Source organism: Chryseobacterium taeanense, assembly GCF_900099685.1.
Lineage (GTDB): Bacteria > Bacteroidota > Bacteroidia > Flavobacteriales > Weeksellaceae > Chryseobacterium > Chryseobacterium taeanense.
The window spans coordinates 115,343-173,013 of the sequence record NZ_FNDW01000002.1 but is presented as its reverse complement, the minus strand read 5'-3'; the positions used below and the strand labels follow the sequence as shown (position 1 = coordinate 173,013).

35 protein-coding genes (1 of these 35 cut by a window edge) are annotated in these 57,671 nt (G+C 39.1%); 2 read left to right on the top strand and 33 right to left on the bottom strand.

All coding sequences use genetic code 11. From position 1 onward, the window contains the following. The first annotated feature begins 319 nt into the window (after nt 1-319). Nucleotides 320-1,006 carry an NUDIX hydrolase gene (locus BLR30_RS03815; protein WP_089855014.1) on the top strand — a complete coding sequence of 229 codons (687 nt, stop codon included), beginning with the start codon at nt 320-322 and terminating at the stop codon, nt 1,004-1,006. Between the two features lie 270 nt (nt 1,007-1,276). Here the strand turns inward: BLR30_RS03815 and BLR30_RS03810 are convergent, their stop codons facing one another. From BLR30_RS03810 to BLR30_RS03800, 3 genes are all read right to left on the bottom strand, one after another. Further along, on the bottom strand, nt 1,277-3,181 hold the full coding sequence (locus BLR30_RS03810) for a DUF294 nucleotidyltransferase-like domain-containing protein (RefSeq protein WP_089855011.1): 1,905 nt from the start codon (nt 3,179-3,181) through the stop codon (nt 1,277-1,279). A 4-nt stretch (nt 3,182-3,185) separates the two neighbouring features. After that, nucleotides 3,186-3,830 carry a 3'-5' exonuclease gene (locus tag BLR30_RS03805; RefSeq protein WP_089855895.1) on the bottom strand — a complete coding sequence of 215 codons (645 nt, stop codon included), beginning with the start codon at nt 3,828-3,830 and terminating at the stop codon, nt 3,186-3,188. A gap of 191 nt (nt 3,831-4,021) precedes the next feature. Further along, a complete protein-coding gene (locus BLR30_RS03800) occupies nt 4,022-4,915 on the bottom strand; it encodes an SDR family oxidoreductase (protein ID WP_089855008.1) in 894 nt (297 codons plus the stop codon). A 137-nt stretch (nt 4,916-5,052) separates the two neighbouring features. On the opposite strand from BLR30_RS03800, the gene BLR30_RS03795 reads away from it, so the two are divergent. Further along, on the top strand, nt 5,053-5,640 hold the full coding sequence (locus tag BLR30_RS03795; protein ID WP_089855004.1) for a Crp/Fnr family transcriptional regulator: 588 nt from the start codon (nt 5,053-5,055) through the stop codon (nt 5,638-5,640). 92 nt (nt 5,641-5,732) lie between these two features. Here the strand turns inward: BLR30_RS03795 and BLR30_RS03790 are convergent, their stop codons facing one another. The 30 genes from BLR30_RS03790 to BLR30_RS03645 all read right to left on the bottom strand — a co-directional run. After that, nucleotides 5,733-7,460, bottom strand: a complete 1,728-nt coding sequence (locus BLR30_RS03790; RefSeq protein ID WP_089855001.1) for a sodium:solute symporter family transporter — start codon at nt 7,458-7,460, stop codon at nt 5,733-5,735. A gap of 3 nt (nt 7,461-7,463) precedes the next feature. Further along, nucleotides 7,464-8,624 carry an aldose epimerase family protein gene (locus BLR30_RS03785; protein ID WP_089854997.1) on the bottom strand — a complete coding sequence of 387 codons (1,161 nt, stop codon included), beginning with the start codon at nt 8,622-8,624 and terminating at the stop codon, nt 7,464-7,466. 23 nt (nt 8,625-8,647) lie between these two features. Then, nucleotides 8,648-10,144 carry an L-arabinose isomerase gene (araA, locus tag BLR30_RS03780; RefSeq protein ID WP_089854994.1) on the bottom strand — a complete coding sequence of 499 codons (1,497 nt, stop codon included), beginning with the start codon at nt 10,142-10,144 and terminating at the stop codon, nt 8,648-8,650. 182 nt (nt 10,145-10,326) lie between these two features. Beyond that, nucleotides 10,327-11,025, bottom strand: coding sequence for an L-ribulose-5-phosphate 4-epimerase (locus BLR30_RS03775; RefSeq protein WP_089854992.1), 699 nt, complete (start codon nt 11,023-11,025; stop codon nt 10,327-10,329). 35 nt (nt 11,026-11,060) lie between these two features. After that, nucleotides 11,061-12,761 carry a ribulokinase gene (locus tag BLR30_RS03770; RefSeq protein ID WP_089854988.1) on the bottom strand — a complete coding sequence of 567 codons (1,701 nt, stop codon included), beginning with the start codon at nt 12,759-12,761 and terminating at the stop codon, nt 11,061-11,063. A gap of 122 nt (nt 12,762-12,883) precedes the next feature. Then, nucleotides 12,884-14,866 (bottom strand): alpha-L-arabinofuranosidase C-terminal domain-containing protein, encoded by a 1,983-nt coding sequence (locus BLR30_RS03765; protein ID WP_089854985.1) that lies wholly within the window; start codon nt 14,864-14,866, stop codon nt 12,884-12,886. 105 nt (nt 14,867-14,971) lie between these two features. Next, nucleotides 14,972-17,566, bottom strand: coding sequence for a beta-glucosidase (locus tag BLR30_RS03760; RefSeq protein WP_228400699.1), 2,595 nt, complete (start codon nt 17,564-17,566; stop codon nt 14,972-14,974). 521 nt (nt 17,567-18,087) lie between these two features. Next, complete coding sequence (locus tag BLR30_RS03755) at nt 18,088-20,811, bottom strand: T9SS type A sorting domain-containing protein (RefSeq protein ID WP_089854979.1); 2,724 nt, start codon at nt 20,809-20,811, stop codon at nt 18,088-18,090. Nucleotides 20,812-21,064: 253 nt separating this feature from the next. Further along, entirely contained in the window at nt 21,065-23,596 is a 2,532-nt protein-coding gene (locus tag BLR30_RS03750) for a glycosyl hydrolase 115 family protein (RefSeq protein ID WP_089854976.1), read from the bottom strand. 166 nt (nt 23,597-23,762) lie between these two features. Further along, nucleotides 23,763-25,652 carry a sialate O-acetylesterase gene (locus BLR30_RS03745; RefSeq protein ID WP_228400698.1) on the bottom strand — a complete coding sequence of 630 codons (1,890 nt, stop codon included), beginning with the start codon at nt 25,650-25,652 and terminating at the stop codon, nt 23,763-23,765. Between the two features lie 32 nt (nt 25,653-25,684). After that, nucleotides 25,685-27,625 carry a glycoside hydrolase family 97 protein gene (locus tag BLR30_RS03740; RefSeq protein ID WP_228400697.1) on the bottom strand — a complete coding sequence of 647 codons (1,941 nt, stop codon included), beginning with the start codon at nt 27,623-27,625 and terminating at the stop codon, nt 25,685-25,687. Between the two features lie 2 nt (nt 27,626-27,627). After that, on the bottom strand, nt 27,628-29,004 hold the full coding sequence (locus tag BLR30_RS03735) for a glycoside hydrolase family 43 protein (protein WP_089854970.1): 1,377 nt from the start codon (nt 29,002-29,004) through the stop codon (nt 27,628-27,630). Nucleotides 29,005-29,164: 160 nt separating this feature from the next. Next, complete coding sequence (locus BLR30_RS03730; protein WP_089854967.1) at nt 29,165-30,571, bottom strand: glycoside hydrolase family 43 protein; 1,407 nt, start codon at nt 30,569-30,571, stop codon at nt 29,165-29,167. A gap of 6 nt (nt 30,572-30,577) precedes the next feature. Then, entirely contained in the window at nt 30,578-32,602 is a 2,025-nt protein-coding gene (locus tag BLR30_RS03725) for an NPCBM/NEW2 domain-containing protein (RefSeq protein WP_089855891.1), read from the bottom strand. 16 nt (nt 32,603-32,618) lie between these two features. Continuing rightward, entirely contained in the window at nt 32,619-33,986 is a 1,368-nt protein-coding gene (locus tag BLR30_RS03720; protein ID WP_089854964.1) for a glycoside hydrolase family 43 protein, read from the bottom strand. Between the two features lie 16 nt (nt 33,987-34,002). Continuing rightward, nucleotides 34,003-36,444 carry a glycoside hydrolase family 31 protein gene (locus BLR30_RS03715; RefSeq protein WP_089854961.1) on the bottom strand — a complete coding sequence of 814 codons (2,442 nt, stop codon included), beginning with the start codon at nt 36,442-36,444 and terminating at the stop codon, nt 34,003-34,005. Nucleotides 36,445-36,535: 91 nt separating this feature from the next. After that, the gene (locus BLR30_RS03710; protein WP_089854958.1) at nt 36,536-38,461 is read right to left on the bottom strand and encodes an alpha/beta hydrolase-fold protein; all 1,926 of its coding nucleotides are present in this window, start codon (nt 38,459-38,461) and stop codon (nt 36,536-36,538) included. Between the two features lie 231 nt (nt 38,462-38,692). Next, nucleotides 38,693-40,306 carry a glycoside hydrolase family 43 protein gene (locus BLR30_RS03705; RefSeq protein WP_228400696.1) on the bottom strand — a complete coding sequence of 538 codons (1,614 nt, stop codon included), beginning with the start codon at nt 40,304-40,306 and terminating at the stop codon, nt 38,693-38,695. A 32-nt stretch (nt 40,307-40,338) separates the two neighbouring features. Next, nucleotides 40,339-42,057, bottom strand: coding sequence for a glycoside hydrolase family 43 protein (locus tag BLR30_RS03700; RefSeq protein ID WP_089854955.1), 1,719 nt, complete (start codon nt 42,055-42,057; stop codon nt 40,339-40,341). Nucleotides 42,058-42,222: 165 nt separating this feature from the next. Further along, entirely contained in the window at nt 42,223-44,682 is a 2,460-nt protein-coding gene (locus BLR30_RS03695; RefSeq protein WP_089854952.1) for a glycoside hydrolase family 95 protein, read from the bottom strand. 34 nt (nt 44,683-44,716) lie between these two features. Beyond that, complete coding sequence (locus BLR30_RS03690) at nt 44,717-45,991, bottom strand: MFS transporter (RefSeq protein ID WP_089854949.1); 1,275 nt, start codon at nt 45,989-45,991, stop codon at nt 44,717-44,719. Continuing rightward, nucleotides 45,992-46,627 (bottom strand): bifunctional 4-hydroxy-2-oxoglutarate aldolase/2-dehydro-3-deoxy-phosphogluconate aldolase, encoded by a 636-nt coding sequence (locus BLR30_RS03685; RefSeq protein WP_089854946.1) that lies wholly within the window; start codon nt 46,625-46,627, stop codon nt 45,992-45,994. It abuts the gene before it with no gap. Next, nucleotides 46,624-47,646 (bottom strand): sugar kinase, encoded by a 1,023-nt coding sequence (locus BLR30_RS03680; RefSeq protein WP_228400695.1) that lies wholly within the window; start codon nt 47,644-47,646, stop codon nt 46,624-46,626. Before BLR30_RS03680 ends, BLR30_RS03685 begins: the two co-directional genes overlap by 4 nt. Then, on the bottom strand, nt 47,636-49,054 hold the full coding sequence (gene uxaC / locus BLR30_RS03675) for a glucuronate isomerase (protein ID WP_089854943.1): 1,419 nt from the start codon (nt 49,052-49,054) through the stop codon (nt 47,636-47,638). Before uxaC ends, BLR30_RS03680 begins: the two co-directional genes overlap by 11 nt. Before the next feature lie 107 nt (nt 49,055-49,161). Further along, a complete protein-coding gene (locus tag BLR30_RS03670; RefSeq protein WP_089854940.1) occupies nt 49,162-49,977 on the bottom strand; it encodes an SDR family oxidoreductase in 816 nt (271 codons plus the stop codon). A gap of 59 nt (nt 49,978-50,036) precedes the next feature. Next, complete coding sequence (gene uxuA, locus BLR30_RS03665) at nt 50,037-51,206, bottom strand: mannonate dehydratase (RefSeq protein WP_089854937.1); 1,170 nt, start codon at nt 51,204-51,206, stop codon at nt 50,037-50,039. A gap of 88 nt (nt 51,207-51,294) precedes the next feature. Beyond that, nucleotides 51,295-53,238 (bottom strand): RagB/SusD family nutrient uptake outer membrane protein, encoded by a 1,944-nt coding sequence (locus BLR30_RS03660; protein ID WP_089854934.1) that lies wholly within the window; start codon nt 53,236-53,238, stop codon nt 51,295-51,297. A gap of 11 nt (nt 53,239-53,249) precedes the next feature. Continuing rightward, nucleotides 53,250-56,126: a SusC/RagA family TonB-linked outer membrane protein gene (locus BLR30_RS03655; protein ID WP_089854931.1), complete on the bottom strand. Its 2,877-nt coding sequence runs from the start codon at nt 56,124-56,126 to the stop codon at nt 53,250-53,252. A gap of 97 nt (nt 56,127-56,223) precedes the next feature. Then, nucleotides 56,224-57,552 (bottom strand): xylose isomerase, encoded by a 1,329-nt coding sequence (gene xylA, locus BLR30_RS03650; RefSeq protein ID WP_089854928.1) that lies wholly within the window; start codon nt 57,550-57,552, stop codon nt 56,224-56,226. Between the two features lie 96 nt (nt 57,553-57,648). Beyond that, nucleotides 57,649-57,671, bottom strand: the final stretch of a protein-coding gene (locus BLR30_RS03645; protein ID WP_089854925.1) for a xylulokinase. Its footprint extends 1,462 nt past the window's final position; 23 of the gene's 1,485 nt are visible here — the last part of the coding sequence; its start codon lies off the right edge, out of view; its stop codon occupies nt 57,649-57,651.

The following is a 57,671-nucleotide window of genomic DNA, read 5'->3' as shown; positions in this document are numbered from 1 at the left end:
ACGAAACATTTTAAAAGAATTGACAATATTATCATGAATAACTTATCGTATTTTAAATAGTAAGCTTAAATCATTATTTTTTTAACGATGAAATGAAACCAACTTAGAAAATTAACATAATTTTAACATTAATTTCATCTGCAATTAATAGAAATTAGAGAAAAAAGTGCTTCAATCAAGAGTATTTTTTCTCCGGAAATCGTTTCCAGCAACTAAATTTTAACTTTTAAAGAATGAAATCATACAAAAAAGTGTAAAAACAACATTTATATATTTATTGTAATAGTAAATACTTTACCTTTGCATAAAAATATAATAGATGACACAGGATTATTCCCAATATCCAAGACATTTGGTTGCTGTTGACTGCATTATTTTCGGATTTGACGGTGAAAATCTTAAAATTCTTCTTGTACAGAGAAATTTTGAACCTAAAATGGGAGAATGGTCACTAATGGGAGGTTTTATCGGTAATGAAGAAACTTCTGATGAAGCCGCTCACCGTGTACTGAATACCCTTACCGGACTGGAAAATATATACCTCGAGCAACTGAATTCCTACACTGAAATCGATCGTGAACCAACCGCAAGAATAATGTCTATCTCGTATTATACATTGATTAACGTTGAAAAAAATATACAAATCAATGAAAAATACAGTGCGAAATGGTTTGATCTCCAGGACTTCCCTACCCTCATCTTCGACCATAATGAAATGGTGAAAGATGCTGTATTGCGACTGAGAAGAAGAGCGTCGACAAGACCTATCGGATTCGAGCTTCTCCCAAAAAAATTCACCATGAAAGATCTACAGAATCTTTATGAAGCTATTTTCAATGAAAAATACGATAAACGAAACTTCATAAGCAAGATTAACGCACTGGATATTCTGGTAAAAACAGAAGAAAAAGATATGACTTCTTCCAAAAAAGGATCTTTCCTCTATCGTTTCGATGAGAAAAAATACAACAAGAAAATCGCGGAAGGTTTTATGTTCAAAATCTGATGTACTAAAAACAAAATTCAAGATAAGTAAGAGAATACCCGAAGGCAGTAGAGTCATACTCAAGGTAAGTAGACTTATACCCGAGGTAAGTAAAGCAATACCCAAAGGAAGTAGACTTTTACTCAAGGTCAGTAAAGCTATACTCAAGGTCAGTGTAGCCATACTCAACCGAAGTAGACTTATACCCAACGTCAGTAGAGCAATACCCAAGGGAATTAAAATGATACTTTACTAAAAAAGATCTATTACCTGAATTGAATAAGCAAAATTTTACAGACTTCCCGTAAATTTCATCCTGATTCCCTGCTGAAAATTGCTAATTGTTTTAAAAATCTCGGTCAGTGTTACCCTCTCTATTTTCGTAAGCCTGCTGATCTCAATATAATTGTCAGGCATTTTCTTTTCGATATTGATCTGATATACCTGGTTTTTCAGCCGTAATGCCATCAGGTAATAATAAGAGTGATGCAGTTCCTGATATTGCTCTTTACTGAATACACCTGATTCATAAAGCTTTTTCATTCTTTCACCGGTATTTTCGCTGTCGATGGTATGTTTCAAAGCGTACACACGGAGAAGATCGACAATCGGACTCATAGCAGTTTTGATGTCAAAAACTTCCGCTTTACCGATGGTCTGAGTTTTAATCCGTTTAAAAAAGGTTAAGGGCGCTTCGTACTGCAAAGCGTTTTTAGCAATAAATGAAAAAAATCTTTCATTCGGAGCCTGTAGCTGTTCTTGTATAAAATCTTTCAGTTCGGCAATAATAGATTCTTCACCGTAAATATACCGGCAGTCAAAAAGAGTAGAAAATTTCATGGCATTTTCAGGAACGGTTTCGTTGATCCATTCTTCATAATTTCTTTTCCAGTGAGATAAAGAATGGGTCCATTTCGGATTGCTGGCCATAAATTCACCTTTGCAATACACAAAACCAATCGTATTAAGATCATCGGAAACCCGTTTGGCAAAATCCAGAAAATATTCACGAACCATTTCCCGGTGTTCATTGGCTTTATCTTCATAGATGATTCCGTTATCCTGATCGGTACTCAGGGTCTGCTCTTTCCTGCCTTCGCTTCCGGTAACCATAAATACAAAACGTGCAGACGGCTTACCGATCTGTCGGATGACATTTTCAATAACCTTTATGGTAATCGTATCGGCGATGGTGGTAATGATTTGACTGGCAATTTCACCATGTACCCCACGCCCCAGCAACTGATTAATCATATCCGGAACCTGAAGCCATTTTTTACGAAGTTCCGTTGTGTTGCCGGCCTGCTTTACCGACTGTATAAAAACGAGCGGCGACTGGGCCTGCTCACTGAGAAGGCGGTTTCGACTGAGAAATCCGACCATTTCGCCTTCTTTTTCTACCAGCAGGTATCTTGTTTTGGTTTTAAACATCATCAGCACCGCTTCATACAGATAAGCATCATTGGAAATTGAAACGATAGGATTATCCATCACCTCCGATACCGGTTTTTGCGGATCTATGCACTGAGCAATCACATTATCCCGAAGGGTAATATCGGTAGCATAGCCTACAATATTCTGATCAGTTTCACGTCTGATGAATAAGCAGCTTACTTTATTCTGAGCCATAATCCTTGCCGCTTCAAAAATGGGTGTATTTTCTGAGCAGGAAACGATATCTTTATAAGCAATGCTCTCTATTTTCCTTGAATACAGCTGGTCTGCAGCAAAATAACTTTCCTCAAAGGAAGCCGGAGTCTTCACAAAATGAGCAAATTCTTCATCCAGCATTTTCTTTCCGAAATCCGAGGTGAAATAATGAAAAAACTCTTCATTGGCATTGCAGAGTTCCATAAATTCATTCTTGGGGAGCGTGTACACAACGGTACCTTTTTTTACCATCACCGATTTTAAAGCCCGAACCCTGTTCAGCACTACGGAAATTCCACCGAAACAATAAGGCGAATGGTGAATTTCAATGCATCTTTTATTTTGTGAAGCATCAAAGAAAAAAGTCTGGTATTCCCCTTCCATAATAATATCCACGCCCTGAAGTTCGGTCACTTCCTGGCGATAGGCTAAAGTTTCTTTAGAAAAAATTTTCTTTTGCATGCTTTCGGCAACCTCCGAAAGTACGCTTTCAGACAAAAGGCTGAAAGGCGGGGTTCTTTGTAAAAGCGGGATCAGGTTTTCCATAGGCTTACGTAAGTTTTAAAACGGGAAAGTGCAGCTTTCCAGCTATCAGGTGATGCTTTTCTTCAAGGTCTTTTTGAGACAGCTGATTTCGACGGCCGATTTCGAAAAAGCAACTTGCGGTCATTGCGGCATCGATACGTGCATTGTGCGAAGGCTCTGCCATTTCACTCAGCAGATAACGATACAGTTCCGGCAGACGCATGTACCTGGATGAAATTCCGGATGTATATTGCCTGCTTTTCAGCATGGTACAATAAAAACGACTGTTTTCGAAAGGAATGGCTAATCCTGCTCTCAGAAAATCAGCAGCGAGAATATGAAGGTCAAATTCAATGAAATGTCCGACAATCAAAGGCTGATATTTTATGATATCTTCAGCAAGAGCTTTTAATACTTCCGTTCTGCGTTTCCCACGAGATCTCAAAAATTCTTCAGTAATCCCGTGAACCTTAAATGATTCTTCACTGATGACAAGGTCTTCCTCAAAAATGTATCGGTCTTCCCTTTTAATTTCTTTACCATCTTCCGAACAGACGATCCAGGAAACCTGAACCACTGAAGGCCAGTTTGCCGTTTCGGAGTACGGAAGATCCCAGCGTTTGGGAACGGAAGTGGTTTCCGTATCAATAAACATGAGGTAAGATTTCACGGGAAAATGTTTATACAAATGTAGTGATATTGATTTTTTTTTAGAAATAAAAATAGAACTGAAAATAGCAATCGATTGGTACATATATCAGCTTTAAACTAAAATCAGAGAATAATATCCTTAAATTTAAAAAATATCTAGTTGCCTAATAAAAAAACAGCCTTACTTCGGAAGTAAGACTGTTTATAATTTTAGAAGAAATATTGATCCAGTTCTTCTATGAAACTTCTTTCGGAAGGTTGCCATCCTAATTTTTCCTGAGTCTGCAAGCTTGTTGCCGGACAATCTGCTCCAACAAAAAATGTCATCCAGGTAAAATAATCCGGTGCTTCTTCTGGTGATAAAGATTTTACAGGAATATCCAGTTTTTCACCAATTAATTCTGCAAATTCTTTCATTGACAGTTGTTTATCATTATTAACGGCATTATATCTTGCTCCAACTTCTCCTTTTTCAAGGGCCAGACGAAATAGTTTTGCAGCATCCGCACGATGAACAGATGGCCAGACATTATTTCCCTCTCCAATATAAGCAGCAAAGCCTTTAGCCTTCGCCAGTTCAGCAAGCATTACTCCAAAACCTCCTTTGAAACCCGATTCAGAATTTCCGTAAACACTTGGGGAAAGACGAACGATAGATGCTTTAACACCGGATTCTGATAAATCTACGAAAGCTTTTTCAGAGAATCTGATTGATTCTGCCGGTGCTTTACTTTCTTCTGTGATTTTCCCGTCAATCAGTGGAAGTCCTAATGTTCCGCCTGTCACCACAATAGGTTTATCGGTTCCTTTCAACACTTCGCCCATTGCTTCAATGGCTTTCTGGTCTTTGAGCGCATTGGTCTGATAATCTGAAAAATCGTGGATAAAAGCTGTATGAATAACTCCATCTGCTTCCCTTGCTCCTTTTTGCAAAATATCGAGACTATCCAGATCTCCCATTAAAACTTCTGCTCCGGCCTCTCTGATGGATTTTGCAGATTCTTCCGAACGCGCCAATCCAACTACCTGATGGCCGTTTGATAATAATTCTTTTACCACTGCTGAGCCTACAAATCCTGAAGCTCCTGTTACAAATACTTTCATATTCTTAAATTTTGTTTTGTTATAATTTCTGATACAAATTTAGATGTGAATACATCCCAAAAACGAGGTCATTTGACACAATTTTTATTTTAATTCGATAAAAAGAATTAATTTTAGATATAATTCAGTTTTGAAAAATGTCAGAGATTCTTAAAAATTACTTTCAGAAAGTGCTTCCGGATTTTACGGATGAAAAGTTCAATTTCATCCTATATAAAAGTCAATTGATAAAACTTCAGCGTAAAGAGATTGTATGCAAACAGGGCAATATTTGTAATCTGAAAATCTTCGTTGCGAAAGGACTTTTGCGAAATTATTCAACCTCTGAAGATGGCAATGAACATATTCTTCAGTTTGTTAATGAAATGTCTTGGACAACCGATCCGGAAAGCTTCTACAATAATACGCCATCAAAACTCAACATTGAAGCTATGGAATCCTCTGAAATTTTCGCCTTTAACCTTGAAGATTTTGCAGAACTGCGAGAACAAATCCCTGAACTCAATATTTTTGTAGAAAATATCCTGACAAGAAAATCTATGGAAATCCATAAACGGCTTTTGATGAATATCAGCAGTAGTCCGGAAGAAAAATACCTGGATTTCATCAACACTTATCCTGATATTTTTAATAGAGTTCCTCTTCATATGGTTGCTTCTTATCTGGGACTTTCGAGAGAAACATTATCGCGCGTTCGCAGAAATATTCTGAAAACCGTGATTTAAAATATAATCAAACAAAAAGGAGTTTTAATCCTTGAAAACAAAAACAGGACACCATTTGCGGTATCCTGTTTTTTATTTATCTAAATTTAAAATTACCAGAATCTTACATACAAAGCCGTAAGAAGAAGCAAAGTAACTACAATCAGAACCATAGTTCTTGCATCTACTCTGAACATTTTGCTGTCGATGGCAAAAGCTTTCGGATTCACTTTTGGTCCGGCAAGACTAATCAGTACCATGACAACAATAGTAATGAAAAACGACCATCCCATATTAATCAGGAACGGAATTTCCGTGATGGTATGCACCACGCCATTCTCCAGTTTTTCATAGGTAAAGGCAGTGTACAGCCAGGTTTCTTTTCCAAAAATTCCGATGGCAAAGCTGTTGAAGAAAATAGCCAGTACGAAACCTAAAATGACACCTACTAATGCAGCCGTTCCTGTAGTTCTTTTCCAGAACATTCCCAAAAGGAACATAGCAAATACTCCCGGACTGATAAATCCTGTATATTTCTGAATAAAGGTAAAACCTCCTTCGCCGCCGATCCCTAAAACATCTGTCCAGGTGAAGGCAAGGGCAACCATCATCGCTATAATGATGACCCATCTTCCGGTTCTCACCATCTGGATTTCGGTAGCATCTGCTTTCAGGTATTTCTTGTAAATATCTAGGGTGAAAATCGTAGAGATACTGTTTACTTTTCCGGCCAGGGAAGCTACGATTGCTGCCGTTAATGCCGCTACCGCCAGACCTTTCAGTCCCGAAGGCAAAAAGGTAAGGATCGCAGAATAAGCACCATCCTTCACACCACTAAATCCGGGAAGTTGTCCTTTGGTATATAGTACATACGCTGCAATCCCTGGAAGCATTACGATGATCGGCATGAAGAGTTTTAAAAATCCGGCAAAAAGGATTCCGGTTCTTGCGGTTTTCAGATCTGCTCCCAAAGCTCTTTGGGTAATATACTGATTACATCCCCAATAATTCAGATTAACAATCCACTGTCCTGCAAAATACATGGCAAGTCCGGGCAATACTACATATTTCTGTACTTCTAAATTCTGAGGCATCCCTAATGTTGTCGTCGTAGTTGTCGGCTTGTCGAGCATGAGTTTGAAATGCCCAGGCGCTTCATTCATTAAAGTATTAAATCCTGCCAGCGCATTTCCTACTGCAACTCCGTTGATTCTCTGATCCACAATCTGCAACGCCATATACACCGTTGCAAAACCTCCGATGATAAGTACAGCCACCTGAATTACATCGGTGTACCCGATTACTTTCATTCCTCCCAAACCAATCAGCAAAGCCATCAGCAGAAGGACAATCATAATGATGTGAAGATGCTCGCCTCCCAGTAAAGTATCAATTGCCAACGCACCAAGATATAAGATGGAAGTAAGGTTAACGATTACATATAAAAAAAGCCAAAACACCGCCATGATCAGGGAAACCGATTTATTATAACGTGTTTCCAGAAACTGAGGCATCGTGTAGATCTTATTTTTAAGATAGATCGGAATAAACCATACGGCGATAATAATAAGCGCCACGGCTGCGATCCACTCGTAAGCGGCTACGGCCACTCCGACGAAAAATCCTTCACCACTCATCCCGATGAACTGTTCCGCCGAAATGTTGGAAGCGATAAGACTGGCACCGATGGCCCACCATGTAAGAGAACCTTCGGCAAGGAAATAATCTTTACTGCCGGTAGATTCAGATTTTTTCTTTCTGTAAATCCAGAGTCCGTATCCGGCTACCACCATAAAATAGATAAGAAATATGATGATATCAATGGTTGCTAATTGTCCCATAGTTTATTTTTTAACAGAGAATTTATAAATGGTTTTAGTATGGTATTTCTCTCCAGGTTTTAATTCTGTAGTAGGAAAAGCCGATTGGTTCGGAGAATCAGGATAATGTTGTGTTTCCAAGCAGAATCCGCTTCTTTTTTCATATTTGCCACCTGTTTTTGTTTCGTATTTTCCATCTAAAAAATTCCCGGAATAAAACTGAACGCCAGGCTGATCGGTCATTACTTCCATCATCCTTCCGCTTGCCGGATGATAAACAGTAGCGATGGTTCTCATTCCGTTTCCGTTAAGGATCCAATTATGGTCGTAGCCTTTTCCTAACTTCAGCTGCTCATCTTCCGCATTGATGTCTTTACCGATGGGTTTTGAAACTGTAAAATCAAAAGGAGTACCTTTCACCGCTTTTTCTTCTCCCACAGGAATAAGTGTTTTATTAACAGGTAAAAACTTATCTGCATTGATCTGAAGCTCATGATCTGTAATTAAATTGGGAAAATTTCCGGAAAGGTTAAAATAAGAATGCTGCGTAAGATTCACTACCGTTGCTTTATCCGTTTCTGCTTCGTATGAAATTTCCAAAGCATTGTCGTCCGTAAGTGTGTACAAAACTGTTGTGGTTAATTTACCCGGATATCCTTCTTCACCATCAGCACTTACATAGGTGAGTTTCAAAGTTGGAAGTTTCGCATCTTTTACCGGCTCTACCGTCCATATTTTAGTGTGAAAACCTTCTTTCCCACCGTGAAGACTGTTCGGTCCGTCATTTTTATCAATGTCGTATGTTTTGCCTTCCAACGTAAATTTTGCATCGGCAATCCTGTTTCCATATCTTCCGATTAACGCTCCGAAATAATACGGATTTCCGTTGAAATAATCTTCAGGCTTGGCAAATCCCAAAACTACATCCTGGTATTTCCCATCTTTATCGGGTGCCGTAAGAGAAGTGATAATTCCACCATAATTGATGATCTCCACTTTCATCCCGTTCTTATTGCTTAATGTGTATTTTTTAATGGAATCACCATTCGCCGTAACACCATAGTCTGAAACCTGTACATTTTCCATGTTTTCTGAATGAGTCTTATTATTGTTTTCTTTTTTATTGCAGCCGAAAATACATAAAACTGCTAACAAAATGAGCAAACTACCTCCTATTTTTTTCATAATGGTTAAGATTTTTTGAAGAATTAACGATAATAAATTTCATTCCAGCGAAGTGTATTTTTAAAATCACGGATTTTCGTGTCTTCATCGATTACCAATGATTCAATTCCCGCCATTTCGGCAAAATCTTCCAGCTGTTCTACCGTAAGGTTTTCACTGTAGCAAGTATGGTGTGCACCTCCGGCTAAAATCCAGGCCTCAGCGGCTGTATATAAGTCAGGAAGAGGTTTCCACAGAACTCTTGCCACCGGAAGTTTCGGAAGCTCTTCGGTAATATCCAACGATTTTGTTTTATTAATCAACAATCTGAAATGATTCCCGAAATCCATTAATGCAGCCACCAGCGAATCCATATTTCCTCTGGAATTAAACACAAGCCTTACAGGGTCTGCTTTTCCACCAATTCCCAGCGGATGAATTTCACAGGAAGGTTTATCGGCCGCCAGTACAGGATCTACTTCCAGCATATGGGATCCTAAGATGGACGGGTTTGATGGATTCAAATGATAAGTATAATCTTCCATGAAAGCATTTCCTCCGTGTAAGCCCTGTCCCATGGTTTTCATGGCACGAACGAGCGCTGCTGTTTTCCAGTCGCCTTCACCTGCAAAACCGTAACCTTTTTCCATCAGTCTTTGTACGGCAATCCCAGGAAGCTGTTCCATACCGTGTAGATCTTCAAACGTATCAGAAAAACCTTTAAAACCTCCGTCTTTCAGGAATTTTTCCAGACCAAGCTCAATGCGGGCAGCTGTTTCCAGTGATTTTCTGTTGGTTCCTCCGCTAAGAAGTGATTCAGCCATTCTATAAGAGGCTTCGTATTCTTCGATAAGGGTTTTTATTTCGCCTTCTCCTACTCCATTAATTACACCTACCAAATCACCAATTCCCCAGGTATTCACGGAGAATCCAAATTGGGTTTCCGCTTCCACTTTATCTCCGTCGGTAACGGCTACGTATCTCATGTTATCTCCGAAACGGGCAAATTTTGCTCCCTGCCAGTCATCCCAGCCAGCAGCAACACGGCTCCAGTCACCAATCTGTTTCTGCACTCTTTCTTCTGCCCAATGTCCTACGACAACTTTTCTGTTTTTACGAAGACGGCTGACCATAAATCCAAACTCACGGTCACCGTGTGCGGCTTGGTTAAGATTCATAAAATCCATATCCATCGTCGACCAGGGAATATCCTGATTGAACTGGGTGTGAAGATGCAGTAAAGGCTTCTGTAAAGTGGTAAGTCCACGAATCCACATTTTAGCCGGTGAAAACGTATGCATCCAGGTAACAACGCCGATACAATCGGCCGTATGATTGGCAGCGACTAAGGTTTCAAATATTTCTTCCGTAGTTTTCACGGTTGGCTTTAAAACCACTTTTACAGGAATCTGCGATGAAGCATTGAACGCTTCCACGATTTTAGCTGAATGTTCGGCAACCTGAGCTAATGTTTCAGGACCGTACAAATGTTGACTTCCGGTAATGAACCAGATTTCTTTGGTATTGAGGGGTGTTAACATAGTTTATAAATGATAATTGATGATTGATTTTTAATGCGGTTTCTCATGAAACCTAACGTGTTTTAGAAACCCGTTAGGTTTATATGATTATTTTATGTTGAACCTTTTGGATTCGTTTTTTGTCAAACCTCATAGGTTTTTAAAACCTATGAGGTTTATGCTATAATCCAAAAGCTAGCCGCCTATTGTCCATAATAAGCATCTTTCCCGTGCTTTCTTTCGTAATGCTTTTTGATTAAGGAATCTTTTAAGCGAAGTGCATTAGGATTGATCTGTCTTGTCAGATAGGCCATTTCAGCAATGGTTTCCAGCACTTTGCTATTATAAACCGCTTTTTCTGCATTTTTTCCCCAGGTAAACGGACCGTGGTTTCCGATCAGCACCATTTCCACTTCCTGAGGCGAGAGATTTTTCTCTTTGAAACAGTCGAGGATCTGGATCCCTGTATTGTATTCGTAATTACCTTCAATCAGGCTATCGTCCATAGGAGGTGCACACGGAATATCGGAAGTCAGGTGATCAGCATGAGTCGTCCCGAAAATCGGAATATCCATCTGAGCCTGCGCCCAAGCTACAGAGTAAATGGCATGCGTATGGGAAATTCCGCCGATATTTTCCCAGTTTTTATAAAGATAAGCATGGGTTTTGGTATCAGATGAAGGTCTTAATTTGCCTTCAATAACGTTAGCATCAAAATCAAGAATGACTATATCTTTCGGTTTTAAATCCGCATAAGGAACACCGCTGGGTTTGATGGCAAAAACCCCTTCGTTACGATCGACGGCACTCACGTTTCCGAAAGTGTAGACTACCAACTTCAATGCATCGAGCTGCATATTCGCTTCGTAACATTCTCTTTGAAGTTCTTTATATTTTTTCATTTTCTATATTTTTCGGATGTTGTTTTTCATCAGATTTAATTTACCAATGAGCCTTCAAGATTGTTTTTAGACTTTATTATATTTTCTGTGAAATCAGCCAGTTGCTGATATTGCTCCATCAGCACAGCATACTGCTGAACGTATTCCGGCTGCGGATGGTATTCAGCTTCGAAATCAGAACCCATTTTCTGACTGGCTTCCTGTACATTTGGATAAATGCCTGCTGCAACAGCAGCATAAATGGCCGCGCCCAATGCCGGAGCCTGATCTGAAGCCGCAACGATAATTGGCATATTCAATACATTCGCAAGTGTTTGCATGATAAACGGTGACTTTCTCGCTACACCTCCGATTCCGATTACTTTTTTGATGACAACTCCTTCATCCTCGAAACGATCTACGATTTTTTTAGCTCCGAAACAGATGGCATTGACCAATGCTTTGAAAATATGTGGTGCTTTCGTTCCCAATGAAAGATGGCTGATCGCAGCTTTTAGTTCCTGATTGGCATCTGGAGTTCTTCTTCCGTTGACCCAGTCGAGGGCAACCGGAATTGCTTCATCATTTGAAATCTTTTCCGCTTCTTCAGTTAGTTTCCGAATGAGGTTGTTTTCAAATTCTTCTTTGAGCTGATCTTTTTGTTCAAGAGAAATGATTTCGGAATCGTTCAGCATATTGTTTACCGGCCACATCAGAATATCACGATACCAGGCCAGTACGTCTCCGAAGGCAGACTGTCCGGCTTCCAGCCCCATCATTCCAGGAATGACAGATCCATCTACCTGGCCGCAGATTCCTTTTACAGTTTTATCACCAATAATATCATTTGGGGCTACCATGATGTCGCAGGTAGAAGTTCCCATAATTCTGATCAACGTATTTTCTTCTACTTTTGCACCTACTGCACCGGAATGTGCATCAAATGTTCCGACAGCAATTATCGTGGAAGTTGTTAATCCTAACTTTTTGGCCCATTCTTCATTAAGGTGTCCCGCTATTTCGTCCGAAGTATATGTTTTTTCGTAAAGTCTTTCTTTAAGTTGCCCCAAAGACGGATCGAGCCTGTTGAGGAAATCTTTGGAAGGCAGTCCGCCCCAGCTTTCATGCCACATGGCTTTATGACCGGCAGCACAGCGACTTCTTTTAAAAGTTTTTAGATCTTTGTGATCTGACAGAAGGAACGTGATGTAATCGCAGTGCTCCATCCAGCTGTAGGCTGCATTTTTCACTTCTTCATCGACACGATTGATATGCAGAATTTTAGCCCAGAACCACTCTGAGGAATAAATACCTCCTTCAAATTTCGTATAGTTTTCACCACCCCAGGTTCTCGCCCAAGTATTGATTTCTTCGGCTTCACGAATTGCCGTATGATCTTTCCACAATACCATCATGGCATTAGGGTTTTCTTCAAACCCTGGTGTCAATGAAAGGGCTACTCCATCCTGATTAACAGGAATTGGTGATGATCCGGTCGTATCAATACAGATGCTTACGATTTCTTCCGGCTGTACACCACTCTGCTGAACGACTTCGGTGATTGTTTTTTCCAACCCCTCAATGTAGTCTGAAGGATGTTGCCTGAATCTATTTTTTTCCGGACTACAGAAACGTCCTTCTTTCCAGCGCTGATAATAACTTACCGATGAAGCAAGTTCATTTCCGTTTTCTGTATCTATAAGTACTGCCCGAACAGAATCGGTACCGTAATCTAACCCTATAACGTATTTTTTCATTAACGTGAATAATTAATTTTGATTATCTGATTTTTATCTTAAAACAAATATAAGATTCTTTTTAATTAAATGTATTAAATACACTTATTTTTTATTTAGCATTGTTTATCAATGATTTAAAATCAATTTATTTTTAAAATAACTAGAGATTGAGCAGGAATATCAATTTTTATATTTCCCTTTTTAAGACTTAGAGTTTCTTCTTTGGGTTGAATGACTTCATTTTCAAAACTATTCTCGGTAGAAAGCTGCGGTGCTGTCAGAATAATTTTGGTGAGATTTTTTCCTAAGCTTATATTTTTCGGATTGATCGCCAATGATTTACTTCCGCTATCGGTATTTACTATTTTGATGATTATTCCTTTATTTGATTCATCTTTAACCGCTGTTGCATACAGATCATCCTGTCCGGTTAAAGGTTTTCCGTTTTCTGTGATGTTTAGAACTTCTGTTCCTCTATTATTGGAAAAAAGTTTCTGAACGTAATAATTCGGGGTTGCGTAAGATTTTAAATTATTAAACCAAATTAAATCCGGTGTCCATTGCCAACCTTCGGCATGGGCAAACAGCGGTGCATAAGAAGTCATATAGACAACATCCGCATTTCTTTCCAGGCCTGTCATGAATGCTGCTTCCGAAAGGGCGGTCAGCCAATTGTTTTTGTTATCAGGTTTTACCACGCCAACTGATTGTGCAGCGTATTCGCCGGCGAAAACTTTTGGTCCTGAACGATCGTATTTATCATATCTTCCGGCGTTTTTCATAAACCATTCCGGGGAGTTGTAGTAATGTTCGTCGACGATCTGGGCGTTAAGCTTTTTCAATTCTTTCCATCCGTAGTCGAAAAATTCGCCATCAGGAGACGGCCCGCTTCCGGAAATGATTTTAATATCGGGATATTTAGCGTGTATCGCTTTTTCAAAAACTTTGTAACGTTCGATGTAATCTGCTCCCCATTGCTCGTTTCCAACACCAATGAATTTCATATTAAAAGATAGCGGATGTCCCATTTCAGTACGAATTTTCCCCCATTTCGTATTGGAATCGCCGTTTGCAAATTCAATCAAATCCAAAGCATCCTGAACATAAGGATCCAAATCTTCCATTTTTACCAATTCTGCAGTATTGAACTGGCAGGCCATTCCGCAACTGAGAATTGGAAGTGGTTCTGCGCCCAAATCTTCCGCCAGCTGGAAATATTCAAAAAATCCAAGGCCAAAAGACTGCCAGTAATCCGGTGTGAGGCGGTGCGCAAATCCGTTGTTCCATTTATTGATAAGATTTTCCCTGTCTTCTACTTTACCAATTGTTTTTTTCCACTGGTATCGTTCCGCCAACGTTCTGCCTTCTACAATACACCCACCCGGAAAACGTAGAAATCCCGGCTGTAAATCATATAATTTCTGAACCAGATCTTTTCTTAAACCGCCTTTTCTGCCTTTCCAGGTGTCTTGCGGAAACAATGAGATCATATCCATATTCACAATTCCTTTTCCGGTAAATGTGATTTGAAGTCTAGCTTTTTCAACGGTTTTGGAAGGTGCAAAAACAGCATTATATTTTTGCCATCCTCCACCTTTTATGATTGTAGAAACTGAGGAAATCACTGTTCCGTTTTCATCAATCAGATTTGTATTAACGGCAGAAATATTTCCTGAAACATTTTCCAGATTAAAGCTTAAATCGTATTTCTCACCCTGATGCAGCCCAATTCCTCTGAAACCTTCATTCTCCAGCAGATAGCTTTTATCATTCCAAACGGTAATTCTTGCGTAGTTTTTATTGGTTTTGGATTTATCGGTTATAATTGTTAAAAATCCGGAATCTAAGTTGGGAGACAATGTTTTTGTGTTGGGTTGTTTCCAGCCTGTTAAAGGTTCATCGAATTCGAAGCTGCGATTTTTAATGAGTTCTGCGTACAATCCGCCGTCTGCTGCAAAGTTGATGTCTTCGAAAAAAATCCCGTACATCGTTGGCTGGATTTTGATGTTGGTAGAAGCTCCGTCTAAATCGAGAAAATGTTTTTTGACATTTCCGTTTTGTGCTGAAAAGAAGGCTACACTTAAAGAAAATACGGTTGCGAATATTTTGGATTTTGTTTTCATTGATTGGTTAATTTAGACGAAGACATTTTGTTCTCGCAGATTTTTTTGATTTATCAGATTTAAATTTCCAATTACTTCTGAAAGGTTTTGAATAAATTTCTGAGATTATTTAACCTGTAATTTTAGACTCTTCAAACCCGATTCATCGGAAGTGCCGCCGTATAAGATGGTATAATCTCCTGGTTTTGATACTAAATCATCTGCTTTTTCATCGTAGAACATAAAAGAATCGGGAGATAATGTTAATTCAACCGTTTTAGAGGTGTTGGAAGGAACAGCTACTCTTTGGAATGCTCTTAATGTTTTTACGGGTGCCAACGGATCATTGTTGCGTTTCACATAAATCTCAACGACTTCTTCCCCGTCTCTTCCGGAAGTATTGGTGACAGGAACTGTAATCGTCAGATTTTCATTAGCATTGATAGTATTTTTGTTCAGTTTAGCATTTCCGTAAATAAATTTTGAATAACTCAACCCATGTCCGAAAGGATACAAAGGCTTTTCTTTCATATAGCGATAGGTTCTTCCCTGCATATCGTAATTCTCAAAGCCCTGATGTTTGCTGGTTTTAGACAAATTATTGTCGAGCTGTTCGAGATTTTTGTAGAATGTAACCGGTAATTTTCCTGACGGATTATAATCTCCCGCCAACACATCTGCAACCGCAGTTCCTCCCGACTGCCCGCCATACCATACATTCAGTAAAGCATCATAATTTTTTTCGTCCTGTTCTAATCCTAATGAACTTCCTATACAAAGCACGAAAACGACAGGCTTTCCTGTTTTACGTAATTCAGCCAGCAATTCACGCTGAACTTTCGGTAGATCGATGGACGTTTTATCACCACCTTTGAAACCTTCTGCATTGACCATCATTTCTTCACCTTCCAGACTTGGAGAAAGTCCGCCTGCGAAAACAATAACGTTCGCGTCTTTCACTCTTTCCCTTACGGCAGCAAAATTCACAGGGTCTTTTCTGTACACGTCGAATGTGATGCTTACATATTTTCCTTTCTGGGTGTGGCGTAACTCGATCTGATATTCTTTTCCTTTTTCCATTTTCACAGGAAATTCTGAAGGATGTCTGGCATCGGGACCTTTTCTCGTAGCAATTTCTTTTCCATCAACAAAAAGTGTGTAAACATCGGATGTTGAAGGTGAAAGAATAACATCGCCTGTGTAAGGACTTTTGAAAACGCCGGAAATAATCGCCGAAGTGTTTTCTCTTCCCACATTCGGGGCAAGCTGGGTTCCGCCGAAACTGTTGTAGTTGATTCCTGCTTTATTGACTGAAATATTAGCAGGAGTTCCTTTAAATTCATTATTGTTGAAAAAAGTAACTTTCATTCCTTTCTCGCCTTTTTTCTGGCTTAAAAAGCTTTGGTAAAGCGAAGTTCTGGAAGATGGATCGGCGACTTCGGTTCCTTTCTCATAAATGATTTCTGCGTTTGGAAATTTGGTTTTAATTCCATCAAGAATTGTTACGATAGACGAAGGAGTTCCGTTATAATTTCCCAGCTGCATGAGTCCGTCATCGGCATTTGGACCGACAACCGCAATTTTTTTTATGTTTTTATTTAAAGGCAAAACATTTTTATCATTTTTCATCAGCACAATTGATTTTTGTGCCATTTTCAACGCCTGCTTTTTATGTTCATCAGAATCCACAACAGAATATGGAATTGAATTCCAATGGACGGAAGATTTAGGATCAAGCATTCCCAACTCAAACCAACCTTTCAGAATTCTGCGCATTGAAATATCAAGGTCTTTCTCTGTGATTAATCCGCTTGCGAGAGACTTATTTAAATTATTATACGTGTCACCACATTCCAGATCTGTGGAATGTTTCAAAGCATCTGCGGCGGTACTTTTCTCGTCGGGATGTGTTCCGTGATATTGTTTCTGGTAAAAATCTGCCAATGCCCAACAGTCGGAAACGACCATTCCATCATAATTCCATTTTCCTCTTAGAATTTCTGTCAGTAAAGTATTGTTGGCGCAACAAGGCTGACCGTCGAAAGCGTTATAAGCGCACATCACTTCTCTCACATTTCCTTCTAAAACCAATGCTTTGAAGGCCGGAAGATAGGTTTCATAAAGATCACGATGTGAGATCTCAGCATTGTAAGAGTGGCGGTTCCACTCCGGGCCGCTGTGAACAGCGAAGTGCTTGGCGCAGGCGTGGGTTTTGAAATATTTCGGATCATTTCCCTGTAATCCTTTTACAGCGGCCACTCCAAGACTTGCGGTAAGATAAGGATCCTCTCCGTAGGTTTCCTGGCCTCTTCCCCATCTAGGGTCTCGGAAGATATTAATGTTCGGTGTCCAGAAAGTAAGACCTTCGTAACGTCCGGTTTTTTGAGATTCATCGAAAGATTTATTGTATTTTGCCCGTGCTTCGTCTGAAATCATTTCAAAAGTTTTCAGATGCTCCGGTACATCCCAGGTTGCTGCCAGACCAATGGCCTGTGGAAAAACGGTAGCGGTACCTGCTCTTGCCACGCCGTGCAGCGCTTCATTCCACCATCCATAACCGGGAATATCCAATCTCGGAACAGCTTTGGAATTGTCCATCATCATTCCTATTTTTTCATCCACCGTTAATAATCCGAGAAGATTTTCGATTCTCTGATCGACCGGAAGTTTAGGATTTTGAAAAGGATATTTGAAATTCTGTGCAGATGAGACAGCGCACATGAAGATTGATATATTTAACAGAATCTTTTTCATTTGGATACAACAAGAATATTATATGGTTAAAAATTTTAGCAGAAATTAAACTATCCGCCTGTTTTTATGAAAAACAAATATAAGATTCTATTTTAAATAAATGTATTGTTCACACTTATTTTTTTTTAAATTGATTCTTCTCCAGAAATAAACTTATCCTTATTGCAAAACTGCTAATGAGTATAAAATTTAACGTAATGATATTTTTACATTTTAAATAAATAATTATTTACATAAGACTAAAAAACATCTATTTAAAGCTTAAAAAAATATACTTAATGCTTATATTTTTAAGTCTTAGACCTGAAAATATTTATTTAGTACTAACAAATATTATTTTAAGATATATATTATTCATTATAAGACCTATACGGTGTATCTTGAATCCTTAATTTTGAATTAAATTACAAAGCCATAGTTCAATGAATACAACAAAGCCACCGTTGTTGGTGGCTTTGAAGAGATATAAATGTAAGTCTCAAACTCATTTATTGTTTAATAAATTTTTTCTCGACGGTTTTATTATTGGATTGGGTAATTTCCAGCATATATATTCCGGAAGGAAGATGCCCTATATCAATATGGTTTTTGCCTGTATGTAACGGCAGGTTTTTGAGAAGCTGAGTGCCTTTTGCATCAAATAAAGAAGCTGTACCCGAAGATTTTACATTGATAAAAATTTCGTTTTTAGCGGGGTTAGGATACAGATCCACTTCATTTTTATCTGCCAGAAGATCGCTGGTACGCAGCGTAGCAAAACTTAACGGAAGAACGGATGCAGCATACGTATTTTCCTCCGTAAGATATGCTCTGAAAGGATTGATAAGCGGTTCGCTTCCCGCAGTGACTTTATAAAATCCTGTAGTTCCGTTTACGGTTTTTAATACGTAACTGTTGACAGGAACTTTTATCGTATTGTACACCCCGTTCATTTGGTTTACAGTGATGGCTTTCGGCGTTGAAACGCTTCCTGTTCCCTGGAAGGTAATGCTTCCGGTTGCATTGATAAGTACCGGGGTGTTGGCTGGTATTGTTCCATTACTAATTGCAGTGCAGGAGATAGCAGAAGCTCCCGGTGTCATTGTATAGGCTGTTACTCCGGACGGGATTGTCGCAGTGAAAGGTAACATCAAGACTTCAAATCCGTTGAAGGTGCGGGAATACGATGCCGATGCAGCATTAAAAGTATAAGGAACCTGGAAATCTTTTCCCTGATCTGAAAGAACAAGATTAGTACAGTTTGTCCCGGAAATCACATTGTTGCTGGATGATGTTACCGTATTGGGTACGTAATAAATGCTGTTGGAATTAGCACTCGCCGGTTGCCAGTTGTTGGCTGAAGTCGTTCCTGTTGTATTTTTAAAATCTACTGAGGTATAATATCCATTTTCCAGAGCATCCATCAGGTTGCTGTCTCCGTCGGAATATGTTCCTGAAAATTTAGAGGCAACTTCGTTTCCGATATTGAAATATACATCGCCTAAATTTAATGTAAGAACTGAACTGTAATTGGAATTGCGAAGCCCTAAGATTCCTTTGCATCCATCAGTAAGCACCTGTCTTGAAATGTCCAGCGTAATATCAAAATTACCTCCTGTCGGGAAGTTTATTTTCCCGTAATTATAAGATTTTACAACACCCTGACTGTTGATATAATACAATGTGGTATTGTCTGAATAACTTTGTCCTGCTGTGGTAAAGCTGTTGACATGCAGCACCATTTTGTTGTAACGGTCATTAAGCTGTAAATAACCGTTGGATGCAGTGGTATTTGAGCTAAAAAGCGGACTGGCATTGGAGAATGTTGCTGTTGTATTGCTGATATTGTATCCTGTTCCGAAAGCTGAATTTGTAGGAGTCATGGTTTCAACTTTATTGTAACGGATATCACTTCCTGTCATTTGTGAAACCGGGCGTTCACCGCTTTTATTGAATACGAAAGTCATTACACTTGAAGCATTAATTGTTACCCCGGGACGGAATGTCTGTGCCATCGTAAGAGAGGTGGTCGTCATATTGTTCTGTGCATCGGTCAATACTTTTGTTCCTGAAGTCGTATAAAAAGGAATATCAACTTTAAGATCATAAGAATTTGCTGAAGGATTGATGACCATTAATACTACCTGATTCCCATCCAATGAAATATAAGAAGATCCCTGGAGTACGCCTGTATTGTCTCCCCAAGTAGCAGCAATACGTGTTTTTCCTGTTGTATATTTTGCATAATGAGAAAGAATATAGCCTCTTTTGGTCATCACGCCGGCAGTAGTTCCGTTGGTTCCGTCCCCCATAAGTCCATAATAACGTTTCGCAGAATAATGAATCCAGGCATTCACATTTCCAAGCATTGTGTTATTGATGCTGGTAGCGAAATTGAACGCATCCAGGTTCCAGTTGAAATCGCGAGGTGTAGTGTTGGAAGGATTCCAGTTGATGAGATATTCCGTTTGCCAGATTTCTTTATTGTAATTCTGAAACTGTTTGTAAGCAGACTGCATAAGTCCGTACTGGTGACCACCGTAAACTTCAAAATTATCCATAGTAGCCTGATTCAGCATCGCATTGGCATAGTTGTCTGTAAGTCCTACACTTTCCGGAGCAATTACTTTACAATTGATAAGATGCCCATAATCCCTAACAAAATTAGCAATCTGCGTAGGTGTCCAGATACAACCCTGATACTGTGCCATTTCATCCGGCTCATTCTGAATGGAAATATAATCTAAAGTGACTCCGTTATTCTGAAGATAAGTCACAAAACTATTAAGATAAAGTGCATAATCCTGATAGTTTTCTGTTTTAAGATAGCCGATTTGTTGCACACCATTAGAGTCTGTATAAACTGCGTTCACACTGTTGTTTGTTTTCCAGGCAGCGGGCATCGTCCACGGGCTGGCAAAAATAGTAAGTCCCATAGATTTGGCGAGCTGTGCCGTTGCCAGTGCAGCACTCCAATTACTGCTGCCTTCCGGAATATACAGTCTCATGATATTGTAACCTGCCTGGCTATTGGCTCCCCAAAGGGTCTGAATTTCAGAAGTCGTCATGTGGTTGTATCCGAACTGCGGACTGCAGACGAATCCTCCGAAACCTGTTATTTTCTGATAGGTTGTGTTTTTGTTGATTTTTACTGTAGTAAGTTGCCCGAATGTATTGATGCTGGTAACCAAGCATAAGGCAGTCATGGCGATGCGCTGAGCAATTTTTTTCATAGTTTTTTTTGTTTTAGGTTAAATCTTCAGTAAGAACTGAAGAATATTTCACGTTTGTTTTCAAAATGATTCATTTGAAATTTTGTCATCAGAAAACCTTTCTGACCTTTTTAAGGCCAGGATAAAATTCTTTAAATAAAGTTGTTGTAATTCTTCCTGTATTTTATGACCGGCAGAGCAATCGATATTTAAACACGAAATGTAAATTGTGGAGTCATGGATTTATCATATAATGTGTGGGTTTGGTTGTACATTAGTTTTTGTGAATTATCTCACTTTCCGGCGGACCGAGATAAGTAGGTTTTAAGCCTCCTGTATCTATTACTATTTTTTCCAAAACAATTCCCGGTTCCAGAACTCTAAATCTTAACGTATGTTTTCCGGGTTGAAAAATCTGGTGTTTCGTTGTAGACCTGATGATATGTTCCGATTGCCATCTTCCCAGTTCTCCTCTGTAATGTCCGTTGAAATTAACAACCTGTGGAGTTTGTCCATCAAAAGAGATTTCGTAGCGTAATCCTTTATTATGATTGAAATTTAACGTTGGAGCAAGCAGCAACTGAACTTCAAACTCACCTTTGGTTTCAAAATTAATATCGTATTCCAGTTCAATGTTTTCATCCGGCTTCGGATAAGCATTTTGAGGAAAAGTAGTTACGCCGGATTTGGTTTTCCCGAAATCCTGAATTACTTCCCAATGGATTCGGTCTGAATTATTCATTCTTGCAAAATGTTCCGCTTCAATGGATACATAACCGTCTTTTTCCTGAAAGATCTTTTCTTTTGGAACATCAGCTTCAGCAATATATTTCACTTCCGGCATTATGTTTACTTTTCCGTCAAACCAGGCTTTGTAACCTATCTTCATCTGATCCATCATATGCGTCCATTTTCCGCCGGCAATTTCATTATTATACTTGTTGTCGAGATAAGCGTTTCTCTCAAAACATTCTTTGACCTTATCGGCATAGACATTAGCTTCAACATCTTTTTTAGCTGCCAATTCTTTGTTTTTTGCCACCGCATAATACATTTCATACAGATTGCTGCACGCATCAATCGGATATAAAACCAGCTGAAAGTACGCGTCCTGATATTCTGCCGGAATCTTCTCTTTCAAACGTAAAGCTTCTAATGCCAATGCTCGATAATCATTTAAAACCGTTTCAAATTCATTATAATTTTGAAGACTGTAAGTTTTCCAATCCAATGTTTCTGGCGTTACACGGCGGTTATATTTTGAATAAAGATTAATCATTTCCGCAATTTCTTTGGCATATTTTTCACCAAATTGCTGTGCAGCCCACTTTTCAGTATATTCTAAAAGATTTTTTGAATTAAATTGCTTTGGATTCCATGCCATTTCCAAGAAAAAGCTGATAGGAAATTCCATCGGCTTCAAATCCCCTACATTGACGACCCAAACCTTATCCACTTTATGTTCGTAGGAAAGATTCATCTGTTCCCAAACTCTCTGAATCGGACTGATATTAATCCATTTTGAATTTCTCGGTCCGCCCACGTAATCGAAGTGATAATACATTCCGTAACCGCCTTTATGAAGAGGCTTCGTAAGGTCGGGAAGCTTCCGCACATTTCCCCAGTTGTCATCACAGAACAATAAAATGACGTCGTCCGGAACCCGCATTCCTTTGTCATAATAATCCTGAACTTCTTTGTACAAAGCCCAAACCTGAGGTGTTTTTTCCGCTTTTTTTCCCGTTACATCAGCAATAATTTTTCGCTGGTCTTTCACAATTTTTTCAAGTAAGGAAATATTGGTTCCCTCTCCCATCGCTTCATCGCCGTCGCCACGCATTCCGACTGTTACTAATTTTTCCCAATTTTTGCTTCTTTCAATTCCTGCTTTCCAAAACTCTTGCAAAACTTTAGCATTTTTGGAATAATCCCAGACATTCGGAAGATTATTCTTCTTGATGTATCTATGCCAATCGGTTTGAGCCTGAGCCATCGGTTCGTGGTGAGAAGTTCCCATAATGATTCCCATTTCGTTGGCTAAAGGTCCGTTCAAAACGTCATCATCATAAAACGCTTTTCCCCACATTGCAGGCCAGATGTAGTTGCCTTTCATACGAAGAATCAATTCAAAAACTTTTTCGTAAAATTTAGAATTGATTCCACCAAAAGTCGCTCTTGCCCATCCTCCGAGTGAAGGTTCTTCATCATTCAGGAAAATTCCGCGATATTCTACAGCCGGTTCTCCATCAGTGTAAATTCCTTTTTTAAAATAGATACTTTCTTTTTTCTCAACCGGAACATCTGCCCAATAATACCAAGGTGAAACCCCGATTTGCTGCGACATTTCGTAGATTCCGTAAATGGTTCCGCGTTTGTCGCTTCCTGCAATCACAATCGCTTCGGAAACGCCGGGAAACGGATTGCTTACATTTTGAATGATATATTTTTCATTCTTTCCTTTGATTGAATTTCCATTAATTTTTTTAGCTTTAATTAAAGCATCAATGGTATTGCTTTTCCCGGCCTCACCAATAATGATAAGCATTCCATTCACTCCGGAATTTTGGGAAATAAGAGTAGGCTGAACCCCTGTTACTTTTTGAAAATCAGATTGAAGATTCGCAACCGCACGAAGAATTCCTTTATCCGAATCGCTATCCGAAAACAGCATCAAACCTGAATTGTGCTCTTTCAACACAACCGAATTTTCCGTTTTAGTAAAAGAAATAAAAGGGTCGGCGGCTTTTACAATCGTTGTAAAAACCAACGTTATCAAAAGAGAAAAATAGTTAAAAATCGTCTTCATAATCAATATTTTATGAGTATTTTATTTTAATATTTACTGATTTTTAGTCAGCTTGTGAAATTTTGAACACTAAGTTCACAAAGTTTTTATTAAAAAAAAGAATTGTTTTGAGACTCACAAAGCCGCTATCGCTTATAAAAGTCCACTATCAGTTTAATTATAAAAACTACCAATCATCCGTTCTGAATGGCGACGCCAGCAAACCTTCTTTATTTTGCAGATTAGCATCTTCGGGATTATTGCTCCACGCATATCGCACTGCAACCGGATTTTTGATTTCCTTGCTGGTTACAATGACTGTGTTGCCTTTAATTTTTGCATCAGCCCAGACAAATTTTTTGTCGCTTCCGGCAATTGCAAAATGTTTCAAATTTCCTGTTTTACTTTGAAGGCCACTTCCAACATTGTCAAACGAAAGGATGATATTAGAATTTTCTACCTTCATAGACTTGAAAACAGGACCACTGCTTACCAATTTTTCGCCATACACCAATTTTCGGGCAGCCAGAAATAGACGTTTTGCCATATCTTTTTTATTGAGAGGGTGAATGTCATTCCATTCGCCAATATCATAATTAACGCTCATTGCTGTGTACGGAACAGTCTGTGACGTTTTAAACTGAGCCTCACGAATTCCTGCCCATCCGCTTGGCGCATTCGGGTCGTTTGTTTTTTCCATAAAATTGGGAAGCTGAACCAATAAAAACGGCATCTGATTCCATTGAAATACTTCCCGCCAATTTTCGATAAGATTTTTCAGCAAACCTGCATAATCTTCGGATTGACCGGCATTGCTTTCGCCCTGATACCAGATAGCTCCCCGGACTTTGTAATCCCGAATCGGATAAATCATTCCGTTGTACAATCCGGAAGGCGCGCTTCTCAGGTTTTTCAGCTTCGATTTATATTCTTCGTCTTTACTTGTATCTCTTCCGATATTATATTTCCATTCGCCCGTTAAATCAACAACAACACCATCTCCAACAATTTTATACGGTTTATCAGCAACAAATTCTCCGTTTCCGAAATTGGAAGTCAGCTGAATGGCAATCGTATTTTTTCCCTGTTTTAAAATTCCGCCCGGAATATAATATTTCCTTGGTGGATACGTGTATGAAGTAGAACCTACGAATTTTCCATTTACAAAAACAGAATCGCTGTCCACCATTACTCCCAGATACAGACGGGCAAATTTTCCATCCATTGACGCAGGAAGTTCAAAGTTTTTCCGAAACCAGACCGTTCCTTTTGCGCGGATTCCATTATCTTTCCATTTTCCGGGAACTTTTGCCTTTTCCCAATTCCCGTCATTAAAATCCTTTTGATTCCAAAGATTTCTTCCTTGGTCCAGTTTTGAAGAATTGAGTGCTGACAATGCTTGTTTATCGATGATATCATCAGGAAAATTCTTAAGATGCTCCTGACTAACCCAACTCTGAATTACCGAACCACCCAAACTGGAGACCAGCATTCCCTGCGGAATTTTGCTGTGTTCATACGCTTCTACCGCATAGAAATACGCAAAGGCCGTCCAATTCATCACTTCCGAAGCGGTTCCGGTAAACCATTTTCCGCCGGATGCTATATTTTCCCGGACAGATTCCACAGTGTTCTGTGTAGGAACTTTGAAGTACCGGATTTTATTAAAATCAGAAACATTAATCTCCGGAAAACGGTCTGTTAACCGTGCAATAGGCGTTTCCATATTAGACTGTCCGGAAGCGAGCCAGACGTCTCCCACCAGAATATCCCGAATCGTAATTTCGTTAATTTCCATCATAAACGGTCCGCCTGCTTTCTGTGGTTTCAATTGAACAGACCATTTTCCGTTTTTGTCCGGTGATGTATTGTAGGTTTCATTTCGGAATTTGATGGTAATATTTTCGCCATTATCTGCCCAACCCCAAATTTTAAGCTCGACATCACGTTGTAAAACCATCTTATCACTTACCAAATCGGGAAGTTTAATTTTCCCGAAAGACAATTGATGGCTAAGAACAATCATCAAAAAGACAATTTTAAAAACCGTTGAGAATTTGAAATTTCTGGGTTCCATTTGAGGTTTATTTTTCGGGTTAAAATGAGATATTAATGAATTACAAATCCGCCTTTGGATTGAATTTCTATTTTGAGTTCTCCGTTTTTGCCAACAGTAATTGTTTTTTCAGAAGTCTCCCCTTTCGAATCATCATTGATGAATCTAACCGACTTTCCGGCAAGCATCGGAAGTTTTAAAGTAAGCTTCTGAACAGCATTTTCAGCGTTCACACCGGCAACATACCATTGATTCTGATGTCTTCTGGCAATCACGGAATATTTTCCCGGATATCCGTCGATGAACACTGTTTCGTCCCAAAGCGTCGGCACTTCTTTCATAAAATCGAGCTGGAATTTTGGAGCATCGGTCAGATTATTCGGCATTACGGCAAACATCTGAACCGGATTTTGAAACAGTACAGCAGTTGCCAACTGGAAACCGTCTGTTGTATATCTTTTGTTTTTATCCTTGTTGGATTTTGTTAAATATTTGTTGAGGAAAGTTCCGCCAAATTCCATGCTTCCGACTGTATTTCTGATGAAGGGATGCAACGTGGCAAAGAATGCCTCCTGTTTGCGGACATCTTCCGAAAAATAAAGCATTTCTGAAGCTAAAACCGCCTCACTTCCGGCATAATTCGGGTACATTACTTCCCAGCCTCTCGGCAAAGTTGCTCCATGAAAAATAATCTTTAATCCAAAATCATTGGCATCAGACAAAATATCTTCGTAAAGACGCATCGTTTCCTGTTTGTCGCCACCAAAGAAATCGACTTTCAGACCTTTTACACCAATATCTTTAAGCCATTTCATTTCTTTTTTTCGTTCAATCGCTGAACTCATTTTGTTTCTCGGTCCCATTGGCGCATCATTCGCAGCACCGTTGGAATTATACCAAAGCAATACTCCGACATTTTTGGATTTGGCATATTGAATAAGGTCTTTCATTCTTTCTTTTCCGATATTTTTATCCCAAAGCGCATCAATTAAAATATATTCATAACCAAGTTTTGATGCTAAATCGATAAAGAGACTCTGGTCTTCATAATTCATACTGTTGTCCTGCCACAAAATCCAGCTCCAGGTCGATTTTCCGAAAGAATATTTTTGTGAGGTTTCATACATCGGTTCTACGACATCAAAAGGAATCGTCGTTTCAACAATCGGTTTCAGGGAATCGCCAATGGTGATAGTTCTCCAAGGTGTTTTTCCCGGAAGCGAAATGGCAGCTCCGGTACTTCCGAAACCGTTGTTTTCTGCCATATTCGGATAAGCAACCTGGTAAAGATTTTTTTCTGAAGTCGTATCCAAATGAGAAGCGCAGTACAAACTGTTCACTCCTGTTTCAGACAATAAAATCCAGCCGTCATTTCCGATATGAAATAGTCCAGGGAAAACATAACCATAATCGGCTTTTGTTCCTAATTCCGCATCTGCTTTGTAACCGCTTTCGTAGCTTGGAGCGGTTCTTGCAAAACCTGTCATCGGCTTCATCATTGGAGAAAGGAAAGTTGTGGTCTGAGACGGAAATCTGTAACCCGTAATTTCCGATTGTACAACTGCACTCAAACGGTCTTTCATCGGCTGAATCTCATATCTTAAAGCCAAGTTATTGTCGCTCACCTGAAATTCAATTCCGATATTGAAGTTATCTGCATTGGTAAAATTGACTATCAGAGTATTAGCCGCATAATTAACCTGTGATTTTTTGATTTTTTCGTTTGTATAATTTTTCGAAATCTGGTCTTTTTTGCTGTTAATAAACTTTAAATTTTTAGAAAAATCAGATTCATTGGTGATTAAGCCTAAAGGTGATTTTTCCAACATTATTTTTCCTTGAAAAGTAACATTATAGAATGCTTTTCCATTATCTGAAAAGACATTCAGTTTCAATTTTCCGTCGGGACTGGAGATTTCTGCAACCTGTGCAAAAACAGTATTCATAATCAGAATACTAAAGGCGAGTGATAGTTTTAAAAAAAATTTAATCATAATTAATGAGTTTCAAGAAAAGTCCAATAATCGAAAAACATAATATCTTTTGCTGCTTTTCCATTACATACAAAATACACATCGTGAACACCGGTAATTTTTTCCTTTACTTCAGTTTTCACAGTTTCCCAACGGTCGTCTCCGCCAGTCAACGGAACTTTTACCGTGGCGATAACCGGTCCGCTTACACTGTCCAAATGAACGTCCATCGTCACATCGCTGTTGTGTGTCGTTCCAACTCTAGCCGAAAATACTGATGCTCCTTTTTTACCGAAATTCACATTTTTCACGCTGGTGTAAGCGCCGTTTTTTTTAGCTTTGATGAAGACACCTGCTTCTTTGTTCTGATAAGCTTTCACATTTTCAGACCACGCAATCATTTCTGCCTGATTGAAAGCATAAGGATTAACCGATGCAATCGCTTTGGTAATGCCATTCGTCATTTTAATGGGTGAAATAGAACCGTCTTTGTTGAAGTTAAGTTCCTCAACACTTACCGACCTTGTGAAACCGCTTCCTCCCGGCAAAGCGCCGTTGTGATAAAAGAAATAGGTTTTTCCTCTGAAATCGACAATTCCGGGATGGTTGGTGAAAGATTTTCCTTCGGTTGGCATTATGATTCCGCCGTATTTCCACGGTCCCTGTGCACTTTTGCTGGTTGAATATCCGATGAATTCAGGGAGCGGACCGCCCGGCCAGAACAGATAATACAGATTTTTTCTTTTGTACAGCCAGGGTCCTTCCTCGTATTTTGTAGGTCTTTCCGGGTTTTCTTTTCCGTCTCTTTTTCCGAAAGATTCTGCGGTCATTGGCACTTCCACAATATCGCCGGAATAGGAAATCATATCCTGATTGAGCTTAACCATTTTAAGTTTCGGATTTCCCCAATACATATAGGCCTGACCGTCGTCATCAATAAAAACCGTCGGGTCAATATCGCCCCATTCACTCTGAACCAATGGTTTTCCAAGCGGGTCATGAAATGGGCCAAACGGACTGTCACCCACCGCAACACCAATTGCTCCTTTGTTGTTGGTTTTGGACCACATCGGAACATACATAAAAAATTTGCCGCTTCTTTCCACGCATTGCGCTGCCCAGGCATCACGTTTTGCCCAGTCGAAATCTTTATAGCTCAGAATGCTTCCGTGGTCGGTCCAGTTCACCATATCGTTGGTGGAATAGACTTTCCAGTCGTTCATCACAAACCAGGTGGAATCGTCTTCATCGTGGGTGGTGTAGACATAAAGCCTGTCGTTATACACCATCGGCGCAGGATCTGCCGTATAATTGGTCTGAATAATAGGATTCTGAGAAAATAATATTCCCGAATATGCTATTAAACAGAGATTGAGTATTGTTTTTATTGTTTTTTTCATATTTAACTTTTTTGAACACTAAGGACACAAAGTTTTTTACAAATATTTTTTTAGTCTCACAAAGCCGCTAACGCTTATAAAAGTCTCGCTATTAACCACCCCGTCAAAAATTCTTTGAATTTTTGACACCCCTCCAGAGGAGGGGAATTTTTCTTACATTTTATTTTTTCTGAAAATTCCAATGGTCGAAATTGAAAAGGACTCTTCCGGCTGTAATGTTTTTACCTTTAAAGACAAAATATACATCGTGAACGCCGGAAACCGATTCTGAAATTTTGGATGTCAGGGTTTTAAATTCTTCCCAACCTCCGGTTCTCGGAACTTCAATCTCGGCAATTTTATTTCCATCCAATTTATCTAATCTGACTTCTAAGATTCCTCCGTCAACACCTGCGGCAATTGACGCTGAAAATTCAGAGGCTCCTTTTTCAAAATCTACCGAACGAACTTTGATATAACCTCCCACTCTGGCATCGGAAACATAAACCCCTGTCTTTTTGTTTTCGGAAGTGCTGCATTTCTCTGACCAGGCTATTGTTTCCGCTTCGTTTCTTTTATAGGGATTGAGTGTTGCAACCGGATTTACGCCCTCTTTGGTCATTGCAATTTTCGGAACGCTGCCATCCTGATTGTATTTGAATTCTTCAATAGATGTTGACCTTCCATAACTTCCTGCGCCGGGCAATAATCCTGTGTGATAGAACAGGTAGGATTTCCCTTTAAAATCGATAATTCCGCCGTGGTTGGTAAAACTATTGGTTGGCTGGCCAGTCATTATTTTTCCCTGATATTTCCACGGTCCTGTTGGTGAATCGCTTATGGAATAAGACAGACATTCGGTTCGGTCGGTCATCCCGGCGTACATCATATAATATTGCTTGTTGCGTTTGTAGAACCAAGGTCCTTCCACAAAAACATCTTTAAACTGTTCCTGTTTCTGCAAAACCTCATCGCTTCTTCCGGGACGTCTCAATCCGCCAAAAGCTTCCACCGACTGTGGAATTTCGGTGATTTTTCCATCATAGGAAACCATATCTTTGTTGAGCTTCACATAAAATAATTTGCTGTTCCCCCAATACAAATAGGCTTGTCCGTCATCATCAATAAAAACCGTCGGGTCGATATTATCCCAGGTTCCCGTTGTCACCAATGGTTTTCCCAGCGCATCTTTAAACGGACCTGTCGGACTGTCTGACACTGCAACGCCAATCGCCATATTATTATCCACGGTCTGAACGCAGATGTACCAATAGAATTTGCCGTTACTTTCAATGCATTGCGCCGCCCAGGCTCTGTCACGGGCCCAGCTGAAAGATTCCAGCGAAAGCGGAGAACCGTGGTCGGTCCAGTTGACCATATCATCCGACGAGTACACTCTCCATTTCGTCATATAATAAAAATCATAGCCGGGAATATCGTCTCCGGTGTAGACATACATTTTATTTTTGTACACCATCGGCGCAGGGTCCGGTGTAAAATGAGTCTGGATTACGGGATTTTGGGCAGAAATATAAATTCCTGATAGCAAAAATGATAGAGCGATATATTTTGATTTTAATTGAATCATATTTAATTATTTTGATGAAGTAAATTTATAATAAGCCACACCGTGCGCCGGAATATCCAATGATAATGCCTGATTTGATGTATTGATTTTCACAATATCCTTCTGTCTCCAGATATCTCTTACGTTTTGACGACTGGAAATTCCGAGCTGCCTGAAATCTTTGTAAGACATATTCACTTTTTCCCTTCCGAAATTGGCAAAAGCCACCGCTTTTCCGCCGTCTTCAAGGTCTTTTACATAAATTTTCAATTCGCCAATGGTCTGCAGACAAACTCCCTGTTTTCCCAGAGCATCCTGATTGACGGCGATAACTTCATCATTCGTTAAAAGATTTAAAGTAAAATCATCAAGTTTCTCGAGGTCGCAACCAATCAGTAATGGTGCTGAAAATATGCTCCAAAGACTGATATGTAAATATTGTTCATCCGGTTTCAATCGGCTCTGGTGTGGATTTCCCCAACCTACGACGCCTACCACCAACATATCCGGGTCGTTCCAGTTTCCAGGTTTTGCGTAAGGAGCGGCTTTATCCTGAGCCAAAGCAATATTTTTAACACTCGCCCAGGTATCGGTAATGTCATTGGTCGTTCGCCAAGATTGCGCATCCGCATCATTTCCCCACTTCCAGACATCGCCCATTCCGTATTGACAAAGATTATACACAATATCACGAGGCTGATTTTTTAATAAATCTCCCATCAGTTTAAATGGTTTCACGCCTTTATCCAAATCTCCTCCACCCTGAAAATTGAGTGAAGAAACTTTGTTTGGGTCATTATCGGGCAAACCATCAATCACACCTCCGTAACTGCACCAATCGTATTTCAGATAATCGATTCCCCATTTAGCGTAGCTTTCGGCATCCTGCTTTTCGTAGCCGTAGCTTCCTGCGCAACCGCCGCAAGTCCAGGGTCCGGGAGAGGAATAGATTCCTGCTTTCAAACCTTTTGAATGAAAGTAATCGGTTAATCCCTTCATATCCGGAAATTTTGAATTGGTCAGAATATAACCGTTTTCATCACGCATTTTCCCTTTGAAAGACGGGTCTTTTCCGTCTCTGTTAAATTGCCACGAATCATCGATGTTGATGTAGTTCCAGCCGTGGTTTACCAATCCTGTTTTAATCAAAGCATCCGCAGCTCGTTTCACTTTGTCGGCCGAAACTTCGTGTCCGAAACAATTCCAGCTATTCCATCCCATTGTTGGTGTCAAAGCTATTTTGTCACCGCTTTCGATTCTTAATTTCTTTGAAACCGAGCCTTTAGCATTTTTAGCTGATAAAAGGACCTCATAGGTTCCTTTCGTATCTATTTTTCCGGTGATGATTCCAGTTTGTGAATCTATTGTTAAACCTTTCGGAAGATTTTTCGCCGTAAAAGTCATCGGTCTGTCACCCGTTGCTGCAACCCTGAACAAAAAAGGTGAGCCGGGACGAACGCCGTAAACGCCTGCTGAATTAATTTTTGGCGTTGCCGCAGGTTTTGGTGTCAAAATATAAGGTACTGATGAAATCGGATTAAATGTTATCAGTTTTGCACCTTCTGCTGTTTCAAATTTGGCACCTGCCCAATCAGCGTGGTCATAATAAGGTCCGTTTCCGCCGTCTGTTACGACTAATTCTAATTGTTTTACACCTTCCAGCAAAACAGAAACAAGCTTTGCTTTGTCGCCCAAATGCATTATTCCGCTTGACCACAGTTTTTTGTTGTCGCCATAAATCTCGAATTCCACTGCGGGTTCGTGGCCTTTCATTTCATCATCCAGTCCCACCATTGCGGAAAAGTTTTTTGCTTTGCCATTTAATTTAATCAACAAAGAACTTTCGGCGTGTGTTCCGAAACCTCTTTTGAAAACTTCGCCGGCAATGGTTATAGGTTTTCCGTCCACCGAAGTATTGATGCCCGGTTTTCCGTGCCCTTGTGTTGCCACACTCAAATCCAACTGGTCTAGCCAAACGGTTGATTGCGCTTTGGAAATATTTCCCGACAGCAAAAATGTTACAGCAATTAAAAGTATTTTAGTCTTCAACATTATTAAAAATTTGGATTTAATTAAACTTCCACCAATCAAAATAGAAAAGGTCTTTTTCACCTTTAAATACAAAATACAAATCGTGGATTCCTTTTACACTTTTCAGAGGTGTATTAATGGTTTTATATAAGTCGCCCTCACCTTTTCCTGTAACGTTAACAACTCCCAGCAATGGTCCATTAAGAGCATCTGAACGCACTTCTATTTTTCCTCCATAGAGAGAAGCAACATTTACATCCAAAGATTTTATGCCTTTAGAAAAATCTACTCCTTGGATTTTAATATAATCACCATTGTTAATTGAGGTAACGATGACGCGGTCTGTGATTTTTTTACCTCTGTTATAGGGTTGATTACGTTCCCATTCTGTGACCATTTCTGTTTTCAGACCTTCGCTGTAAGCCATCGTTTCTGCTTCAACTTTTTTATAAGGATTCAGAGTACCCACTCTTTTTGCACCATCCGTAGTCCAGAAAGGAAGCTTCTGAATGGTTCCATCTGCATTGTAGGTAATTTCTGTGACACTAACAGACCGACGTTCGTAATGTTTGCTCATCGTCTGCATTCTAAGCATATGATTAAATCCGAAAACATAAGATTTGCCTTTGAAATCTATGATACCGGGATGATTTCCGCTGGATCTCTGGTCGCCATCCATTATTACACCTCCATAATTCCAAGGACCTGTAGGCGATTTTGCCATTGCATAACCAATCCCTTCCGGACAACATTTAGAAGCATAAGCCATATAGTAGATTCCGTTTCTTTTCCACGCCCAAGGTCCCTCCTGATATTTGAAAGGATCTGGCTGGTCTTTGACCTTCGCAAACGAAGGGTCTTTGGTAATTGGTCCGGCAAGAGATATCATATCTTCATTCAGTTTAGCATACCAAAGATTCGGATTTCCCCAGTACAGATAAGCCTGCCCGTCGTCGTCAATTAAAACTGTGGGATCGATGTCATCCAGAGAATTTTTTATTAAAGGCTTGCCAATAGGATCGGTGAAAGGACCATACGGACTGTCCGCCACCAAGACCCCAATACCCATATTGTTGGGCATTGGACAATACATATAGAATTTTCCTTTTCTTTCAACAACCTGTGGCGCCCAGGCACCGTTGTCGGTATTTACCCATTTAAAATCCTTGAGCGAAGCCACTACACCGTGGTCTGTCCAATTGACCATATCTGTGGAAGTGTATAGCAACCAGTCTTTCATTTTGAATCCGAAAGCATCATCTTCATCATGGCTGGTGTAAAGAAAAACGGTATCTTTATAAACCATTGGCGCAGGGTCCGCTGTAAACTTTGTCTGGATGATGGGATTTTGAGCGAAGGAAATCTGAAAAAATCCTAAAATCGTTATTAAATTTAAAAATTTCATAGTCAATGCTTTAAGATTATTTAAAACTTACATTTATCTTTTTCCCGGAATAACTCACCGATTTTTGTTGACCATCAGGAAACATTACATTGAAATTCCGTTTATCAATCATTCCTTTAAAATTTCCTTTTCGGGAATCTATCGTCAAGGTTTTTGATTTTTCGTTCCAGTGGAAAGGGATTTCAGTATAGTCTCCTTTTTCGTAGTTATAATTATCGAATTCATCCTCATACAAGACGAAATCTGCATCTGTCCCCTGATAGATTTTTACCGTAAGGTTATCCCATTTTTTCTCGGTAGCATATTGTACATCAGGACCAAAAGGAATGATACTTCCCGCTTTTACATATAATGGAATGCTTTGAAGATTAACGGATTTTTCAATTTCCTGACCGCCTTTGTATTTTTCATTCGTCCAGAAATCAAACCAATCTGAACCTGCCGGAAGGTAAACTTTAACGGTTTTATTTTGATTGAAATCTATATTGGAAAGAGAATTTTCCTTTGTTTCATCTTTTTTATCCCAACCTTGATTTTCATCGGTTTTTACTATTTTTTCGGGGGTATATTGAGCATTTAGAATAGGCGCAACCAGAAATGATTTACCGAAAAGGTATTCATTGTTGATATTCCAGGTTTTTTGGTCTGATGAAAAATCCATCGACAAAGCTCTCAAAAAACTCGAATTATTTTTTGAAACATCCCAGGAAGCGGAATAAATGTAGGGCAACAAGCTGTAACGCAATTTGATGAATTTCTCTATCACATCATAAACCAAATCACCTTTTTGTCCAAATTGGTAAATTTCTCTGGGCACGTCGGTTCCGTGAGAACGCATCATTGGTGTAAAAGTGCCATATTGCAACCAACGCACGTACAATTCCTGGAACATTTTGTTCTGTGGACCGCCGTTTCTTTTGTAAACACCACCGAAAAATCCACCGATGTCAGAATTGAAATTTGGGTTTCCTGTCAAGCTGAAATTCAATCCCGCTGGAACCTGATTTCTCAGTGACTCCCATGAAGAATTGACATCGCCCGACCAAGTATTAGCTGCGTATCTTTGCTGTCCTGCAAAAGCTGACCTTGTTAAAATAAAAACCCTTTTATCACTAGTAGTTTCACGCTGATGGTCGTAAACGCCGCCAACTGTCATCAGCGGATACGCATTTCTCACTTTTCGGAATGAGCCGAGGTACGTTTTGGTATCCAAATCTTCCGGTTTTTGGCTGAGATGGTCGGGTTCCGTAGAATCCATCCACCAAGAATCTACACCAATACTGAAAACACCTTTGTTTAAATATTTCCAGTAAATATTTCTGGCTTCGGAATTGTAAGCATCGTAAACACGAACTCCGGAAGGATAATTCATATCTGGAGGCCAAACTTCTCGACCAGATTCCGGCCAGGTTTTGAAATTGAACAGCATCCCTTTTTTATCCATTTCACGGTACGGATTCGTCATCGGACCGAAAGACGACCAGATGGAAACGGAAAGATGCGCATTCATATCGTGAATGTCCTGTATCATTTTTTTGGCATCGGGAAAATCGGGGCTGATAAAATCCATCGCATTCCACTGATAATTGTTTCCCCAGTATTGCCAATCCTGAATAATTCCATCTAAAGGAACTTTCAAATCACGGTATTTTTTAACTACATCCAAAAGCTCATCCTGACTTTTGTAGCGCTCTTTGCTTTGCCAATAACCATAAGTCCATAAAGGAATCATCGGCACTTTTCCTGTCAGATTTCGCATTCCGGCAACTACACCATCCGCATTTTTTCCGTAGATAAAATAATAATCAACACCTTCCCCAACTTCCGATGAGAACGAAGTCTTGTCCGGCTTATCAGTAAATTGAGTCGGAGAATAATTATCCCAAAAAACTCCATAACCTTTTACAGACTGAAAAAACGGCACAAAATCCCAGGTGTTATTCTGAATCATTTTTACATCCGTATTCCGCTGAGACATTTTTCCGTTCTGTAAAATTCCTAAACCGTAGATGGGTTCGTCTTTTTCCAGTTGAAATGACTGTGTCACCGAATAAGTCGGGTTTCCTGCATCATTAAAAGGTTTGAAATCGCTTCCGGTTTCCTTTAATAGTTCTTTTCCTGAAGATGATTTGTAAGTAATCTTACCATTTTTAGCATCAATGAAAATATTTAAATCATTTGTTTTTAATGAAATAACATGATTACTTTCTGAAACTGAAAATCTGGTTTTCTGTTCTTGTTTAATGACCGATAAACTATTTTTGACAAATGATTTTCCGGCGGGATATTTAATAACTCTAATCGTATTTTCTCCATACAATTTCAATTCGACATTCAGATTATCCGTAGAAAATTTCAATCCCGAATCTGTTTTCTGATAAGATTGTGCATTGATATTTCCCGACACGATAATGACCGTGATTATAAGTGTTTTGATTTTTATTCTGTTGAAATTCATTGTATAGGATTTTGGATTAAAACATTAAGAAGCCTTTAGGTTCGACGGAATCAAATTAAGCTTAAGATTTTTAGATTATTTACTCTAAAATTTATTTAAAAAGTTCCTGTGCAAACTGATGCAGACTGTCTCTCCAAACCGGCCAGCTGTGACCTCCCGGATAATCCCTATACGAATATTTAATTCCGATTTTGTCCAGTTCTTTCAGCATTTTCTGACCATTTTCGTAAGCGATATCTTCTTTTCCGCCCATTGAAATCCAGAAATTTTTGACGTTGGATGAAAAGGCAGATTTATTTTCATTTAAAAATTTGTATTGTTTATCGGCAACGTCCTGAAGCATCGGCAACATATATCCTGAACTGAAAACACCCAGACCAGAGAACATATCAGAATTCTGAATTCCTGCATACAATGTATAAATCCCGCCCATTGAAAGTCCGGCTAAAGCGCGGTTTTCTTCACCTTTTTTAATTCTGTAATTGGATTCAGCAAATGGGATGATGGATTCTTTCAGTTCTCTTTCAAACATCTGAAGATTGCGCTCGCCAAAATTTCGGATTCTGCCTTGTCCGATATTGGCATCCGGCATAACGATGACCATCTTTTTCGCTTTACCTTCCGCAATCAGGTTATCCAAAATCAGATTGGTTTTACCCTGATTCGCCCAACCGCTTTCATCTTCTCCTCCGCCGTGTAAAATATACAATGCCGGATAAGATTCAGAAGAATTTTGGTCGTAACCCGGTGGCGTGTAAATGAAAACCCGTCTCCAAGAATTAGTGACTTTGGAATAGAAATTTTTGATGCGGATGTCACCGTGCGGAACGTCTTTTAATGCATAAAAATCATCGCCGTCAAAAGGAATATCGATTCCACTGGCGTATCTTCCCATTCCATAAAAGGTTTGGCTTGAAGGATCTGCGACCGCAACTCCATCAATTAACAAGGAATAATAATGGAAACTTCCGCTTTGAGGCTCGGTGGTTCCCGTCCAGAAGCCTTCGGTGTCTTTTTTAAGGTCGTATTTTTTGCCTAAATCGATCTGAACTTTTTGCGCTTCCGGTGCTTTTACCTTGAACATTACTCTTCCATCGGGAAGGATTTGAGGATACTGCGCATTCCTGATATTGGTTGCAGCAGGCGTTCCTAACACGGTAAAATTGTCAAATTGTGTTTTATCAACAGGCTTAAATAACAGCTGTGAAAAGATGTACAAATCATTTTTCCAGACTTTGAAATCGTGACCGCCCGGCTCAATGTAGAAGATATGCGGGATTTTATTTTTTTTCAGATAATCGCTGGTTCTTTTGCTGAAAGGCATTAATCCATCTGCATCGCCACAGGAAATAAAAATAAGCTTCATTTTCAGTGCTTCCTGAGGATTTGGCAGAAGCTGAGTCGGTTCCATGGTGTTGGGAGCCGAAGAAAATGCGCCCAGCCATGCAAATTTATCAATGTTTCCGAAAGCAAAATTCTGTGTTTGTCCACCTCCCATCGACAAACCGGCTAAAGCTCTGTTTTCACGGTCTTTTTTGACCGGATATTTTTTCTCTACAAACGGAATCAGGTCATTCAGCAAATCTTTTTCAAATGTTGCGAAAGCTTCAACTTTGTCCGGAGCCATAATATTTCCTGTTGCTCTGTCATCTTTCATTGCACGGCCATTCGGCAAAACAACAATCATCGGCTGCAGTTTTCCCTGTGCGTAGAGATTGTCCAAGATAACATTCGGCTTCCCTTGGTTAAACCATTCTTTTTCATCTCCGCCAATGCCGTGAAGAAGATAAAGAACGGGATATTTTTCCCCTTTTTTGAATCCCGGCGGTGTGTAAACCAAAGCTTTTCTTGTGGTTCCGACCGTTTTTGAAACATATTGAATCGTATCAATTTTTCCGTGAGGAATGGTTGGGTTTTCAATGTCAAAACCTTGTGGTGCCTGTCTGTCAGTATTTTGAGCGGAAACAAACATTCCCGACACCAAAAAAGTCACCATGAGAAGTATTGAGTTTTTCATATATTATTATTTGTAATTTTTACACTTATTAATTTAGGCAAAAAAATAAGACCAGCAAGGTTTATCTTTTTTACATTTTATCATTGGTTTTTTGACTCAACAGGTCGCCTCTATGAGGCTTTGTCTGTGATTTATAACTATTTGCTATTAACATTTCGCTCCTACGGAGCTTTTCATATCTAATCGTCTTTAAATTAAATCAATCAGAATAAAGCAGAAACCTTTTTGCTTTTATTGGTCTGAAGTTTTATTCACTCTGAAAAAATCAACATCTACAAAACCTCCCGGATTTTTGGTTGCATAATTGAAAATCGCAAACTTGGAACCCATAAAAAATCTTCGGTAATCGAAAATCATTTTGTAATCTTTTGCCATTTCAGTCCAGTTTTTTTGGTCGGTGCTGTAATAAAAATCGGCCAGGTCTTTTCCGAGATTAAAATCGGCATCAATTTTAAAATAAACTTTGTCCGAGTTTAATGGGATTCTCTTTTTTTCATCTTTTTTAACACCTGTAACCGCCTTAGTTTTATTATCTAAACTGACTTCATTCGTTGAAAAGACAATAAACTTTTTACCATCTTCCATTACCACAGACAAAATTCCGGAATCACCGTTGAAAGCACTGAAACCTGCAACATCGCCATCTCTCATACCTTTCACATCCAAAGCAACAATACCACTGGATTTCGGGCCTTCCATTCTTTGTGTCAGTGTATTTGGAGCGAGGTACAGATTATCAACGACTCTATTCGTTTTTAACCTTAAAAAGCCTTTCCTGTCGGATAAAGACCAAGCTGAATTGACAGGATTATGATTCCACTGCCACTGGATTTTCATTTTTTTATCTGAAAATTCATCACTTTCCACCAAATGGTTTTTCGGCTTGAACGTTGCAAACGGAACTTCTCCTTTCAATGGCACTTTTCCGTTGTCACCTAAAATTGGCCAGTCGTTTTCCCATTTCACAGGAAGCAAAATAGGAACCCTTCCTACTCCATTTCTATCCTGGAAAATCAGTGAATACCAATTTCCATTTTTATCGTCAATCAAAGCACCTTGTCCGGCATAGGAAAATCCAAGAAAATTGTCTTCAAGAATGACTTTTTTCTCATAAGGTCCGGTTACTTTATCAGCTCTGTAAACTTCCTGACGACGTTTTCCGCCTCTCGGCCAGGAAATCATCATCATATAATATTTACCGTCTTTCTTAATGATTTGATTACCTTCCAAAAGTCCGGTTTCCGAAGCATCTTTCTGAAATACTTCCGTTCCGTCTTGATTTCCGATAATGGTTTTAAAATCCGGACTTAGCTCAAAAACTTTGTTGGAAGTAAAAACGTAAACCCGATCGTCATCATCGAAAAGCAAAGACGCATCATGAAAATGTCTTGTTCTTGTAATGAGTTTCCAATTGCCTTTTTCAGGATTATCGGTCACATAAAAATAGGATTTGAAAGGCTCGTCATTTGGGGAAAACAAAACGTAATATTTTCCTTTGTGATAGCGGATGGAAGATGCCCACTGTCCGCGACCGTAAACGCTCCCGTTTATTAAATCATATTTAGAATTATCATTCAATGTATTAAAAACATAGCTTGACATTTCCCAATGTACCAAATCTCTGGAATGCATAACCGGAGCTCCAGGCATCAGGTGCATTGTTGTGCTTATCAGATAAAAATCATCGCCGTTCTGGGTAATGGATAAATCCGGAACATCTGCCCAAATGATTGGATTTTTAAACTCGGTTACTTTCTGGGGAAAAGGGTTTATCTGGGCTGAAAGTTGATTCAGCCCGATAAATCCCAAAAAAGAAACTATATAAAATGATTTTTTAATATTCACGGTTTTAATATTTTGGTTTGGCTTTTAATTTTTTAATTCGGCACAATATCATTTGAAGATGTGCTGTATAACCCAATCAAACTTCCTGTGAAACCGCCTGCAACATCTGTTGAAAGTATGTCTCCAGAAACTGATCCACCAAGATTTTTGAAGTTTTTGCTGTCTAAAGAATAATTAAAGCTTATTTCATCTTTTTCTCCATTAACCTGAAATTTAATAGTCTTCGAAAGTGAAATTTTTTCGCTGGCAATCAGTTTTGAAGTTCCTTTTTCGGTTCTTTCCAAAACGATGTAGAAATCTTTGTCTTTCTTTGTAATTCCGAAAACGTAATTGAATGTTTCGCTTTGGTAGAGCGTGATTCCAGCCAATTCTTTTTCAGATTTTGGTTTGTAATCTAAGGTTACGGAAGTTTCAAAATCTTCGTGCTGCAATCTGTGGAATAATGATGAAACCGGAGCCAACGCTTTGATATTCGTTTCCATAGGATTCACTTTCACCCCATTTTTCGTAGTCGTGATAAAGTTTTCACGAGGTCCGCGCATGGCTATCCATCGGAAATCAAGGTTTTTATCGGTTAATTTATCGTTATAGGTAAAATTCCCGTTCGGGAAGAATCCGTTTTGTCCGGTTTGATTCTGAACTCCCTCAGGCATTTTCAATTTCGGTTTCATAGGAACCAAGCCATTTTGGAAAACAGGATACGTTCCGCTCCAGTCAACCGGAAGAATGAAGGTTTCTCTACCGTGATTTACACGATTATTGACATTCGGACGAATTGCTAAAAATACGCCGTACCATTGTCCATTTGGACCTTCCACCAAATCGGCGTGACCCGCCCAATCTACTTTTTCCTTTCTGTCTCTCGGGAAATATCTTTGCGTCAGAATCGGATTATTTTTAGCGGGAACAAACGGACCTTTCGGAGAATCTGACATAAAAATAACTTCGCTGTGATTGCCTCCGGTTCCGCCTTCCGCACACATCAGGTAATATTTTCCTTTATACTTGTATAAATGCGGACCTTCAATCCAAATTGGTTTTTGAGAAAGGTCAACACCGCCGTTTACGATAATTTTGTCTGAACCTGCTACAACCTGGTCTTTTTCCAAATCGTAGTCCCACATTTTGATGACGCGGTGACCTTGATACTGCTCGGTTCCTTTTGGTGGAGCGTCGTTGTGTACGATGTAAGCTTTCCCATCATCATCAAAGAAAATAGATGGGTCGATACCGTCGAAATTTAGCTTCTGAACTTCGCTCCAGCCTTTTGCAGGGTCTTTGGTTTTCACGACCATATTTCCGATTCCACTGGCAATTTGTGTGGTAATCATATAAAATGTATCGTTGTATTTGTTGTATTTGATGTCCGGTGCATAAATACCTGCTGAGACACCAGCTTTTTCAACTTTCAACTGGGAAGGTCTGTCGAGAACGTGACCCACCTGTTTCCAATTCACCAAATCTTTAGAAGTGAAAATCGGAACGCCGGGAAACATTGAGAAAGATGAATTAACAAGATAATAGTCTTCTCCTTTCTTTGTAATACTTGGATCCGGATAACAGCCCTGAAGAATGGGAGAATAGAATTCGTCTGGTTTCAGAGGGTTGTCATTGTATATTTTGTCGTTTCCTTTATATTGAAAATCGGTGAATGTCTGTGCTGAGATGCTGGTCAACGACAGTAAAGCTGCTGCTGCAAAAATGCTGGTTTTGTTTTTTAGTAAATTGGAATTCATTGTTATCTTTTTCATATATAATTTTATTTTTATTAGTTATTATTTTCTATCAACAGGTCGCCTCTAAGAGGCTTAATTACGTTTATTCGTTTTTCTATTATCAGATCACTCCTACGGAGTTCCCTTATTTTTAGAATTCAATACATCTACACAGATATTGCTCCTACGTAGCGGAATCTCTTATTCAAATTTTAAAATATATGTCTTCCCTGCTTTCGTTGGAAAATCGTATATAAAATCGTTTTTTATTTTGACAGAATTTAGTTCCGCTTTTTTTGATATTAAAGGTTTCTTGATTTCCGGAACTTCAAAAAAGGGATTTGGATTTTTACCTTCTGCTTTTTTGAGTTTTATATTTCCTGTAGATTTAATTTCATTCGGAACTCTTATCCGGCAATTTCCACCTAAATTTGATTTTATGGTGATTTCCTTAGCTTTATTGTTTTCCCAGATGATGCTGATTTCAAATCCTCCGTAGGTTTTCAGTCCTGAAATGTCTCCGTTTTTCCATTCATCAGGAAGGGCGGGAAGAATGTCGATGAAACCGTTCTGCGTCTGTAACAACATTTCTGTAATACCAGACGTGCAGCCGAAATTCCCGTCAATCTGAAACGGAGGATGGGCATCGAAAAGATTCGGATAAGTTCCGCCTTTGCTGCCCCAGCCGTCTTTTTCTACCAGCGTTAATTGGTCTTTGATTAATTTATTGGCATGATTTCCGTCTAATAATTTTGCCCAGAGATTGACTTTCCAACCCATACTCCACCCTGTGGAAACATCACCACGATGAATTAAAACGGTTTTAGCTGCGTCCAATAATTCAGGTGTCGTAAAAGGATTGATTTGGTTGGACGGAAACAATCCGTAGAGATGCGAAACATGCCTATGATTGTCTTCCGGATTATCCCAATCTCCCATCCACTCCTGCAATTGTCCGTATCTCCCGATCTGCATCGGCGGTAATTTTGAAATGATGTTTTTCCAAACCGGGATTTTATCTGAGTCTATATTAAGAATTTCTGCTGCTTTTTTTGTCTTCGTAAAAAGGTCAAACATTAATTGATTATCCATTGTATTTCCGGCTGCTAATGCACTTCCCTGGTGTCCGTTTGGAATATTCTCGGGAGACATTGACGGACTCACAACAAGCCAATGATGCGTCGGTTCTTCTATCAGAAAATCTTCATAGAATTGAGCGGCAGATTTCAGAACCGGGTAAATGGATCTTAAGTAATTTACATCTCCGCTATACAGATATTTGTCCCAAAGATGCTGGGAAAGCCAGGCTCCGCCCATCGGCCACATTCCGGCGTTGGCAAAATCTACCACTCCGGTGATCCTCCAGATATCGGTATTGTGATGCGCAACCCAACCACGACTTTTGTACATTAGTTTTGCTGTTTCTTTTCCGGATTGGCTTAAATCTTTTACCATCTGAATCAGCGGTTCGTGCATCTCGGAAAGGTTGGTTTTTTCCGCCGGCCAGTAATTCATTTCCGTGTTGATGTTGACGGTATATTTGCTGTCCCAGGCGGGTTTGTTGGAATTATTCCAGATTCCCTGAAGGTTCGCCGGCTGTCCGCCAGGTTGTGAAGACGAAATCAAAAGATAGCGACCAAACTGGTAGTATAAGGAAATAAGCTCCGGATCGTAATTTGTTGCAAAATTTTTAATCCTGACATCAGTCGGATTTTTTGCAGCTTCGGAAGTTCCTAAATTGAAATCAACTCTTTTGAAATATTTTTGATAGGCAACAAGATGATTTTTATATAAAGTATTAAAACTTTTATTTTCAGATGCTTCGATATATTTCTTGCTCTTTGAAACTTCGTCTGTATCTAATGTTTTGTAATCGGTAAAATTGGTCGCTATGGAAATTAGAATCAGTACTTCATCAGCATTGCTTACCGAAATTCCATTACTCAAAACTGCTGTTTTTCCACCTTTATTGATGAGTTTTGCGAGTGCGTTAAATTTAACCTGACCCTGAACACCATCTAAAGTGGACGACAAACCGCTCATCTGTAACGCATTGGAATCAATGGCTTTGACATTTTTTTTAAGCTCGCTGTTGAAATTGGCTGTGAAATTCAAAGCATTTTTCTTATCTGAACTTAATTTAATGACAATAAGATTATCAGGAATTGAAGCGAACACTTCCCTTTTGAAATGAATTCCGTTAGAAGTAAATGTTGTGGTGGTAATTGCTTTTTCGATATCTAATTCCCTGTAATAATCTTTAACATCATTAATATTTTTAAAATCAAGGGTAAAATCACCGATGTTCTGATAGGCCGAACCGTGAAGGGTTTTCGCTGTCAAACCCTTGTCTGCAAGAATCTGAGCGCGCTTGTAATTTCCGTTAAATAAATAATATCTGATGGAATCCAGTACTTTCGGACCGTCAGGATTATCGTTACGGGATGGTCCGCCTGACCAGAATGAGCTTTCATTCAGCTGAAGTTTTTCTTCAGATGGATCTCCGTAAACCATGGCCGCAAGCCTTCCGTTTCCGAGAGGTAACGCTTCCACCCATTGCCTGGCGGGTTTATCGTACCACAGCTTATATTTTCCTCCTTTCTGTGCAGAGGAAAATATATTTATCAAAAGACATACTATGATACAAAGTCTGGATTTCATTTTTACTTTTTAAACTTCAAACTGTATTTTGATATTAAGCTGTTTTCTTCCTGTTAATCAACCAAATAATTCCCCACGCCGCAACATATGAGATTCCTGCAATGAAGAAGATGATATTGTAACCGCCGTTGATGTTTCCGGCTTTTTTAAAGGTATCTAAAACAATCCCAATAAACAGTGGAAAAATAATTCCCGCTGCTGAACCCAACATTCCGCCAAAACCGATCACAGAGCTTACATAATTGTTGGGTAATTTATCTCCGACCGTAGTCATCAGATTCGCTCCCCAACCCTGATGAGCTGCTGTTGCAAAAGCTATTATAATAGTTATCAGCCACATATTATCAACATATTTCGAGAACATTACCGGAACAACCATTAAAGCAAATAATAACATTGTAAGGCTTCTCGCGCGTCCGATTGCCCATCCTTTTTTAATTAAAACTGAAGAAAGGTATCCACCACCGATACTTCCGATTGTAGTTCCGCTATAAATGATAATCAATGGAATGGAAGGTTTGGTTAAATCCATTTTAAAAACATCTGCAAAATAGGCAGGCAGCCAGAACATAAAGAAATACCAGATCGGGTCGGTAAGGATTTTTCCTATGGCAAAAGACCAGGTAACTTTATATTTCAATAATTCAGAAAGCGGAACTTTTGACTGTTCTTGGGTCTTTCCGTCCTGATCGCTTTTGATGTACTGAAGCTCCTCGGTACTTAATTTTTTTGTTTTTTCCGGAATTTGGTAAAATTTCCACCAAAGAAGAATCCACAATAATCCCAACGCTCCAATCCAGACAAAAGTCTCTCTCCAGCCGTAATGTCCCAGAATAAACGGAACTAGAAGCGGTGCTAAAATAGCTCCTACTGTTGCACCCGAGTTGAAAATTCCGGTTGCTAAAGCTCTTTCTTTTTTCGGAAACCATTCGGCAACAGATTTTATCGCTGCAGGAAAATTTCCGGCCTCACTGATTCCTAAAGTACTTCTCGCAATGATGAATCCGAATGTGCTTTTCACAAAACCATGACCGATAGAAGCTAAGCTCCAGACAATCAGCGAAACCGCATATCCGATTTTGGTTCCGACTCTGTCGATAAATCTTCCCATTGCAAGATAACCGATGGCATAGGTAGCCGTAAAAGCCATTACAATGTAGCTGTAATCTTTTTCATTCCAGTCAAATTCTTTTTCCAGAATAGGTTTCAGCAATCCCATTACCTGACGGTCAAGATAATTGATCGTGGTTGCGAGAAATACCAGAGACAGCATAAACCATCTTATATTGCCATTTTTTGGAGCCTGCATTTAGTTTTGATTAAGTTGTTGTAATAGGTTCTGAACTTTTTCGGTAAGCTGTTGCGATGTGAAATCTTTTTTTATCAATGAACTTCCCAATCCAACTGCTACTGCTCCGCCTTTTAGCCAATCGTTAATATCCTCTGCATCAGCATTTACTCCGCCGGTTGGCATGAAATTCATTCCCGGAAAAACAGGCTGAATGGATCTTATATAATTTTTACCCAAAGCATCAGCAGGGAAAATTTTCACTAAATTTAATCCGTTCTGAAAAGCGATATTCACATCAGATGGCGTGAAACAGCCCGGAATTAAAAGAATATTTTTACTCACCGAATGTTTTACCAATTCTTCGCTAATTACCGGAGTGATGATGAAATCGGCTTTTGCACGGCCAAAATCATCCATTTCTTTTATATTTTTTACCGTTCCTATTCCCAGTAAAAGTCCTGGAAATTCTGTAACGGAGATTTCTTTCAGTTTTGTAAAATTTTCTAATGCCTGAATGCCGCGGTTGGTATATTCTATCGCACGGATTCCTGCTTCATACAAAGCTTTTACTGTATCTTTTGAAACTTCAAACGATGCGTCGTAGAACAACGGAACGATTTTTTGGTTTCTTATGGTTTGTAAAATTGAATTCATAATTTCTCAATGTTAATAGATTCATCAATAGTGTCACCTTTTACAAAAAGTTTTTTAAAGGCAACCTTTGTGGCATATTCTAATATTTTCTTCGATGGGTTTCCTTTGAGTTTACCGTGAATAAGTGCAGCCATAAAGGAATCTCCGCTTCCTACTCTTTCTTTTACTCTTCCGGAATAATATTTTTCTGAAATTAAAAGCTCATTATTCTCAAATAACGTTGCATAGTAATTGACTTTTTCACCGTTTGTAAATCGGAAAGTATTGGCAACCGTCGCAACATTCGGGAATTGTTTCTGAATTTCCAGCGCTGATTTTTCAGCTTGCTTTAAGAGATTTTTGTCATCAAAATTTCCGTTCAGCTCATATTCAATAGAGATTTCAAGAAACTGTTGAATAGACCAGATATTTCCCATCAACACATTCACAAAAGGCATCATCTTTCTGATTAATTTTGATGGATTTTTGTCTTTCCAAAGTGCTGCACGGTAATTCAGATCTAGAGAAACGATAATATTTTTTTTTGCGGCTTCCTGCATTAAGTCTACACATTTTTGGTATGCATTTTCACTTAAAGCCGGCGTAATAGTGCTGATGTGAAGCCATTTAACTCCGGAAAATATTTCATCAAAAGTAAATTGCGAAAAATCCGACTGTGTAAAAACTGAGGGAAAACGATCGTACACTACCGAAGCGTTTTGCATATCGCCATCTGAAGACAGGTAAAAAGTTCCTATTCTTCCTGTATTTTTTTCTGCAAGAACTTCAATTCCTTTGTTTTTCAACTGATTTTCCAATTGATTTCCTATAAAATTTTCAGGTAAAGCAGAAAGTAATTTCACAGGATTTTGCCATTGCGAAAGTGCGGAAGCTACGTTATATTCGGCACCACCTACAAAAGTTTTCATAGACTGATCATTGAGCCATTCTCCATGAGAATCCGGAGCAAAATGGAGCAACAATTCTCCGAAACACAATATGGTATGGGAAACAGAATCCTGCATTGTATTAAAATTCAAAATAGTTTTTGGTATTATGATAACAAATATCCTGAATGATCTTTCCTACCCATTCTTCGTCATTTGGAAGCAATCCTCTTTCCATTTCGCTGCCAAACATATTGCACAACAATCTTCTGAAATAATCGTGTCTTGAGAATGACAAAAGACTTCTGGAATCGGTAAGCATTCCCACAAAAGTGCTGATAAGTCCAATGTTCGAAAGCGTGTTCATTTGCTTTTTCATTCCGTCGAGCTGATCTAAAAACCACCAAGCTGCACCAAACTGTACTTTTGATTTAATTCGGCCTTCATTGAAATTTCCGGCCAGTGAAGCCAAAACTTCATTGAACGTGGGATTAAGATTGTAGATTATGGTTTTAGTAAGCTGTTCGGAAGAATTTAACTCATCTAAAAGAACGCTCAACCGTTGCGCAAAATATTGTTCTCCAATCGCATCATAACCTGAATTAATGCCTATTTTACCGAGCATTTTTGAATTGTTATTTCTTGTTGCTCCAACATGAAATTGCTGCACCCAGCCTTTTTCGTTGTACATTTTGCAGAGCTCTTTCAGTACATAACCGCATAAGGCTTCCGGATTGGAAAATACATTTTTATTTCCTTTCAGAAATTCTGAAAATTCGTTTTCAAGATTCTGGTTCCAAAGCGTTGTATCAGGAAAATATTCAAATCCGTGATCCGCTACTTTTGCGCCGGCTTCTGCAAAATAATCAACTCTAGACTGAAGCGCATTGAGCAGATCAGACACTGATTGTATTGAAATTTCGCTGATTTTTTCAAGCTTTTTAATTCCTGTTAGATATTGCTGAGGATTAATGATATTAATATAAGAATCAGGACGGAAAGCAGGTAAAACCGCTGTTTCAAAACTACTGTTTTTAAGAGCTTTATGATAAGCCAGATCATCAGAAGGATCATCCGTCGTACAAAGGGTTTCTACCTTAAAATTCTTGATGATTGATTGTGGTAAGAAATCGTTTGTCTGCAAACTTTCATTCATCTGGGAATAGATAGAATCTGCATTTTTTGGCGAAAAATATTCAGTGATTCCGAAAGGATTTTTAAGTTCAAGATGTGTCCAGTGAAATAACGGATTCCGAAGCGTATAAGGTACAACTTCAGCCCATTTTTTGAATTTTTCGATATCCGAAGCTTCTCCTGAAATGAATTGCTCATCGATCCCGAAATTTCTCATTGCACGCCATTTATAATGATCACCATCCAGCCAAATTGCCGTTGGAGAGCGGAAATTAAGATTATTGGAAATGACATCCGGCTCCAGATGATTGTGATAATCAATAATCGGCATTTCTTTCGCAAATCCGAAATAGAGATTCTCTGCCTTTGCCGACTCCAGCAAAAACGACTCTCCGAAAACTTCTTTATTTTTATTAGAATAAGTCATTATCTGGTTTAAATGATTTAAAATTTTATTTAAAAATCAATTTTTTAAAAACAAGACCTTAAGTTATTTTAAGATCTTGTTTATTTAAATATGAAGAAAATTTAACTTTAAACACCGCTAAAAGCACTGAAACCACCATCAACAGGAAGTAAAGCGCCCGTAATAAAACTTGCGGCTTCTGAGCAAAGGAACTGTACTGCTCCGTTCAGCTCTTCTACTTCTCCGAATCTTTGCATTGGCGTTTTAGCAATTACCTTTTTACTTCTGTCAGTAAGAGAACCATCAGGATTAAGGAGAATAGCACGGTTCTGATCACCGATAAAAAATCCAGGTGCAACAGCATTTACCCTGATTTTATCTCCAAATTTTAAGGCTACGTCTGAAGCCAGCCATTGCGTAAAATTGGTAATCGCCGATTTTGCAGCCGAATATCCCGCTACTCTTGTAATCGCTGAATAAGCTGCCATTGAAGAAATATTTACAATACTTCCGCTTCCCTGCTCTGCCATTACTTTTCCGAAAACATAGCTCGGATAAACAGTTCCGTTGATATTGAGATCAGTCACCTCATCCCAACCTTTCATATTCATATCGAAGAATGACTGCTCGGGAGATAAGGTGGCTGCAGGAATATTTCCTCCGGCAATATTTAACAAAATATCTATTTTACCGTATTTTTCTATAATTTTTTTTGATGCTGATTGAAGACTTTCGATGTCCATGACATTAGCTTCTACTGCAAATGCGTCACCTCCGGCATCTGTCAATTCCTGAACGCGGGCATCCAATGTCTCCTGATTTCGGCCTAATGCAACCACTTTTGCTCCGGCTTCAATGAAACTTTTTGCCAGGCTTCCACCTAAAACACCGGAAGCCCCCGTGATAACTGCAACTTTGTCTTTTATGCTGAATATTTCGTTCATTATGATTAATGATAATTGATAGTTGATAAATGATATTGAACCCTTCGGGTCCTATTGTTTTATTTTGATTCAGAATTGACAGCAGCCATGACACCTTCAATCTGCCCTAAAGCCAGCATTCTTCCCAAAAATGAGTATCCCGGATTATAACCTTTGTCGATATCTTCGGTTAATAATCTTCCATGATCGATTCGCATTGGTAAATCCGGATTTTCTTTCTCAAATACACGGATAACATCAATCAGTTTTCCTCGTCCGCCCAAATGATGTGCTTCTATAAAATCACCATTTTCAAAAACATTAGTGCTTCTGAGGTGAACGAATTTTGTACGGTGTGCAAATTTTTGAGCCAGTTTCGGAACATCATTGTTAAGGTTGGCACTTAAAGATCCGGCGCAGAAGGTCAGTCCGTTATGAGGATTATCCACTGCATGTAAGAACCAGTCGATATCTTCTTCATTGGTAACGATTCTTGGTAAGCCAAGCAGTGCAAACGGCGGATCATCAGGATGCACACACATCTGTATATTCCATTCTTCGCAAACCGGCATTATTTTTTCGAGGAAATATTTAAGATTTAGGCGAAGCTGATTTTTATCAATTCCGTCATATAAAGCCAACAAACTGTTGAACTTTTCCACAGGATTTAGATCTCCTTCTTTTATGTTTCCGTTTACAAATCCCTGAGTTTTTACAATGACGGAATCAATCAGATCATTGTTGTCCTCTTCTGTGAGCGTATTTTTCAGTTCTTCTACTTTTTGAAGAATTTCGGCATTATAATCCTTTTCCGCTCCTTTTCTTTTTAAAATATGAATTTCGAAATAGGCAAATTTAGCTTTATCAAAATACAATGATGAGGAACCATCTTGCCATTCATGAAAAAGATCTGTTCTTGCCCAGTCTAAAACAGGCATAAAGTTATAACATACTGTAGTTACGCCAGCTTTCCCTAAGTTTTCGAGACTTTTGATATAATTTTCTATTAAAAAATCCCGGTCTTCACCTCCGTATTTGATGGCTTCGCTTACGGGAAGACTTTCCACGACAGACCAGCGAAGGCCGTGACTTTCTATATAGTTTTTATAATCATTAATCGCCTCTAAACTCCAGATCTGTCCGTTGGGAACATCATGCAGTGCGGAAACAATTCCTTCTACTCCTATTTGCCGGAGTGTATTCAGGTTTATTTTATCGTTCTTCCCAAACCAACGCCATGTTTTTTCCATAATTTTTAAAATTTTTATTCATTAAACAAAGCAGGTGCTTTGGTAAACACCTACTTCGTTGTTAATATGAATGTAAGAATAAAATCAATTAATAACCAGGGTTCTGGTATTTTGCTTTTTCTTCAGCAGTAGCCCCGCTCATTGCATCTATCTGTCCTTGTGGTATAGGTCTAAGATAATGGAATGGCTGAATATTACGTGTTACTGTTTGTGGTGTATGATTTCCATAAGCGGTTCCTCCGATTTTATAAGAGGCAGCATATTCTCCCCATTTCTGTGTACGAACTAAATCATACCATCTATAAAATTCACCATAGTATTCACGGGATCTTTCTGCAAGAATATAATCAATGGTAATTGCTGAAGGAGTTGCTGCAATCATCGCTGCACTATTATCTGCAATATATGTAGCATTTTGAGCATTATTAAATTTCCATTTTCCTGCTCTTGCACGGATAACATTAATCAAGTCTCTGGCGCTCATTGCTCCTGATGCTCCTTTTACTGCTGCTTCTGCAGCGATAAAATAGAATTCTGAGAATTTTGCCACATTGAAAGGTCTCGTTAAGCCTGCATTAGGATATCCCAGTCCGTTCGGATCATCTGTACGGTAAGTTCCGATTTTCCATAGTCCAGGATAAACAATTCTGCTTATTCCATTTGGTGCGACTACCCAATCAGCTCTTCCTGGTAATGTTCCTGCGCCTACTCCATTTTGTCCTGCATCTGAAGGATAAGTTGGCGTTTGAGAATCATCGTTAAGGAAGCTTAAAATAGCTCCGCCTGGTTGTACAGGTAAACTATTAGCATTATACAAAACAGGAGTGGTGTTACCTGCTTTATCCCAGTTACCCCTATAAGTCGTTACAAAAGTTCCGTCATATCTTGAATCGGTTGTTTTATCTGCAAATGTATTCTGAATAACACCGATAGTTGGTGCCATCCTTGTCCAAGGACGACCTAGCGACTGTGTTGCAGCACGTTGTACAGAACTTACGGCAGTAAAGGTTGTTGCAGAACTGCTACTCTTAAGGTTTGTATAGTTCCATGTCTGCATCCAGGCAGCGAAATTATCAGGAGCCCACCCTGATCCAAAACCGACAGGATCTGATTCGTTATAAAATACGCTGGACTGAGTATGATCTGCATATAGCATACATTCGCTATTTCTGTCGTTTGACCCCACATTTACATCATAGAATGTAGGCTGTAAAGAATAGGGACCAGGAGTACTTATCCCCATCATAGCTGTGTCATAAGCTTGTTGAAAATACCATTGTGCATCGTGACCATCCGGATCAGTTCTCGGAGTTTCCGGATAAGTTGGGATGCCATTAGGATTCTGTAGCCACCATCCATAAGTGAGATAAGCTTTAGCCAAAAACAATCTTGCAACATTTTTGGTAACTCCTCCGGTTACTCTTGGAGATGCCGGTAAATTATTTATGGCTGTTTTCAAGTCAGGAAAAATGGCTCTTGTATAAACTTCCGGAACAGTATTTCTTTTAGAAGTTGTTACCGCATTAACATTGAGAGCAAGCTCTCCGGCTCCCAAATCCAATGGTACACCTCCATATGTTTGCACAAGCATAAAGTAATCGAATGCTCTGAAGAATCTTGCTTCTGAAATTAATGATTCTGCAACTCCAAATTGTGGGCCTCTCTCAACGATTCCATTTGCTGTATTGATATAAGGAAAAACAGATCCCCAAATCATGCTGGGTGGAAAAGAAGATGATGTAACATTACCATTTCCTGAAAAATCCAATTCTTTGAAATTTCCATCCGCACTTTGTGCCCAAGTAGATTCGTCGGTACCGTTCTGACAGTTACTCATAAAGTAACCGTTACCATATAATAAGCGTAGACTTCTGTACAAAGACGTAACCCCTGCTGTAACTCCATCTGGAGTATTGAAATAATCAACCGTATAGTTAGATCTTGGCTGCTCGTCCAGAATTTCATTACAACTGGATAAGCACAGTGATAAGAAGAATGCTCCTACAACTATTTTTTTATTAAACTTGATCATGATTTTGTAATTTAAAAAGATAAATTGATTCCCATTAGATAATTACGCGTTGACGGATTATTCGCTCCTATAATCAGCTGACGGCTATTATAGGGAAGACTGCTATTCACCGCCTGGTTTTGGTTACCGTAAGAATTAGGTTCCGGATCCATGCCGGACTCTTTATGATAAGGTGAGAATAGAACAAGAGGATTAGTCACTGTGACATAAATTCTAAAACTACTCAACTTAAGATCATCCAGAAATTCTTTCTTTACATTATATCCCAGAGTTATTGTTCTTAGTTTAAGATATGACCCATCGAAATACGCAAGTGTAGAACCATATTTTGGATTATCACCACTCATCATACCTCCTGGTTTAGGATATCTTACATTTGGATTATCTGCTGTCCAATAATCCACATCCACGTTATTCCCTCTTCCTGTTAATCTGTTAAGATAGCCTGAAGAACCATAAATAGAGCTAATCAAAACTCCACCATGTTGAAATGCGCCTACCGTGCTTAATTCAAAGTTTTTATAAGAGAATCTCATATTAAAACCTCCCTGCCAATCCGGAGCTGTATCAATAATTTGTCTGTCGCTCGCATTTATTGCTCTTACAGGAGTACCATCTGCATTGTAGCCTCCGGTATAAAGAACTTTAATCATCCCCACATTACCACCTGGCTCCAGTATATTTAGATATGGATCACCCTGCTGCCATAAACCAATATTTTGATAATCGTAAATAGCGTTAATATTGTGTCCTACGAACCAATTGTTAATTTCATCACGCGTAGTTCCTGAAGATAAAGCTAAAATCTGATTTCTGTTGGCATACCAGTTTATCCCTGCATCCCAGCTAAAGCCTTCCGGGTTATTGATAATACTTCCGTTAAGTGAAACCTCCCAGCCTTTATTCTCTATTTGTCCTATATTGTTAGTTACACTTCCAATACCACCTGATGGAGGTAAAATTGTTCCAGCTAAAACTTTTTCAGTTTTGGTTCTGTAGTATTCTACTGTTCCCGTAATTCTATTGTTAAATAAACCAAAATCAACTCCGAAGTTATTGGTTTTAGAATATTCCCATCCTAAACCAGTATTTGGCGCAGTTAATATATAAACTCCTGTTGTATTTGAAGATCCAAAGTTATAAGGAGTCACTTGTAAAGATCCTAATGTAGTATAAGGATTCACTGCCTGATTAGACGTTTGGCCCCATCCGTATCTTAGTTTAAACTGGTTAAGAAATTTAATGTTTTGCATGAAGGATTCGTTAGCAAGATTCCAACCTAAGGATATTGCGGGATATGTATGCCACTTATTACCTGGAGCTAAAACTGATGCACCATCTGCACGAAGCGTAGCCGTAATCATATACTTATTATCATAAGTGTACATAGCACGACCCATGTAGGATAAAAGTCCTCTTTTTTGATAAATCTGATCTTCAGGCTTTACAGAGATATCAGCCTGTGGTGACTGCCCTAAATTATAATATTGGAAAAAGTCTGCAGGTACATTCTTTGCGCTCATATAAGAGCTTATATATCTATTTCCTTCGGCTGAATATAAGGCAACTGCATTGATTTTATGCTTTCCGAAAGTTCGATCATAAGTTAATAAATTTTCTAAAGTCCAGTGGTATGTCTGGTTATTTCCTCTTCCGGCACTGGAAGGCGCGGCTGCATTTACATTAAATACACCAACTCCTACATAGTTTCCACTATTAGAGGTTAGATAATCTAAGCCGACGTTCAGTCTATATTTAAGACCTTTGAGAGGTAAGCTTACCTCTCCGTATATATTATTGTATGAAGAAAAACCTTTGCTTTCATCCACATATTTATCGCCCAGATTCTCAAGTGTCTTTCTTATATAGATCCAAGATTGATCGATATTTGATGCGGTACTCATCGTTCTCTTAAGGCTACCATCCGGATTATAAGGATTGGCTAAAGGAGAATAACCTAATGTTGGTGCCCCTGACACACCATTTCCTTCAGATACCGTATAGTTTGTATTGGTTGTAAATCCGAATTTAAAACTTTTACCAACCTGCTGATCCAAACCAATTCTTAGTGAAAATCTTTCATAATTCTGAATTGGGATTAAGGCATCTTGCTTAAAATAAGATAAGCCTACATTATAATTACCTCCATCTGTTCCTCCGGAAACACCCACATCATGACTTGTCATCATGGCCGGTTTATAGTATAATTTCTGCCAGTCTGTATTGGTGTCCAGCGTTTCATCCGTTCCTAATCCATAGATATTTCCGGCATCAGCTCTAAGTTTAGCCAATTGTGGACCATCCATCATCGGATATCTTGAAAAAAGTGTCTGAACTCCTGTAAATGAGTTGTAGCTGAATCTCGGCTTTTGTCCTTTTGATCCTCTGTTTGTTGTTACTAAGATAACACCATTCGCTCCTCTTGATCCATAAATAGCAGTTGCAGAAGCATCTTTTAAGATATCTATGCTTTTAATGTCATTAGAACTAATATCACTTAATGATCCCACAAATGGAATACCGTCCAAGACAATTAAAGGATCATTGGTTCCTGTTAAAGATCTCGCTCCCCGGATTCGGATTTGCATAGTAGCTCCAGGCTTTGATGAAGTTTGAGAAATATCAACACCGGCAGTTCTACCTTGCAAGGCCTGTGTAATGTTGGCAGAAGGTACTTCGCGAAGCGCATCTCCCTTTACCGTTGCTACAGATCCTGTCACGGCTTCTTTTCTCTGAGTACCGTAACCAATCATAACAACTTCCTCTATTTTGGTCTCCTTAGCTGTAGTATCTTTCTTAGCCTGGGAGTACACTAAACCGGAAGGTAATAAGGCCATGGCAAAAAACAAGGCCGCCTTATTGGTTTTAGCTAAATAAAATCGGTTCATAATTATTATTTTTAAATATTAGGGTTGAAATAAAAAGGCTATCAATAATTATAATTCTGAGAAAATCCTTAGTGTTAGAAGCCTTTTCATCTTGTTATTAGATATACATGTTCACAATAGCTTCAAACAATTCCTGTTTTCCACTTTTTGGTTCAGGTTCCCCGATTTCATGTGCTATTCTCTGAAGATCTTCCAAGGTAAGATTTCCTTCTTCGAATGCCTTCCCGTTTCCGTTGTCAAAAGAAGCGTAGCGATTTGTTCTTAATTTTTTATAATCTGAATTTTCAAGGATATCAGCTGCTGCCAAAAGTCCTTTTGCAAATACATCCATTCCTGAAATATGAGAAATAAATAAATCTTCAGCATCAATAGAATTTCTTCTGATTTTTGCATCAAAATTTACTCCTCCATTTCCTAAACCTCCTGCAGGAAGAAGTACAAGCCAAGCTTGAACCATCTCAAGATAGTCTACCGGGAACTGGTCTGTATCCCATCCGTTCTGATAATCTCCTCTATTAGCATCGATACTACCCAAAAGCCCGGCATCTACTGCTACCTGAAGTTCATGCTCAAAAGTGTGACCTGCCAGAGTAGCGTGATTTACTTCGATATTTAATTTAAAATCTTTATCTAATCCGTAATGTCTCAGGAAGCCGATTACTGTTTCAGAATCGTAGTCGTACTGGTGTTTTGTAGGCTCCATTGGCTTAGGCTCAATCAGGAAAGTTCCTTTAAATCCTTGCTGACGTGCATAATCTCTGGACATTGAAAGAAAACGCGCCAGGTGATCTTTCTCACGTTTCATATCAGTGTTCAGAAGACTCATATATCCTTCTCTTCCTCCCCAGAACACGTAATTTTCACCGCCAAGAGCAATCGTTGCATCAATCGAATTTTTAACCTGAGTTCCTGCGCATGCAACAACATCAAAATTTGGGTTTGTAGATGCTCCGTTCATGTATCTTTCATGAGTGAAAACGTTTGCTGTTCCCCATAAAAGCTTAATTCCTGTTTCCGCCTGCTTTTGCTTCGCATACTCTACCACTGCCTGAAGATTTTTCTCGTAATCTTTCCAGTTATCTGCCGGATCTACAAGGTCGATATCGTGAAAACAGTAATAGTTGAATCCCATTTTAGACATAAATTCAAAGCCTGCATCCATTTTGTGCATCGCTCTTGTTACCGGATCATTTCCGATATCCCAAGGGTGATGAATGGTAGCTCCGCCGAATGGATCACTTCCATTTGCACACAGCGTATGCCACCATGCCATTGCAAAACGTGTCCAGTCTTTCATAGGTTTTCCCATGACAATCTTTTCAGCATCATAATAGCGGAATGCCATTGGGTTTCTGCTTTCCTTCCCTTCAAATTTAATCTTGTCGATCCCTGTAAAAAACTCTTTCGTACCTGATAAAGTGTTCATATTTTTTATTTATTTTAATTTTTTTGCGTAGAAATCCCCTGCTCACTGATTTTAAAGACAGTAAGAACAATGGAAAAACTTCCGTTGATTTTTGTTTTAGATTATTTCATTAAGATGAT

Bases quoted from the DNA above. Each gene is read 5' to 3' on its own strand.
- BLR30_RS03735 (WP_089854970.1), bottom strand. From the start codon at position 29,004: ATGAAAAAAACAATAAAAACAATACTCAATCTCTGTTTAATAGCATAT.
- BLR30_RS03725 (WP_089855891.1), bottom strand. From the start codon at position 32,602: ATGTTGAAGACTAAAATACTTTTAATTGCTGTAACATTTTTGCTGTCG.
- BLR30_RS03660 (WP_089854934.1), bottom strand. From the start codon at position 53,238: ATGATCAAGTTTAATAAAAAAATAGTTGTAGGAGCATTCTTCTTATCA.
- BLR30_RS03720 (WP_089854964.1), bottom strand. From the start codon at position 33,986: ATGAAATTTTTAAATTTAATAACGATTTTAGGATTTTTTCAGATTTCC.
- uxaC (WP_089854943.1), bottom strand. From the start codon at position 49,054: ATGACTTATTCTAATAAAAATAAAGAAGTTTTCGGAGAGTCGTTTTTG.
- BLR30_RS03690 (WP_089854949.1), bottom strand. From the start codon at position 45,991: ATGCAGGCTCCAAAAAATGGCAATATAAGATGGTTTATGCTGTCTCTG.
- BLR30_RS03655 (WP_089854931.1), bottom strand. From the start codon at position 56,126: ATGAACCGATTTTATTTAGCTAAAACCAATAAGGCGGCCTTGTTTTTT.
- BLR30_RS03810 (WP_089855011.1), bottom strand. From the start codon at position 3,181: ATGGAAAACCTGATCCCGCTTTTACAAAGAACCCCGCCTTTCAGCCTT.
- BLR30_RS03800 (WP_089855008.1), bottom strand. From the start codon at position 4,915: ATGAAAGTATTTGTAACAGGAGCTTCAGGATTTGTAGGCTCAGCAGTG.
- BLR30_RS03775 (WP_089854992.1), bottom strand. From the start codon at position 11,025: ATGAAAAAATATAAAGAACTTCAAAGAGAATGTTACGAAGCGAATATG.
- xylA (WP_089854928.1), bottom strand. From the start codon at position 57,552: ATGAACACTTTATCAGGTACGAAAGAGTTTTTTACAGGGATCGACAAG.
- BLR30_RS03755 (WP_089854979.1), bottom strand. From the start codon at position 20,811: ATGAAAAAAATTGCTCAGCGCATCGCCATGACTGCCTTATGCTTGGTT.
- BLR30_RS03730 (WP_089854967.1), bottom strand. From the start codon at position 30,571: ATGATTCAATTAAAATCAAAATATATCGCTCTATCATTTTTGCTATCA.
- BLR30_RS03745 (WP_228400698.1), bottom strand. From the start codon at position 25,652: ATGGAACCCAGAAATTTCAAATTCTCAACGGTTTTTAAAATTGTCTTT.
- BLR30_RS03700 (WP_089854955.1), bottom strand. From the start codon at position 42,057: ATGAAAAAGATAACAATGAATTCCAATTTACTAAAAAACAAAACCAGC.
- BLR30_RS03695 (WP_089854952.1), bottom strand. From the start codon at position 44,682: ATGAAATCCAGACTTTGTATCATAGTATGTCTTTTGATAAATATATTT.
- BLR30_RS03710 (WP_089854958.1), bottom strand. From the start codon at position 38,461: ATGAAAAACTCAATACTTCTCATGGTGACTTTTTTGGTGTCGGGAATG.
- BLR30_RS03765 (WP_089854985.1), bottom strand. From the start codon at position 14,866: ATGAAAACAAAATCCAAAATATTCGCAACCGTATTTTCTTTAAGTGTA.
- BLR30_RS03685 (WP_089854946.1), bottom strand. From the start codon at position 46,627: ATGAATTCAATTTTACAAACCATAAGAAACCAAAAAATCGTTCCGTTG.
- BLR30_RS03790 (WP_089855001.1), bottom strand. From the start codon at position 7,460: ATGGGACAATTAGCAACCATTGATATCATCATATTTCTTATCTATTTT.
- BLR30_RS03770 (WP_089854988.1), bottom strand. From the start codon at position 12,761: ATGAAAAAATACGTTATAGGGTTAGATTACGGTACCGATTCTGTTCGG.
- BLR30_RS03670 (WP_089854940.1), bottom strand. From the start codon at position 49,977: ATGAACGAAATATTCAGCATAAAAGACAAAGTTGCAGTTATCACGGGG.
- BLR30_RS03760 (WP_228400699.1), bottom strand. From the start codon at position 17,566: ATGTGCGCTGTCTCATCTGCACAGAATTTCAAATATCCTTTTCAAAAT.
- BLR30_RS03715 (WP_089854961.1), bottom strand. From the start codon at position 36,444: ATGAATTTCAACAGAATAAAAATCAAAACACTTATAATCACGGTCATT.
- BLR30_RS03795 (WP_089855004.1), top strand. From the start codon at position 5,053: ATGTCAGAGATTCTTAAAAATTACTTTCAGAAAGTGCTTCCGGATTTT.
- uxuA (WP_089854937.1), bottom strand. From the start codon at position 51,206: ATGGAAAAAACATGGCGTTGGTTTGGGAAGAACGATAAAATAAACCTG.
- BLR30_RS03785 (WP_089854997.1), bottom strand. From the start codon at position 8,624: ATGAAAAAAATAGGAGGTAGTTTGCTCATTTTGTTAGCAGTTTTATGT.
- BLR30_RS03740 (WP_228400697.1), bottom strand. From the start codon at position 27,625: ATGATTAAATTTTTTTTAAAACTATCACTCGCCTTTAGTATTCTGATT.
- BLR30_RS03750 (WP_089854976.1), bottom strand. From the start codon at position 23,596: ATGAAGACGATTTTTAACTATTTTTCTCTTTTGATAACGTTGGTTTTT.
- araA (WP_089854994.1), bottom strand. From the start codon at position 10,144: ATGTTAACACCCCTCAATACCAAAGAAATCTGGTTCATTACCGGAAGT.
- BLR30_RS03815 (WP_089855014.1), top strand. From the start codon at position 320: ATGACACAGGATTATTCCCAATATCCAAGACATTTGGTTGCTGTTGAC.